Source organism: Polaromonas aquatica, assembly GCF_042659145.1.
GTDB lineage: Bacteria > Pseudomonadota > Gammaproteobacteria > Burkholderiales > Burkholderiaceae_C > Polaromonas > Polaromonas aquatica.
Genome location: NZ_JBHSRS010000016.1, coordinates 1 through 56,068, shown reverse-complemented (window position 1 = coordinate 56,068; position 56,068 = coordinate 1). Strand labels below are relative to the sequence as shown.

58 protein-coding genes, 1 pseudogene and 1 riboswitch (1 of these 60 cut by a window edge) are annotated in these 56,068 nt (G+C 56.5%); of the genes and pseudogenes, 47 read left to right on the top strand and 12 right to left on the bottom strand.

Annotated elements, in window-relative coordinates:
* The 4 genes from bioA to thiC form a co-directional block, all read right to left on the bottom strand.
* A protein-coding gene (gene bioA, locus ACFQND_RS07635; RefSeq protein WP_300519555.1) for an adenosylmethionine--8-amino-7-oxononanoate transaminase crosses the window boundary here: on the bottom strand, window positions 1-1,115 show its 5' portion. The gene continues 223 nt to the left of window position 1, outside the view; the window shows 1,115 of its 1,338 coding nt (coding positions 1-1,115); it begins with the start codon at window positions 1,113-1,115; its stop codon lies beyond the left edge, outside the window.
* A gap of 162 nt (window positions 1,116-1,277) precedes the next feature.
* Window positions 1,278-1,553, bottom strand: a complete 276-nt coding sequence (locus tag ACFQND_RS07630) for a thiamine phosphate synthase (protein ID WP_366145810.1) — start codon at window positions 1,551-1,553, stop codon at window positions 1,278-1,280.
* Window positions 1,445-2,023, bottom strand: coding sequence for an FAD-dependent oxidoreductase (locus ACFQND_RS07625; RefSeq protein ID WP_371437470.1), 579 nt, complete (start codon window positions 2,021-2,023; stop codon window positions 1,445-1,447). Before ACFQND_RS07625 ends, ACFQND_RS07630 begins: the two co-directional genes overlap by 109 nt.
* 17 nt (window positions 2,024-2,040) lie before the next feature.
* Window positions 2,041-3,942 (bottom strand): phosphomethylpyrimidine synthase ThiC, encoded by a 1,902-nt coding sequence (gene thiC, locus ACFQND_RS07620; protein WP_371437471.1) that lies wholly within the window; start codon window positions 3,940-3,942, stop codon window positions 2,041-2,043.
* Window positions 3,943-4,039: 97 nt separating this feature from the next.
* Window positions 4,040-4,152, bottom strand: a riboswitch (TPP riboswitch).
* Between the two features lie 374 nt (window positions 4,153-4,526).
* Between thiC and nadA the strand changes: the two are divergent.
* From nadA to ACFQND_RS07600, 4 genes and pseudogenes are all read left to right on the top strand, one after another.
* Window positions 4,527-4,825, top strand: a pseudogene (nadA, locus tag ACFQND_RS07615) (quinolinate synthase NadA); the annotation flags it as partial.
* Entirely contained in the window at window positions 4,825-6,603 is a 1,779-nt protein-coding gene (pabB, locus tag ACFQND_RS07610) for an aminodeoxychorismate synthase component I (RefSeq protein ID WP_371437472.1), read from the top strand. The pseudogene nadA and the gene pabB, both read left to right, overlap by 1 nt.
* A gap of 1,420 nt (window positions 6,604-8,023) precedes the next feature.
* The gene (locus ACFQND_RS07605; RefSeq protein WP_371437473.1) at window positions 8,024-9,742 is read left to right on the top strand and encodes a ThiF family adenylyltransferase; all 1,719 of its coding nucleotides are present in this window, start codon (window positions 8,024-8,026) and stop codon (window positions 9,740-9,742) included.
* Window positions 9,735-10,229, top strand: coding sequence for a Mov34/MPN/PAD-1 family protein (locus tag ACFQND_RS07600; RefSeq protein WP_300519540.1), 495 nt, complete (start codon window positions 9,735-9,737; stop codon window positions 10,227-10,229). Before ACFQND_RS07605 ends, ACFQND_RS07600 begins: the two co-directional genes overlap by 8 nt.
* Window positions 10,230-10,536: 307 nt before the next feature.
* Here the strand turns inward: ACFQND_RS07600 and ACFQND_RS07595 are convergent, their stop codons facing one another.
* Both ACFQND_RS07595 and ACFQND_RS07590 read right to left on the bottom strand, forming a co-directional pair.
* A complete protein-coding gene (locus ACFQND_RS07595) occupies window positions 10,537-11,562 on the bottom strand; it encodes an IS110 family transposase (protein ID WP_300519537.1) in 1,026 nt (341 codons plus the stop codon).
* Window positions 11,563-11,824: 262 nt separating this feature from the next.
* A complete protein-coding gene (locus ACFQND_RS07590) occupies window positions 11,825-11,953 on the bottom strand; it encodes a hypothetical protein (protein WP_300519534.1) in 129 nt (42 codons plus the stop codon).
* Between the two features lie 332 nt (window positions 11,954-12,285).
* On the opposite strand from ACFQND_RS07590, the gene ACFQND_RS07585 reads away from it, so the two are divergent.
* Window positions 12,286-12,732: a LexA family protein gene (locus ACFQND_RS07585; protein ID WP_371437474.1), complete on the top strand. Its 447-nt coding sequence runs from the start codon at window positions 12,286-12,288 to the stop codon at window positions 12,730-12,732.
* Window position 12,733: 1 nt separating this feature from the next.
* Window positions 12,734-14,029: a Y-family DNA polymerase gene (locus ACFQND_RS07580; protein WP_371437475.1), complete on the top strand. Its 1,296-nt coding sequence runs from the start codon at window positions 12,734-12,736 to the stop codon at window positions 14,027-14,029.
* Window positions 14,030-14,094: 65 nt separating this feature from the next.
* On the opposite strand, the gene ACFQND_RS07575 is transcribed toward ACFQND_RS07580, so the two are convergent.
* Complete coding sequence (locus ACFQND_RS07575) at window positions 14,095-14,934, bottom strand: DUF4344 domain-containing metallopeptidase (RefSeq protein WP_371437476.1); 840 nt, start codon at window positions 14,932-14,934, stop codon at window positions 14,095-14,097.
* 183 nt (window positions 14,935-15,117) lie between these two features.
* Here ACFQND_RS07575 and ACFQND_RS07570 point away from each other — a divergent pair, with 183 nt between their 5' ends.
* The 7 genes from ACFQND_RS07570 (at window position 15,118) to ACFQND_RS07540 (ending at window position 19,410) form a co-directional block, all read left to right on the top strand.
* A complete protein-coding gene (locus ACFQND_RS07570; protein ID WP_371437477.1) occupies window positions 15,118-15,513 on the top strand; it encodes a hypothetical protein in 396 nt (131 codons plus the stop codon).
* A 116-nt stretch (window positions 15,514-15,629) separates the two neighbouring features.
* Entirely contained in the window at window positions 15,630-15,929 is a 300-nt protein-coding gene (locus ACFQND_RS07565; protein WP_371437478.1) for a TA system antitoxin ParD family protein, read from the top strand.
* Window positions 15,930-15,932: 3 nt separating this feature from the next.
* A complete protein-coding gene (locus tag ACFQND_RS07560; protein ID WP_371437479.1) occupies window positions 15,933-16,229 on the top strand; it encodes a type II toxin-antitoxin system RelE/ParE family toxin in 297 nt (98 codons plus the stop codon).
* Window positions 16,230-16,298: 69 nt separating this feature from the next.
* Window positions 16,299-16,778 carry a hypothetical protein gene (locus ACFQND_RS07555; protein ID WP_371437480.1) on the top strand — a complete coding sequence of 160 codons (480 nt, stop codon included), beginning with the start codon at window positions 16,299-16,301 and terminating at the stop codon, window positions 16,776-16,778.
* Window positions 16,775-17,674 carry a hypothetical protein gene (locus ACFQND_RS07550; RefSeq protein WP_371437481.1) on the top strand — a complete coding sequence of 300 codons (900 nt, stop codon included), beginning with the start codon at window positions 16,775-16,777 and terminating at the stop codon, window positions 17,672-17,674. Before ACFQND_RS07555 ends, ACFQND_RS07550 begins: the two co-directional genes overlap by 4 nt.
* A gap of 15 nt (window positions 17,675-17,689) precedes the next feature.
* Window positions 17,690-18,799, top strand: coding sequence for a hypothetical protein (locus ACFQND_RS07545; protein ID WP_371437482.1), 1,110 nt, complete (start codon window positions 17,690-17,692; stop codon window positions 18,797-18,799).
* Window positions 18,796-19,410 carry an ATP-binding protein gene (locus ACFQND_RS07540; protein WP_371437483.1) on the top strand — a complete coding sequence of 205 codons (615 nt, stop codon included), beginning with the start codon at window positions 18,796-18,798 and terminating at the stop codon, window positions 19,408-19,410. The genes ACFQND_RS07545 and ACFQND_RS07540 overlap by 4 nt, the downstream gene beginning before the upstream one ends.
* Before the next feature lie 329 nt (window positions 19,411-19,739).
* Here ACFQND_RS07540 and ACFQND_RS07535 read toward each other — a convergent pair whose 3' ends face one another.
* The 4 genes from ACFQND_RS07535 to ACFQND_RS07520 all read right to left on the bottom strand — a co-directional run bounded on the left by ACFQND_RS07535 (window position 19,740) and on the right by ACFQND_RS07520 (window position 24,845).
* Window positions 19,740-22,127: a TOTE conflict system archaeo-eukaryotic primase domain-containing protein gene (locus ACFQND_RS07535; protein ID WP_377412794.1), complete on the bottom strand. Its 2,388-nt coding sequence runs from the start codon at window positions 22,125-22,127 to the stop codon at window positions 19,740-19,742.
* Window positions 22,128-22,322: 195 nt separating this feature from the next.
* Entirely contained in the window at window positions 22,323-22,685 is a 363-nt protein-coding gene (locus ACFQND_RS07530) for an HVO_A0114 family putative DNA-binding protein (RefSeq protein WP_371436479.1), read from the bottom strand.
* Window positions 22,682-23,062 (bottom strand): toxin-antitoxin system TumE family protein, encoded by a 381-nt coding sequence (locus tag ACFQND_RS07525; RefSeq protein WP_371436478.1) that lies wholly within the window; start codon window positions 23,060-23,062, stop codon window positions 22,682-22,684. Before ACFQND_RS07525 ends, ACFQND_RS07530 begins: the two co-directional genes overlap by 4 nt.
* A 79-nt stretch (window positions 23,063-23,141) precedes the next feature.
* Window positions 23,142-24,845, bottom strand: a complete 1,704-nt coding sequence (locus ACFQND_RS07520; protein ID WP_371436483.1) for a phage integrase family protein — start codon at window positions 24,843-24,845, stop codon at window positions 23,142-23,144.
* A 252-nt stretch (window positions 24,846-25,097) separates the two neighbouring features.
* Here ACFQND_RS07520 and ACFQND_RS07515 point away from each other — a divergent pair, with 252 nt between their 5' ends.
* The 24 genes from ACFQND_RS07515 to ACFQND_RS27300 all read left to right on the top strand — a co-directional run bounded on the left by ACFQND_RS07515 (window position 25,098) and on the right by ACFQND_RS27300 (window position 48,786).
* Window positions 25,098-28,202, top strand: coding sequence for a Tn3 family transposase (locus ACFQND_RS07515; RefSeq protein WP_371436477.1), 3,105 nt, complete (start codon window positions 25,098-25,100; stop codon window positions 28,200-28,202).
* 192 nt (window positions 28,203-28,394) lie between these two features.
* Window positions 28,395-28,826, top strand: a complete 432-nt coding sequence (locus ACFQND_RS07510) for a hypothetical protein (protein ID WP_371438946.1) — start codon at window positions 28,395-28,397, stop codon at window positions 28,824-28,826.
* 218 nt (window positions 28,827-29,044) lie between these two features.
* The gene (locus ACFQND_RS07505; protein WP_371438945.1) at window positions 29,045-29,284 is read left to right on the top strand and encodes a hypothetical protein; all 240 of its coding nucleotides are present in this window, start codon (window positions 29,045-29,047) and stop codon (window positions 29,282-29,284) included.
* Window positions 29,285-29,299: 15 nt separating this feature from the next.
* A complete protein-coding gene (locus tag ACFQND_RS07500; protein WP_371438944.1) occupies window positions 29,300-29,491 on the top strand; it encodes a hypothetical protein in 192 nt (63 codons plus the stop codon).
* A 17-nt stretch (window positions 29,492-29,508) separates the two neighbouring features.
* A complete protein-coding gene (locus tag ACFQND_RS07495) occupies window positions 29,509-29,721 on the top strand; it encodes a hypothetical protein (protein ID WP_371438943.1) in 213 nt (70 codons plus the stop codon).
* Window positions 29,722-29,943: 222 nt separating this feature from the next.
* Window positions 29,944-30,258, top strand: coding sequence for a hypothetical protein (locus tag ACFQND_RS07490; protein ID WP_371438942.1), 315 nt, complete (start codon window positions 29,944-29,946; stop codon window positions 30,256-30,258).
* An 11-nt stretch (window positions 30,259-30,269) separates the two neighbouring features.
* Entirely contained in the window at window positions 30,270-30,560 is a 291-nt protein-coding gene (locus ACFQND_RS07485; RefSeq protein WP_371438941.1) for a hypothetical protein, read from the top strand.
* 200 nt (window positions 30,561-30,760) lie between these two features.
* Entirely contained in the window at window positions 30,761-31,282 is a 522-nt protein-coding gene (locus ACFQND_RS07480; protein ID WP_371438940.1) for a peptidoglycan-binding domain-containing protein, read from the top strand.
* A 184-nt stretch (window positions 31,283-31,466) separates the two neighbouring features.
* On the top strand, window positions 31,467-32,213 hold the full coding sequence (locus ACFQND_RS07475) for an HNH endonuclease (protein ID WP_377412789.1): 747 nt from the start codon (window positions 31,467-31,469) through the stop codon (window positions 32,211-32,213).
* 18 nt (window positions 32,214-32,231) lie between these two features.
* A complete protein-coding gene (locus tag ACFQND_RS07470) occupies window positions 32,232-32,717 on the top strand; it encodes a prepilin peptidase (RefSeq protein WP_371438938.1) in 486 nt (161 codons plus the stop codon).
* 11 nt (window positions 32,718-32,728) lie between these two features.
* Entirely contained in the window at window positions 32,729-34,957 is a 2,229-nt protein-coding gene (locus ACFQND_RS07465) for a hypothetical protein (RefSeq protein WP_371438937.1), read from the top strand.
* Window positions 34,958-34,999: 42 nt separating this feature from the next.
* The gene (locus tag ACFQND_RS07460) at window positions 35,000-35,440 is read left to right on the top strand and encodes a LexA family protein (protein ID WP_371438936.1); all 441 of its coding nucleotides are present in this window, start codon (window positions 35,000-35,002) and stop codon (window positions 35,438-35,440) included.
* A 9-nt stretch (window positions 35,441-35,449) separates the two neighbouring features.
* Entirely contained in the window at window positions 35,450-36,748 is a 1,299-nt protein-coding gene (locus tag ACFQND_RS07455; protein ID WP_371438935.1) for a Y-family DNA polymerase, read from the top strand.
* Window positions 36,749-36,825: 77 nt separating this feature from the next.
* The gene (locus ACFQND_RS07450; RefSeq protein WP_371438934.1) at window positions 36,826-37,560 is read left to right on the top strand and encodes a hypothetical protein; all 735 of its coding nucleotides are present in this window, start codon (window positions 36,826-36,828) and stop codon (window positions 37,558-37,560) included.
* A gap of 202 nt (window positions 37,561-37,762) precedes the next feature.
* On the top strand, window positions 37,763-38,185 hold the full coding sequence (locus ACFQND_RS07445) for a hypothetical protein (protein ID WP_371438933.1): 423 nt from the start codon (window positions 37,763-37,765) through the stop codon (window positions 38,183-38,185).
* A 338-nt stretch (window positions 38,186-38,523) separates the two neighbouring features.
* The gene (locus tag ACFQND_RS07440; RefSeq protein WP_371438932.1) at window positions 38,524-42,228 is read left to right on the top strand and encodes an ATP-binding protein; all 3,705 of its coding nucleotides are present in this window, start codon (window positions 38,524-38,526) and stop codon (window positions 42,226-42,228) included.
* The gene (locus ACFQND_RS07435) at window positions 42,215-42,889 is read left to right on the top strand and encodes a hypothetical protein (protein ID WP_371438931.1); all 675 of its coding nucleotides are present in this window, start codon (window positions 42,215-42,217) and stop codon (window positions 42,887-42,889) included. Before ACFQND_RS07440 ends, ACFQND_RS07435 begins: the two co-directional genes overlap by 14 nt.
* Window positions 42,886-44,109 carry a hypothetical protein gene (locus ACFQND_RS07430; protein ID WP_371438930.1) on the top strand — a complete coding sequence of 408 codons (1,224 nt, stop codon included), beginning with the start codon at window positions 42,886-42,888 and terminating at the stop codon, window positions 44,107-44,109. The genes ACFQND_RS07435 and ACFQND_RS07430 overlap by 4 nt, the downstream gene beginning before the upstream one ends.
* A complete protein-coding gene (locus tag ACFQND_RS07425; RefSeq protein WP_371438929.1) occupies window positions 44,106-44,906 on the top strand; it encodes a DUF7281 domain-containing protein in 801 nt (266 codons plus the stop codon). Before ACFQND_RS07430 ends, ACFQND_RS07425 begins: the two co-directional genes overlap by 4 nt.
* Window positions 44,907-45,134: 228 nt before the next feature.
* Window positions 45,135-46,604 carry a DUF1173 family protein gene (locus ACFQND_RS07420; RefSeq protein WP_371438928.1) on the top strand — a complete coding sequence of 490 codons (1,470 nt, stop codon included), beginning with the start codon at window positions 45,135-45,137 and terminating at the stop codon, window positions 46,602-46,604.
* 14 nt (window positions 46,605-46,618) lie between these two features.
* Window positions 46,619-47,200, top strand: coding sequence for a bactofilin family protein (locus ACFQND_RS07415; RefSeq protein ID WP_371438927.1), 582 nt, complete (start codon window positions 46,619-46,621; stop codon window positions 47,198-47,200).
* Window positions 47,201-47,236: 36 nt separating this feature from the next.
* Window positions 47,237-47,644: a bactofilin family protein gene (locus ACFQND_RS07410; protein ID WP_371438926.1), complete on the top strand. Its 408-nt coding sequence runs from the start codon at window positions 47,237-47,239 to the stop codon at window positions 47,642-47,644.
* 13 nt (window positions 47,645-47,657) lie between these two features.
* On the top strand, window positions 47,658-48,272 hold the full coding sequence (locus tag ACFQND_RS07405; protein ID WP_371438925.1) for a hypothetical protein: 615 nt from the start codon (window positions 47,658-47,660) through the stop codon (window positions 48,270-48,272).
* Window positions 48,273-48,324: 52 nt separating this feature from the next.
* A complete protein-coding gene (locus ACFQND_RS27300; protein WP_449301350.1) occupies window positions 48,325-48,786 on the top strand; it encodes a hypothetical protein in 462 nt (153 codons plus the stop codon).
* Between the two features lie 51 nt (window positions 48,787-48,837).
* On the opposite strand, the gene ACFQND_RS07395 is transcribed toward ACFQND_RS27300, so the two are convergent.
* The gene (locus tag ACFQND_RS07395) at window positions 48,838-50,355 is read right to left on the bottom strand and encodes a replication initiation protein (protein ID WP_371438924.1); all 1,518 of its coding nucleotides are present in this window, start codon (window positions 50,353-50,355) and stop codon (window positions 48,838-48,840) included.
* A 524-nt stretch (window positions 50,356-50,879) separates the two neighbouring features.
* On the opposite strand from ACFQND_RS07395, the gene ACFQND_RS07390 reads away from it, so the two are divergent.
* From ACFQND_RS07390 to ACFQND_RS07345, 10 genes are all read left to right on the top strand, one after another.
* A complete protein-coding gene (locus ACFQND_RS07390; RefSeq protein ID WP_371438923.1) occupies window positions 50,880-51,362 on the top strand; it encodes a hypothetical protein in 483 nt (160 codons plus the stop codon).
* A gap of 297 nt (window positions 51,363-51,659) precedes the next feature.
* Window positions 51,660-51,956, top strand: coding sequence for a hypothetical protein (locus ACFQND_RS07385; RefSeq protein WP_371438922.1), 297 nt, complete (start codon window positions 51,660-51,662; stop codon window positions 51,954-51,956).
* Between the two features lie 339 nt (window positions 51,957-52,295).
* On the top strand, window positions 52,296-52,697 hold the full coding sequence (locus tag ACFQND_RS07380; RefSeq protein WP_371438921.1) for a hypothetical protein: 402 nt from the start codon (window positions 52,296-52,298) through the stop codon (window positions 52,695-52,697).
* Between the two features lie 86 nt (window positions 52,698-52,783).
* Window positions 52,784-53,365 (top strand): hypothetical protein, encoded by a 582-nt coding sequence (locus ACFQND_RS07375; RefSeq protein WP_371438920.1) that lies wholly within the window; start codon window positions 52,784-52,786, stop codon window positions 53,363-53,365.
* A 459-nt stretch (window positions 53,366-53,824) separates the two neighbouring features.
* Window positions 53,825-54,178 carry a nicotinamide mononucleotide transporter gene (locus ACFQND_RS07370; protein WP_371438919.1) on the top strand — a complete coding sequence of 118 codons (354 nt, stop codon included), beginning with the start codon at window positions 53,825-53,827 and terminating at the stop codon, window positions 54,176-54,178.
* 287 nt (window positions 54,179-54,465) lie between these two features.
* Complete coding sequence (locus ACFQND_RS07365; RefSeq protein WP_371438918.1) at window positions 54,466-54,681, top strand: hypothetical protein; 216 nt, start codon at window positions 54,466-54,468, stop codon at window positions 54,679-54,681.
* A gap of 67 nt (window positions 54,682-54,748) precedes the next feature.
* A complete protein-coding gene (locus tag ACFQND_RS07360; RefSeq protein ID WP_371438917.1) occupies window positions 54,749-54,961 on the top strand; it encodes a hypothetical protein in 213 nt (70 codons plus the stop codon).
* A 17-nt stretch (window positions 54,962-54,978) separates the two neighbouring features.
* A complete protein-coding gene (locus ACFQND_RS07355; RefSeq protein WP_371438916.1) occupies window positions 54,979-55,200 on the top strand; it encodes a hypothetical protein in 222 nt (73 codons plus the stop codon).
* Window positions 55,201-55,211: 11 nt separating this feature from the next.
* Window positions 55,212-55,505: a hypothetical protein gene (locus ACFQND_RS07350; protein ID WP_371438915.1), complete on the top strand. Its 294-nt coding sequence runs from the start codon at window positions 55,212-55,214 to the stop codon at window positions 55,503-55,505.
* Between the two features lie 12 nt (window positions 55,506-55,517).
* Window positions 55,518-55,904, top strand: coding sequence for a hypothetical protein (locus tag ACFQND_RS07345; protein ID WP_371438914.1), 387 nt, complete (start codon window positions 55,518-55,520; stop codon window positions 55,902-55,904).
* Window positions 55,905-56,068 lie beyond the last annotated feature (164 nt).

Genomic DNA, 56,068 nt, shown 5'->3' with positions numbered 1-56,068 from the left:
AGCCGGCGCGCATGCCGGATGCGCGCATGGCCGGTCAAGGACGCGAAAGCCTGGTCCAGTGTCTGGGCCAGCACGACGTTGTGTGCCAGCACATCGTTGCCGGAAAACAGCGCCAGCGTTGCCAGCGCGGCCCGGCAGGCCAGCGGGTTGCCGGTGTAGGAATGCGAATGCAGAAAGCCGCGTGCCGTCTCGTCGTCGTAAAAGGCGTCATACACCGTGTCGGTGGTGAGCACCGCCGACAAGGGCAGGGTACCGCCGGTCAACCCCTTTGAAAGGCAGATGAAGTCGGGCCGGATGCCGGCCTGCTGGTGCGCGAACATCGTGCCGGTGCGTCCGAAGCCGGTGGCGATTTCGTCGGCGATCAGATGCACCTCGTAGCGATCGCACAGCGTGCGCACCCGGCGCAGGTAGCCGGCATCGTGCATGGCCATGCCGGCCGCGCATTGCACCAGGGGCTCGACGATCAGGGCGGCGGTTTCGTGGTGGTGCTCGGCCAGCCAGGCTTCCAGCGCGCCGGCGGCGCGCTGCGCCACATCGGCCGCGCTTTCACCGGGCTGTGCCGTCCGTGCATCGGGGCTGGGCACGGTCGCCGCCAGCCGGACCAGCGGCGCGTAGGCTTCCCGGAAAATGGCGATATCGGTCACGGCCAGGGCGCCCACGGTTTCGCCGTGGTAGCCGCCGGCCAGGCCCACAAAACGGCACTTGCCGGGCCGCCCGGTGTTGCGCCAGTAGTGTGCGCTCATCTTCAAAGCGATCTCGGTGGCCGAGGCGCCGTCGCTGCCATAAAAAGCATGACCCAGACCGGTCAGCGCGGCCAGCTGTTCGGACAGCTCCACCACCGGCTGGTGGGTGAAACCGGCCAGCATCACGTGGTCAAGCCGGCCCAGCTGGTCCACCAGCGCTGCCCGGATAGCCGGATGGTTGTGGCCGAACAGGTTGACCCACCACGAACTGATGCCGTCGAGGTAGCGATGGCCGTCGAAGTCATACAGCCACACGCCCTCGGCGTGCGACACGGGCACCAGCGGCACGGCCTGCGACGCGTGTTGCTTCATCTGCGTGCACGGGTGCCACACATGCCGCAGGCTGCGCTCGCTCATAGCCTGGTTGTCCATGGGGAGGAGGGCTCCGGATTGAAAAAGACGATTGAAAGACGGTCCCCCGCGCTGGTCAGCCAGCGCGGCAGACCTGCACCGCAATGGCCGGGCGTTCTTCCTTGACGCGGTTGGGCGCGAAGGACAACTCCCGGCTTGGGCCGCAAGCCGGTCACCTGGATTTTAGGCGTACGTTGCCTGGCGCTTTCTAGGTTCAATGATCAAACAATGGGCAGAAGGGGGGGGCATCCGGGGCGCGGTGGCCGGCGGCTGGCTTTTGCCACGCCGGACGGCATCCTGCAGTTGAGCTATCACCGCTTCCGGCGAAGCCGCTGCGGTGATGGCGCTGATCACCGCCACACCAGCGGCGCCGCAGCGCGCAGCTTGCTCCGTCCGCGCGATGTCCATGCCGGCAATGCCCACAACCGGCACCGGCAGCAACTTGCCCCAGTAAGCCATGTTGTCGTTGCCACGGTGTGGATCTGCCCCTCGTGCGGCAGCAGCCAGGCGTGTGCCACGCCATGGACGTCGGGCTCCAGATCGCGCAGGGCCGCGGCGTCGAGCCGCTGCGGCGCATGGCCGGTCGGCGCCTTGTGCTGCAGCAGGTCCACCACGCGGTGCGCCAGCAGCAGGCTGCCGCGCCGGTGCAGTTCCACCGGCAAGCCCAGGGCCGCCACGATGGCCGGCCACAGATCCAGCGAACGCAAGCCGAGCGCGAACACGTGTTCGTCGGCCGACTCCAGCTCAGCCGTGGGGCTGAGCATGCCGGCGGCGGTCCAGCCGGCCGCATAAGGTGCCGTGCCCGGACCGCAGGCGGGCGCCTGTGGGCCCGGCGCGGGGTCAAAGACCTCGACCACATGGCCGGCCCGGCTCAGTTCGAAGGCCAGCAGCCGCCCGAGCAGGCCAGCGCCTGCGATGCCGATGTGCATGATGATGTCCTTCCTGGTCAAGCTTTGTGGATGGGGATGTAGATTTCGCTGCCGCTCTCGCGGAACTCGGCCGATTTTGCCTGCATGCCCTGGTCCAGCGCCGCGTTTTCCGCAATACCTTGTTGTGCCGCAAACTCGCGCACTTCCTGGCTGATTTTCATGGAGCAGAACTTTGGTCCGCACATGGAGCAGAAGTGGGCGACCTTGCTGACTTCCTTGGGCAGGGTTTCATCGTGGAATTCGCGCGCGGTATCCGGGTCCAGCGACAGGTTGAACTGGTCGTGCCAGCGGAATTCGAAGCGCGCCTTCGACAGTGCCTCGTCGCGTGCACGCGAAGCCGGGTGCCCCTTGGCCACGTCGGCGGCGTGCGCGGCGATCTTGTAGGCAATGATGCCCTGCTTGACGTCGTTGCGGTCCGGCAATCCCAGGTGTTCCTTGGGCGTGACGTAACACAGCATGGCGGTGCCGAACCAGCCGATCATGGCCGCGCCTATCGCGCTCGAGATGTGGTCGTAGCCCGGCGCGATGTCGATGGTCAGCGGGCCCAGGGTGTAAAACGGCGCCTCGTGGCAGTGCTTGAGCTGCTCGTCCATGTTGGCCTGGATCATGTGCATGGGCACATGGCCGGGCCCTTCGATCATGGTCTGTACATCGTGCTTCCAGGCGATTTTGGTCAGCTCGCCGAGCGTGCGCAATTCGGCAAACTGCGCCTCGTCGTTGGCGTCGGCACCGGAGCCGGGGCGCAGGCCGTCGCCCAGAGAAAAACTCACGTCGTAGGCCTTCATGATCTCGCAGATCTCTTCGAAGTGCGTGTACAGGAAGTTTTCCTTGTGGTGCGACATGCACCACTTGGCCAGGATGGAGCCGCCGCGCGAGACGATGCCGGTGCGGCGATTGGCCGTCATCGGGATGAAAGGCAGGCGCACGCCGGCGTGGATGGTGAAGTAGTCCACGCCCTGCTCGGCCTGCTCGATCAGCGTGTCGCGGTAAATCTCCCAGCTCAGGTCTTCGGCGACGCCGCCGACTTTTTCCAGTGCCTGGTAAATCGGCACCGTGCCAATGGGCACCGGCGAGTTGCGGATGATCCAGTCACGCGTGGTGTGGATGTTCTTGCCGGTGGACAGATCCATCACGTTGTCGGCGCCCCAGCGGATCGCCCAGACCAGTTTTTCGACCTCTTCCTCGATGCTCGAGGTGACCGCCGAGTTGCCGATGTTGGCGTTGATCTTCACCAGGAAGTTGCGGCCGATGATCATGGGCTCGACTTCCGGGTGGTTGATGTTGGCCGGAATGATGGCGCGGCCGCGCGCCACTTCGTCGCGCACGAACTCGGGCGTGACGAAGGCGGGCAGCTGGGCGCCCATGGGGTTGCCGCGCACGCGGGCTGCGCGTTCGGCATCGCCCAGGTACTCGGCCATCCACTCGCGCTTCGTGTTTTCGCGCAGCGCGATGTACTCCATCTCGGGCGTGATGATGCCGCGGCGCGCATAGTGCATCTGCGTGACATTGCCACCGGCGTTGGCGCGCCGCGGTGTGCGCTGCAGCCCGGCAGCCTGGGCGCGCAGGGCCGCGATGCGCTGGGCTTCTGGGTCTTGCGGATCATCGCGGTCCTGGCGGCGCGTGCCGTCATCAACCGCCTGGGCCGCACGGCCAGCGTACACCTCGGTGTCGCCGCGCGTCTCGATCCACGGCGTGCGCAAGGCTTCCAACCCGCGGCGCACGTCGATGTCGGCGGCCGGGTCGGTGTAGGGGCCGGAGGTGTCGTAGAGCGTGGCGGATTCCCCGTTGCTCAGGCTGACTTCGCGCATGGGCACGCGAAGGCCGGCATGGACCTGGCCGGGCACGTGGATCTTGCGCGAGGCGGGGAAAGGCGCGCGGGTGAGGGACAGCAGCTGGGCGAACTTGTCGGGTGCGTTCATCGGGGCATTCCTTGGCGTGCGTTGCCGCACAAAATGCTCCGAAGGTGTGGCCAGCACCAGCGCTGTGGTGTTGGTCGTTGACTGGGCCGCCGGGGACCGGTGGACAGTCAGCTCTTCTTACGTCGGTACGAACCGAATCAAGTTCACGGGTTTGGGTCGGCCATCTCAGCTGGCCGGCCACAATGGCCGGCAGCACCCCGGAGCAAGGCAGATTTTAGTACAAGCGGACGCAGGGATCCCATCCCCTTCGCAGCCATGCCGATAGCGTGCTAACCGGGGCGCCGCCGTGAAGCCGTTATGCTTGCCGCCTCCAATCCCGGGAAACGATGAAGAAAATGAATTCAGTTTTTGATTTTTCTGCTGACAGTGTGTCGGCGCTTGCGCGGGCCGACGCTGTTCGCGCGCTGGACGAAGACATGGGGGCGACCTGACCGCCGGACTGATTGATCCTGAGCTGCGCAGCCACGCCAGGGTGTTGGCGGGGCAAGCCGCGGTGGTTTGCGGCCAGCCCTGGGTGGAGGCGACCGTGTTGCGGCTCGATCCGCAGGCCGAGCTGGTCTGGCAGGTGCGCGATGGCCAGCACTGCAGCGCCAACGAGCATGATGCACAAGCTGCGCACGCTGAACCCCTGCAAGATTTTTATCGAAGCGCCGACGGCCGGCGACAGCGCCACCTGCAAGAGCTGCGCGCACTGCGCCTGGATGGCGATGAACAGGCTGGCGGGTCTGACCAGGCGCTGCAGACCTTGAGCCCCGAGGTCCAGGCCACCCCGGCGCTGGGCGTGCGTGCTCGCTTGCCGATTGATCGCATGCTGGCGTTTACCGCCGCGCAGCGCCTGGGCCAACCGGCGGCGGGGCTGGTGCCGCGCATCGGCGTGGCCTGATGCGGCTCCTCTCGGCGCGGATCGATTTTTCCGACTCGGACAACCCGGGCGGGCCGCGCTTGCGCTGTGCTTTTGGCACACCCCGCCAGACGCTGGTGGCGCACGGACTGGCGCAGGTGCGGCCGGTGCTCAATGCCGTGCAGGCCGCGGCAGCGCAGGGCTTCTGGTGCGTGGGCTACCTGCGCTACGAGGCGGCGCCGGCCTTTGACGCAGCGCTGGCCGTGCATGCGGGGCCGGTGGCGGACGGGCCGGTGGCCTGGTTCGCGGTTTACGACGAGGCGCTGCCGTGGCCGCGCGATGACGATGCCTCTGCCGGCACGGCGCAGGTGCAATGGCAGGCGGCCTGTCCCCGGCCCGTCTTTGACGCGGCGCTGGAGCGCATCCAGCGCGCCATTGCCGAGGGGGAGCTGTACCAGGTGAACTTCACCGCGCCCCTGCGGGGGGCCTTGCGCGGCGGGCCGGGCAGTGACGCGGCGCTGGCCCTGTTTGCCGCCCTGCGGCGCGCCCAGCCGGGGGGCTACGCGGCTTGGATCGACACGGGCGACGAGCAGGTACTATCGGTGTCGCCCGAGCTGTTTTTTGACTGGCGCGCAGGCCGCATTCTCACGCGGCCCATGAAAGGCACAGCCCCGCGCGGCACCACGCCCGCCGAAGATGCCGCGCAGGCCGGGGCCCTGCGAACATCGGCCAAGGAACGCGCCGAGAACGTGATGGTCGTGGACCTGCTGCGCAACGACCTGTCGCGCATCGCCGAGCCGTTCAGCGTGCGCGTACCGCGCCTGTTCCACACCGAGGCGCTGCCCACCGTGTGGCAGATGACCTCGGACGTGGAGGCGCGCACGCGCGCCGGCACCACGCTGGCCGATGTGTTTGCCGCGCTGTTCCCCTGCGGCTCGGTGACCGGCGCGCCCAAGGTGCGCGCCATGCAGATGATCCGAGCGCTGGAGCCGCAGGCGCGCGGCGTGTACTGCGGCGCCCTCGGCGTGGTGCGGCCAAGCGAGCAGGGCATTAGGGCCACATTCAACGTGCCCATCCGCACCGTCACCGTGCGCGGCGCTGCCGTTCGCTGCGGCATTGGCAGCGGCATCACCGCGGACGCCGCGCCTGACGCCGAATGGCAGGAGTGGCGCCACAAGCGCGCCTTTGTCGAGCGGGCGAGCATGCCTTTTGATCTGCTGGAAACCCTGGCACTGGAGGGCGGCCACCTGCGCCACGCCGCCGAGCACCTGCAGCGCCTGGCCGGCGCCGCCGCGCACTTTGGTACCCCGTGGGACGCGGCCCAGGTGCAGCACTGCCTGCACCAGCTGGCGCAGGCCCACCCACAAGGCCTGTGGCGCGTGCGCCTGCTGCTTGACACCCAGGGCCAGGCACGTGCCGAAGCCTTTGCCATGGACGCATCATCACCCAGGCCGGTGCGCCTGCAACTGGCCGACCGTCCGCTGATGGAGGTCCACGGCGAATTCGTGCGCTTCAAAACTACCCGCCGCGCCCACTATGACGCCTTCACGCCCATGCAGCCTGGCGTGTTCGACACCGTGCTGTGGAACGCCGAAGGCGAAATCACCGAGTGCACCCGGGGCAATGTGGCGCTGATGATCGAAGGCCGCTGGGTGACGCCGCCTCTGGCCTGTGGCTTGCTGCCGGGCGTGGGGCGCGCGCTGGCATTGCGCGAAGGGCGTTTGACCGAGGCCGTGGTGCGGGTGGAGGACTTGCCTCTGGTGCAGGGCTGGGCGTTTGTGAACAGCCTGCGGGGGTGGATGGGGGCGGAGAGGGTTTGAGCTGAATGTGAGAGTTTTTTGCTCTAGCACTGGGGGTAATCGCTGACAGCTCACTTTCTGATAGCTTCGCGCCTGGCTCGACCAGACTGGTCCAAGGAAAATCCAGAAACAAGCCCAGCCCAAAAAATCCTGATCCGTTCTTTGGTGTACGAGACCGGTTCATGTCCACGATTTCCACACTGAGTTGCACCTGTACGCCCGCAGGCCGTTGTGCGAAGTGGCGCAGCACGGCGGCCACGCATTCCGAAAGGGCGCGCTTGGCCTCGGGGGTGCTGCCTGACAGCTGGCGCAACTGGATATATACAAAGGCGTGGCGCTCGGGCGCGGTGCCGATGGCGAAGCTGTTAGTCACGACGAACCGGCTTTTGAGGTCGGCTTCGTCGGTAACCTCGGAGTTGGCTGTAACGGGCTACTTCAGCTCCGTGAGGGCCGGCGCTCAGGTCACTGGCGACACCAAATTGGTAGGCGCCGCCAGTTCGGGGGAGTCACTGCTGAAGTGCGGGCTCCGGCTTTCATGGCGCGATTGCGCTGAATGCACATTCAGGAACGAGTTCTTTGCAGCGGCAGCAAGCTTCTTTTCTGCCGCGTTCGCTGCACGCGGATGGCAGTATCCGATCGATAGCCATTGGCATTCAGCCCCGAGAATCGCACCGAACACGGACTTTCGCCGATCCAAAGCATTTTGAGCCACTGCGGAAAACCGGTCGCACAGGCAGGCAAGGGTAGCGCCACCGGGTGGAGGAGCACCATTCGCCACCGCTACGCATTACCCGCCGGAGCCAGGCTGCTGTCCCCTCGAAGCGTCGCCATTCATTGGAACGGAACACCCTCGGGGCTCATGCGGACGAACGGGGTGAAGCAGGAGTCCGTATTGGATCACCAGTCATTGTTGCGTTGGACTGACCTCCAGGACCGGGCTTCCAGATTGGTTGCGGTGGCACGAGCGCTCCGTACCAAGGGTCATTCTAGTACTGCCAATGCTCTCGGAAATAGTCAAAGTCACCTTGTGCCGTAGGTTACCTTTTAGGCCAAAAGCGGCTCTGCGCAGCCAGGCGGGAGCACGGTAGCCCTTGCGTTCCGAAGTTGACCGTCTAAAAATTGGAGCAGACCTCCCCCAATCGGAGGATGCAGCCTGGACAGACACTGGTTACTATCAAATACCCCAAGCTCAGCGGCCGGGATGAAATTTTCCGCGCTTGCATAAGCTGTGATGGTTTTGCAGCAACTTCCCTTTAACCCGATCGTCTATATTGATCCAAGGGCAATCAACCAAGGAATATACGTGGCTCAAGATTTACCTAAAAAACCGGGGCATCCCGAACATCCAGAGCATCCGAATGTGCCGCCAGGCCCGCCTCCCCATGTCCCCCCTGGACCAACACCCCCGCCTCGTCCGCCAAAGGACCGTGAGGTTGGTTAATTGTTCTGGTACGACGAATTCCCCGCACGTTTGCAGTTTGAGCTCGATGAGCTTGAGAATGCTGGTTTTGCGGTTGTCATAGACCCGGAAAGACGAGCTGCTGGCCAGCTGGTCTTGACCGTCATTTACCCGATCGCAGATGCCGAGCATCCCCTGATGGTGGTGTTCCCCTCAGACTATCCGTATTTTGCGTTTCAAGTTTTTGCTCCGACTTTGGCCTTGGCAAAACACCAGGACCCTGTTTCGAAACTACTTTGCTTCGTCGCGCACATCGACTCGGAGTGGAACATGGCAGCCGACACGGTTGCCAAATATCTGCTCGAACAATTACCTGAGGTTCTGAAGGCTGACAAGGGTGATCCGTCGGTTGCTGAAGCTCGGGAGGGCGCACCCGTCACAGGGTTTCTCAACTATATGACCGATAGCCTGGTCGTGACTTCCGACTGGGCGCTGCCACCGGAAAATGGACGCGGCAAGCTGGTCATCGGCGTGGAAAACGACGTCGATCTGAACAATCTTTTTCGGTGTGCGATTCTCGAAGTGCGTGATATGAACGGCGACGTGCTGGGCCAATCGGATCTCAGCATCCAGGCCAGATATCCAAGCCGATTTCATGCACGTTGGGTCAGGTTGGCTGGCCCACCCAAGTCAACCGAACCATTGCGCGTCTTGGATGAGGCGATCAAGATTTGGCCCGAGCTTCTAAAGCCCAACTTTAACGGCGAACCAGATGTTGTCGGCCTTGTTTTCGCCGACCAAGCCCGATTTGAAGAGCAACACGATATTTGGCTATTTTTGGTCAGGCGCCGGTTTCGAGCAAGCGTACCAGTCAAAACCGGAAGGAGATTGCCCCCGGGCGATCAAATTCAATATTTCCTTGCCCGTGCAGACCGAGGTAGCCGCGACGATCTGCAAACGCGTGTGCCACGTCTGAAACCTGCGGCCGAAAAGGTTGTCTCAGTCTTTGGACTTGGTGCCCTAGGCTCAACTGTTGCATGGCAGCTTGCACGAGCCGGAATCGGACGTCTAAACCTGATTGATCATGATTTTGTTCAGGCGGGCAATATTCCGCGATGGATTATGGGTTGGGCGGCTGCAGGCTATGGCAAAGCAGATGTGCTGGCCAGGCACATTACTCACAATTATCCCTTTGTTGAGACCCTCGCAATCCCACTGAAGGTGGGCTCTCCCATGGACGTTAAGAGTCCGGTGGGAGATTATGAAAGTCGGATGGCCCGCGCATTGGAAGGGACCGACCTCATCATCGATTGCACCGTGGAGTTCACGGTCCAGAACTTTCTAGCGGACTACGCATGGAAGCATGGCATTCCATACCTCTGGGCCACCGGAACTCCGGGGGCCTGGGGCGGTATCGTCGGTCGGGCTATTCGGGGAAAGACCCTAGGGTGCTGGAAATGTTTCAGGCATCAGCTATTCGAGAAAAAAATTGACGCTCCAGTTTTCGAGGAGGGTCCCACTGTACAGCCCATCGGTTGCTTCAGCCCCACGTTCACCGGTTCCGGTTTCGATATGGATTCAGTGGCGCTGCAAACGGTGCGTATGGCGGTGGCGACATTGTGCGTGGGTGCCGAACATGGCTATCCCGATTTCGATTGGGATGTTGGCGTTGTCAATCTCTGGAAAGACGGGCACCCGATTGCACCCTCGTGGCAGACCTGTCCCCTCGAGCAACATCCTGCCTGCGATGCCCATGGGTGAACCCATCTGGATACCGCGTCAAGCATACGGGCTGATGTGCGCCCTCGGGGAAAAATCTTTCCCATTGGAGACCGGCGGCGTATTCCTCGGCTACAAAGCAAACAACGGAGAACTGGTTGTAACGGCACTGATCGGACCGGGTCCCAATGCTCGGCATAGTCGATACAGATTTGCGCCCGACGCGGAGTACCAACAAGAAAAAATCGAGGTGCATCACGCTCGTTCCGAGGGTCGAGAAACTTATTTGGGAGATTGGCACACCCATCCGCGAGGCAGCGCCGACTTGAGTTCGCTGGACAAAAGGACGCTCACAAGAATCGCTGATACACCGTCTTCTGGAACCGGCACACCTGTGATGGCAGTTTTGGGTGGCGAAAGCGAAAAGTGGGATCTAAACGCTGTCCGGTTTGATGGTTGGACGAGGCGCTTTCCGTTCAAACGGTGCAACTTGGTGCCGCTTCTTCCCCGGCTCTACGATCAGGCATAGTTGTCAGCGCGTGAGTAATCGAACATTGTCGATAGTTAGGGAAGATCTTATATGGACGCCTCCCGGATTGCAAGTAACTCGTGTGCGTGGCGGAATCAGGAGGCAGGGCTGCAGTCTTATATCCGGCCTGTTGTGCAGGCTGAGTACCTGCTGGCCCTGATGGTATTCGCTGATGAGGTTCCCATCTGAACATCGAGCTTGATGCTCTTGTTCCCTATCGGAGTGTCCCCATCCCGGTCCAACCTGTCTGGTCCATCACACGCGTGGTCGCTTGCTCTCCTTCAAAGCGGTTGATTACAAAGTCCGTTCAATGCGCTGCCTGCCACGCCTGGGGCCGCCAGGCTTGTCCGCGCGCCAGCACCGCCCAGATCGTGCGTGCCAGCTTGTTGGCCACTGCGGCCACCGCCACGCTGTAAGGCCGCCGCTGCAGCAGCGCCGCAAGCCAAGGCCATGTCGGAGCATCCTTGGTCTTCGCGACGATGGCCCTGGCACCGTGCATCAACAGCGTTCGCAAGTACGCATCGCCACGCTTGCTGATGCCCAATTGCCTGATCCGCCCGCCCGTGCCGGTCTGCCGTGGAACCAGACCGATCCAGGCAGCAAACTCGCGCGCGTCCTTGAACGCCGTGGGGGTCCCCATGCTGGCGACGACCGCGGTCGCCGTGAGCAAACCAACACCTGGAATCTCGGCCGCTGCCTTGCAGGCGGGGATTTCCCTCATCTGCTGGGCCAGCCGGCGCTCGATGGCACCGATGTCGGCCTGCAGTTGATTGACGCGGCGCAGCTGGTCGTCCAGGCTGTCCATGAGCATCGCCGGTAAACGGCTCTTGGCGTCAGCCAGCGCTGCCGGCAGGGCCTTGAGTAGAGCCGCATGGCCCTCAGGCAACACGATGCCGAATTCGTCCAGCAAGCCACGCAGTTCGTTGGTCTGCATGATCCTGGTCTTCATCAGCTGCGCACGCAACCGGTGCAGCGAAAGCACGATCTGCTGTGTCTCGGTCTTTATCGGCACAAAGCGCATGCCGGGCTGCCTGCTGGCGGTCCAGATCGCCTGCGCGTCGGCGGCGTCGGTCTTGTTGCGTTGCACAAACGGGCGCACTTTGCGAGGCGACAGCAGTCGAACGTCGTGCCCGAGCTGACACAGTGCACGTCCCCACTCGTGCGCACCGCCGCACGCCTCCATCACGATCTGGGCGCAGTCCCGATTGGCGAACCACGGCAGCATCTGCGCACGCTTGAGTTGCAGGCGCTCGATGTGCCCGGTTTCAGGGTCGACCCAGTGCAGTTGAAACACCTTCTTGGCAATGTCGATCGCAATGACAGTACGTTCCATGATGGTCTCCAGTTCGATAATGGCAAAGGGATCATGACTCTCCCACTTTGCACGCTGCCGGGGAAGATCCCTTCGCCATAACCCTCGTGCACAGGAGGGAGGCGTCCATACCATCTGATCAAGCCCTGTTGAGCGGCCAAGCGCTCGGATTTTCATTGAACGGGCGGGTTTTCAAGCTGAATTGATGCGCTGAGCGCCGCTGTCGCGGCCTCCCGGTGCGCTCTTGGCCCACTACGGGCGTGGCAATGCCAGCAATTGCCTGCTACAGGTTGGCCAAGGCCGCAGCCACGAACAGCCGGTTGCCATTCTTGGCCAAACGCCGGTAGCGCACCTTGGTGAAGTTGAAGATATGCTTGATCGTGCCGATGGCATACACGACCCGGGCGCGCATCCGTCACGGCGCAAGAGCAGGTGGTGTGGCCGGCATGCTGGAACGACTCAGTGCGCCGGCGCCTAGTCCTGATTTGGTGGTGGAAAACCCGCATGAAGGGGCCAGCCAATCAGTTAAGAGGGAGTCAAAAAAATCAACGGGGACTGGGACTTAAGCCTATTTCTGCGGGTTTTTACATGAATCCCTGCCGACCCTCGGGTTGGTTACGTGAAAGAATTTGACGTAATTCTCCCACTGACGAAGGGCTTCATAGTGGCTACACATCGGGGCCTCGGGTTACTGATTTTCGAGCATATTAAGCCGTTGTCACTCGAAAATCATATACTGTATAAATGTACAGCAATATGCCGAATGATGCGCAGCTCTATGTCCCCGGCCAGGGCGGCCTGCCACTCCCATGGGTGGAGGGAACTGTGCCAGCGGGCTTCCCCTCACCGGCTGCAGATTTCGCAGTCAAAAGGCTTGACCTCACCGAACTGTTGATCACACATCCTGCAGCCACTTTCATGTGGCGATGTTCTGGCGTGTCGATGATTGGCCTGGGTATTTTTGACGGAGATATTCTCATCGTCAACCGCGCGCTGGTGCCGCCTCGACATCTTGATATTGTGGTGGCAGAGGTCGACGGGGATTTTACGGTCAAGCAATTTTTTCGGCGCAATGGAAGCGTTCAGCTCCGCGCCGCCAACCCAACTTATCCGCCAATCCTGTTCAAGGATGGGCAAACCATGTCGGTGTGCGGTGTGGTAACGGCCACCATTAAGCGGTTTCGCAAGTGATATGTTTTGTCTACTGGACTGCAATAATTACTATGTTTCAGCTGAACGTGCGTTCAGACCTATCCTCAAAACGCGGCCAGTCGTGGTGTTGTCAAACAATGACGGCTGTGCAATTTCTCGAAGCAACGAAGCGAAAGCTTTGGGGATACGTATGGGGGCGCCCTGGTTTGAATGCCGACAGTTGGCAGAAGAGCACGGCGTAGTCGCACTCAGTGCTAACTTCACGTTATACGGTGAATTGTCCAGTCGCATCATGAGCATCGCGGCAGGCATGGGGCCAAGCCAGGAAATCTACAGCATCGACGAATGTTTCATTGACATGGAGGGAGTCCGTGGCGATCTCACGAAACGTGGAAAGGACATTCGAGAACGAATTCTCCAGTGGACTGGCATACCGTGCGGGGTGGGCCTCGGAAAAACGAAGACCCTGGCCAAGTTCGCCAATATGGTCGCGAAGAGTGCTGACCGAAAACCAGGAAGTTATCCACCCGAACTCGCGCGCGTGTGCAATCTGGGAGCACTTCCAGCGGCAGACCTTGATGCAGTGATGGAAGCGACGAAGGTCGAAGAAGTGTGGGGCATAGGTCGGCGTATTGCGCAGCAGCTCAACGACGAAGGAGTGACAAATGTCCTGCAGCTCGTGCAGATAGACCCGGCCACAATACGCCGTCGATGGAGCGTCGTGCTGGAGCGCACCGTGCGCGAACTTCAGGGCCAGGCTTGTATTGCGATGGAAGAACAGCCGCCACCTAAAAAGGAAATTGCATTCACACGCAGTTTCGGTCAGCCAGTGCAAACACTTGATGAACTGACGCAAGCCGTCACCGAGTTTGCGAGTGGTGCGGCAGTAAAACTAAGACTGCAAGACAGCAAAGCTGCACAGATTTGCGTGTTCATACACACAAGTCCGTTCAGGCAGGGGAAGCAATACAGCAATAGCGCCACAGTCCCGCTTCGCCGACCCACATCTGACACCCGGGAGCTCGTCAAGGCAGCGTTGTGTGGTCTCAAGGCGATCTTCAAGCCTGGCTTCGACTTCATCAAAGCCGGAGTCATGTTGCTTGACCTCCAGGACTCGAGTTTCGAACAACAGGAGCTTGACCTGGGCGAAGAGCCCGAAGAAAGGGGTGTGCTGATGGACACGCTTGACAAACTCAACGACCGTTTCGGACGTGGCACTGTCTTGCTGGCCAGCGCAGGATTAGAAGGGAAGAAAAGAAGCTGGGCTATGCGCCAGCAACTGCTCACGCCTCAATACACCACCAACTGGGATGATTTGCCAATTGCGCGGACGTGAAGATTTTGTCTGACTGGTGGTCGCCTACGTCGCAAGCGTTGCGATAGGTATCTGCAGGATGCCGGCTAGCGAGAATTCAATGGGCGAATCTTTAGAAACTTTCTGAAGTGGGACATCATGCCTCTCTCAACGGCCGCATATTCGCCAGCGCATCTCTGTGCGCGTTGCTCCGGCAATTGTGCATAGCGCGCGGCACCGTTGCCGGCAGGGGTGTTAGTCCCATAAGCCCAGCACGCCAGGTTGTAGATTCGCTGTTCGTCCAGACTGTGTTCATCTGAAAGGAAATGCCTTAATTGATCCTGACTCATGGTGGGTAGGTTCCTGGCTTTGGACATTTCTCTCCAAAACCATATGGTGGGCATCAGGATGGGCTGCCTGCTGAGATCTATATAGTTCAAAGCAAACCAGACTGCGAACTGATCAGCGACATCTTCTTCGCGACCCGTCGTGGAAATGCGATTTGTATCAATAAGCGCATGTCCCAGCTCATGAAAGTAGATGCCCCAGATAAGGCCATCGACCACCTTGGCGAACTGCTCACGAGGAAGTTTTCCAACGAAATCTTTGTCTGCAATAGCCAGCTTCCCTATCGTCTCTATCATTTCTGAACAAATCACCACGGCCCGCCGCTGTTTTGAATAAAAGGCATTGACTGAACCACAAGATTCGAACCCGACGCCAATGTCGTTCTTGAGGTGCAGGGCCGTAGTTGTCATGCCTGCCATCTGTTCGGCCAGGTTCGACCGCTTTACCGCGTCCAGCAACTGCTGTTGGGTGTAATCCTGCGAAGTACCGTAAAAAGGTATCGCTCTTCCCTTATACAGTAGCTGCTCGAAAGGCAGCGCCGCATGTGATGTTGAACAGTAGCCAGCGATGGCAATGACGACGTAAAGAATTCTGGTCATGGTTTCCTCCATCGCCATTGTCACGTACCCGCAGGCGCTGGTGGGGACTTTGGGCCATCAACTTGGTAATGGTTTTCGGCAAGCGCCGGCTTTGCAAATTTAGAAAAACTAAGCGTGTGTATTAGCACTCGAACTCAAACTAGAGTTTATATTTAGCCAACAATTTCATAGGGGCCTATAGAAATGAGCCAGGTTAAAGACTCTTTGGGGCGCACTCATATCTTCTCCCGGATCCGCTTCAAGATGGATGAACTCCTACTGCAACAAGCTGCGGTAGACGTGACGGATGACGATGGCGAAAGGGCGCAGGCAATTTTCGACAGGTATCAATCATTGCACTGTGAGAAATATGGGAGGATTTATGAGCCCTCTCACTTCGGCACGCACGGGCCGTTGCAACGGTTTGCCGCGTTGTACATGTCGCGGCCTCAATCTATTCGCATTAGTGTTGAAGTGAGCAGCGGAGATCTTTTCACAAGATTTGTCGGCGCTCCAATAACCGAGATCGAAGCGGCAGTTCGCCGAGACCCAGGCTCATGGATTCGTGCTGGGAAGGTTACGGCGTTAGCAAATTGTTAGGCACTTTTCCGGTTGGCAACGCGGGGCGCAAGACTTCCTCATCTGTGTTGCTGTAACTGTTTGGCCATACGAGCCTGGAATTTCTCAGCGTTACATCAAATTTATTCTAGGTGTTCTTGAAGCAATTATTCAAACACCATCGGTTGCAAAAGGTTTCTTTAATCACTAAAATGCAACCAATTAAAGGAGTACGCGCTATGGCCGTGGCTATGAAACTTTCTGATGAACTTGTGGAAGACGCGAGGACCGTTGCCGCTGCTGAACATCGGTCTGTGCCCAAGCAGATTGAGTACTGGGCACGTATCGGCAAAGCTGTCCTGGACAACCCTGATATTCCATTACGGATGATTCAGGACACGATGCTGTCTCTCGAGGAGGTGAAAGCTGGCCAAGCATCCGTCTACAAATTTGGATAACCCATGGCGTTGACGGTTCTATCGACTGCCTCCTTCGACAGGGTTGTAAAAAAACTGCATGCAAAGGATAAGAAGGCTCTTGATGCGGCAGTGACGGAAGTTGCTAACGACCCCTTCGTTGGCGAAGAAAAGCGCGGGGATCTGGCGGGGGTCTTCGTCCACAAGTTCAAATTGAACCATCAGGAGACGTTGCTTGCCTACAAACTTCAACCGGACAAGACCAGGCCCGTCACGTGTGTGTTGCTGTCCTTGGGTCCGCATGAAAACTTTTACGTCCAGTTGAAGAGAGCCAAGCAATGACCGCCAAGAAACCAACAGCGGTAGATCCCTACAAAATACTTGGGAGCTTCCTTTTCGGTCGACTCAGATTTGTACCTTGCTGACCAGGATGAAAGCAACGGGGGAACATATCCTGATGCCATTGCCGTCTATCAAAACGGGGAAATTCAATGGCGTGAAGCGAAGGCCGAAGAAGACGAGGAGGGCACGTTGCGCGACCAGCGACAACGAGCCATACAAGAGCGAATCACTCGTGATCTGCAATACCAGTATTTGCGCGTCACGCCTGAGCTCATCCAAAAACACTGGCAATTCATCTGTAATTGGAGGCGAGCGACTGCCTTTTGCAGCGCTGTGCGTCACCTCAACATCCAACAATACGAGGACGAGGTGTGTGCCATGGTTTCGGCCCGCAGAACCATTGCATTGTCTGAGGTCGTGTCTGAGTACTCTCACGCTGAACACAGCGTGGTCGTTGCAGCAATATTGAAGCTGTCTCAGCAGGGACGCGTTTTATCCGACCTCGACAAACTGGCTTTAGGCCCACGAACCGTGTTGGAGGCGCAATGAAACCGCTTCGGATTACCCGGAAAACGATTGCTGATGACCAGGCCGACCATGCGAATTGGCCGGAGGTGTCTACGGACGGCATGAGCGAAGGTGATGTCCAAAGATTTAGCAACCTCAAATCTGGTCTTGAGGCCTATCTGGATGGTCAGCGCATCGCTGACATCGAAAGGAGGCATGGCGCAAGCTCCTCCCTGCTCCTCTATTACCTGAATCGTTGCCTGGCGGCTGCAGACGATGGGCGGATTCAGGGGTGGCGCGGCTTGATCAAGGATCGGCGGGTCAAAGTCTACAGACGATCAGCCGTGGCGATCCTGTGGACAGGGAAGGCTGGGCTGAGTGGATGCTTTGCCAAGCTGCTGCAGGATTATCCGGAAATTGCAGAGGGCCTCGTAAATTTCATCCGGAAAGACAAGAAGAAGCGAGACCGAATTGTGGAATCCGGAATCGCCTTTAAAGGCATCTTCCAAAAGTTCCTAGATCTGTGTATTGATGCGAAGCGATTACCGGGCGAATATCCATTCAACACGGAGAGCAAGGGCAGTGCATCGGTACGTCGCTTTGCAAAACAGGTCAGAGAGGCGAACTTTGCAATTGGAGCAAAGCTGATAGGCGGTGACATCGGCGCGTCCCGGACTGCAGCGGGCACTGGATACATCAGCATCCTCACTGCCGACAAACCCTACGACATGTTTCAACTCGATGAACACAAGTTTGACTTCATCGGTAGCGTATTGATTGAAACGCCGACGGGGCCCCAATACATACCTATCAGCCGCCTGATTCTCATCTTGGTTGTAGAAGTAAAAGTTCAGTGCATTGTGGGCTACCACGTTGCCATACGCGGTGAGGCCTCCGCAGAAGAAATGGTTCTGACCATGGTGAATGTATTAGGGTAGTGGCGTCCCCGAAAGTTGATCGTTGATTACGTCAAATATGCACAGGGCGCAGGGTTGCCTTCGGGGGTGATCCCGGAACTGGAAGGTGCCTGTGCCGCTGAGATGCAAATTGACAACTCCATGGCGCACTGGTCCCATGCATTTGTGGACCGTATCCGCGAACGCACTGGCATGTCTATTAACTGGGGTCCGGTAGCGCATTGGGTCCGGCGCCAAGTGATCGAAAGGGTGTTCGGCATCCTGGAAAAACGAGGCTTCCAGCGGCTCGTCTCCACCACTGGCAGTCACCCCCGCGATGTGAGAAAGAGCGATCCAGTGGGCGCCGCCATCCGGCATCAGATAGAACTCGAGGAGATCTTTGATCTTGTCGATGTTGTTATCGCAAACTTTAATGCACATGGCACAAGCGCGCTGGGTGGTAAGTCGCCCTTAGACGTTTTGCGCCATTACGTAACCATGGATGCGTTTGGCTTCCTGCCGCGTCGCTTGCCCGCGCTCCCTTCGCATGTGCCGGATATGACTACGTTGGTCGAAAAGCCGACCATACGCGGCTCCCAAGGCGTCCACGCCATCCGCCAGTATGCGGAAACGTCTTACGCGCGTTATACCAGCCCTCTGCTGGCGGCAACAGCCTCGTTGATCGGCCACAAAGTCACGCTACACATCAATACGCAGGACCCCCGGACTGCAAAGGCATTTTTCAGGGACGGGGGATCGCTGGGTACATTGACCGCCATGGGCGTATGGGGGATTAAACCGCACACCATGGAGATGAGGAAGGAAATCGGACGAATGATTAACAGCGGCAAGCTCAAGGTGCTTGCGGGTGAAGACGAGATCACAGCGTTTAATCGTCACCTGTTTGACAAAGGCCAGAAAAAACGTGACCGGCAAAAGGGCCGGCCTACGATCTCCAAAGAAACCACCAAAGCGGCTCACTACGCCAGATCAAGTGGCGACCTCCCGCAAGCGGGCGTCCCCATGCCCATGCCGCCCCCAAGACCCGCGCCAGTACCTGCAGCGCCTGCCAAAGGTCCGTCCAGGAATCCGATCGCCAACTCGTCGAAGCCGCAGGCTTGGCCAAGCTTCTTGCCTCCCCCTAACTTTCGGGGTAAACGGCGATGAGCGGCGCTGATGCCCTTGAACCTGTACCGGGTAGGTTCTTAGTGCAAGGTTCGCTATTTGCTGAGTTCGATCCGCTGGATGCGGAGGCACGCCAAACTTATATTGCGGACCATCCGTTGATGTTGGCCACCGGAGGGTACGCGCTGCCCACGCCGCCCCTCGTCGCGGCGCTCACTCAGATCGTCAGCTCGATTATGGCGGGTACGCCCGGCATCGCGTGGGTTGCAGTGCCGCGGTTCGGCAAAACCACGGCCATTCGACTGATCAAGGAAAAAATTGGCGAAGCGTTGAACGGGACGCCCGTTGTGGGCCATATTGCTCGCCGGCATGCCAAATCCGATGAAGGTAGGTTTTACAAGGAGCTCCTCGAGTCCTCGGATATGGCTGTACCGCCTGGGCGAGATGCTGGCGACCGGTTCAACCGACTCTGGAAGGGCTGGTGGTCACAGGTTCTTACACGGCGCTCCAAGCGGATCGTTCTCATCATCGATGAAGCCCAGAAGCTGTCGGAAGCAGAGTACTCCTGGCTGATCGATGTGGCCAACATACTCGCTGAGAAAAGGATCTCGCTTTGCGTGGTGCTCTTCGGACAGCCGGATCTATTAGGCTAAATGAGCCCATCCCCTCGAAAAGGTAAAACGAGCAGTTTTCCCCTCTGAAGGAGGGAGTCAAGGCCTCGGTACACCCGGTACAGGCTGCTGCCGACATTGGCTGAAATGACCGAGCCGCAGCGAAAAAGGGAGTGCTGCCATACGATTTCGCGGTAAGACGCTCACTGCCAAAGCCAAAAACCAGGAGGCTGTCAGTCAAATGTAGATTTTGGTTTCCTTGGTTGTCCGGCTCTTGGGCAGGCAGCGATGAAGTTGACATTCCGACGTACTCCCGCCGGGGTGTTCGCAGCGCTGAATCTAGGTGACAACAAATTTGGCCAATTCTTTCGTCATAGGGAGCCAAGGCGTAATTGTTGTTGATCGGAATCCACTTGATAACCCATCGCCCGGTAACCCCGCTGTCGCTTTTCCCACATCCTGTAGAGTTGCGGATGATCCTGTTCGACGTAGTCGTAAATCAAGATGTCGCTCTTGTTTGCATGGTCACGATGTAGACGGCCGGCGTATTGCTGCAGCGTTCCTGTCCATGAGATAGGCAGCGTCAGGATAAGAGTGTCCAACGGCGCATGATCGAAACCCTCGCCGACCAGTTGGGCGCTGGCCAACAGTATGTGCGGGGCGTCCTCCGGCAACTCCGCCAGGGTCTTGATGATCGCCTGGCGTTCCTTTGCCTTCAAGCGACCGTGCAGCATGAAGCATGGGTACTCGACATTTGCCAATTGCGTGTGCAACAGGTCAAGGTGTTCCGTTCTTTTGGTCAGCAACAGCACCTTGCGCCCATTTTTCAAGGCATTGGTCGCGTCGGCGACGATGCATGCGTTTCGGTCGTCGTCCTCTGCCAGCCGCCGAATGACCTCTTGAATACTGGCGTGCGGCGCAATGGACGGAGTCGGAAGATGCCGGACCCGAACCATTAGCCGATCCGGGACATGTGCCGGACGCTTGGCGATATGCCTGACGGGGCCCGACTGCATGAAGATGATCGGATGGTGCCCGTTACTGCGAACGGGGGTAGCGCTGAGCCCCAGGACGTAGCGTGCGCTGGCTTGCTTCAAGACCGCTTCGAATGTTTCTGCGGTTAAATGATGTGCTTCGTCAATGATCACCTGCCCGTATTGGCTGAACAGTTCGGGTAGATCGTCGCGGCGCGCCAGGCTTTGGATGACTGCAATATCAAGCATGCCGGTGGGTTTCTTTTTTCCGGCGCCGATCAGGCCAATTTTTTGCTCGTCCAGTTCGACGAAACTGCCAAGCCGCTCCTGCCATTGCCGCATAAGGTCGGCGCGGTGGACAATCACCAAGGTACTGACCTTTCTCTTGGCGATAACGGCCGCTGCGGTGACCGTCTTTCCAAATGCGGTGGGTGCAATCAGCATGCCGAAATCATGTTTTGTGATTGCTTCGAGCGCTTCCTGCTGATCCGGGCGCAGCACGCCGTTGAACGTCGCGTGCATTCGTTGCCCCATTGAACGCGCGTCGTCTAGACGGAGCTCAATTTTATTTGTCGCAAGCAATGCTTCTACGTCGCTCAGGCAACCTCGCGGCAACGACAGAAATTTTTCGTGGTTTTCTGCGCGACTGATGATCCGGGGGGTATTCCATGTGGACCTGAGCGCAGCCTGAAGTTTGTAGAAATCTGGATTTTGGAACGCCGCAACGCGGATTAGCCGGTTCATCAAGGGTTGCGGCAGGCCGGCCTTCTCGATGAATAATTGGGCGGCGATTGTCGCCTTTACCGCTTTCGGCATGATGCCGTTGAGTTTGACATCAGGCTTGGCCGGTCGTACCCATGGGGCGTCAGCGTTCTCTTCCGGCACTTCGGCATAAGCGATGTCGAGCGGATGGCGGTCCCCGACCAGTTTGGTCAACGCCGTTTCGATACGGCTTTGCGCAAGGGGCTTGATGTTTTCCAGGAACGCCCACTGATCGGGGAGCTGCTGCAAGTTCGCGTCAACAAAGACGCTGCGTCCAAGATCACGGGGTTCCTTTTGTAACGGCAAGGCAATCAGGTTGCCAAATCCGCCTTTCGGCATGGTGTCCTGATTTGGGAACAGACGGTCGTATGATTTAAGGGCCAATTGACGAGTGCGGGCGCAAGTCGCACTGATCAGCGCCGCGCCAAGACGTCGCACATCTCTTGCCAGCGTCGCATTCGCAAAGAATAGCCAAAGATGAGCTCCCTCGCCCGAGCGCGAGATTTCCAACGCTGCAGGAAGATCATTGTCGAGGCAGGTTTGCAGCACCGCACGGGCATCTTCGCGCCAGTCCGCCTCATCAAAGTCGATGGCAAGAAAATAGCATCGGTTGTCGACCACTAGTGGATACACGCCGGCGGTGATCTCGCCTCTAAGATGCTGGCGAATGATGTTGTCGGTGACGGGCGCATATAGGCTATGACTGCACTCGCTACATTTTATGGTCGGCAATTTGCAAATGCCGGGTTGCCATTTGTTGGTGCAGTGGGGCGAATACCCAGACTTCCCCGTCGTTGTGCTTGTCCAGCGAACTGGATAGATATCGTCCCTCCCGCGAAAGAGTCGTCGGAAGAGCTTGACCTTCGCATTGGGCGACAACTCGTTGACATTGGGTTGCAGCGCAGCATCGCCAATGTTGGAATTTGATGGTTGCGTTACCGCGATGCCGTGCTGTGCCAGCAGGGCCTTAAGCGCGTCATTCTCAGCACGTAACTGGATGAGTTCAGCTTCTGTCTTTGACATGCGCGGGTCGCTTTACGCTGATGGAACAAACGAACCGCAGGCTAATTGAGGCTGGCGAGGGATCGTCTTCCGAGGCTGGAGTGTCCGAAACTGGCTATTTTTATCCACCTCCAAAAAAATAAAGTTACCAAATTTAGTCGCGGTGACGTTTGTCAATCGGTTTGAACGAGTGGCTGATTTCATTTGAATGCAATGTCAGCCACCCCAGGAAAAATCCACCGTAACTCGCTCGGAGGTAACTTGGGGCATCACCGTTCGACCATGTTTGGTTAGCGTGACCAAACCATATTGCGCCATGGTGTGCAGCGACCGCGAAACGTTGGGCACATGTTTTCCCACAGCCTTGGCTAAGGCATCCATGGAGTCTGGGTGACTCTCACGAATGACCTTGAGCAAGGCCATGTTCTCATCTGACAGCACCCGTGCCATGGCGGTCACGGTCGGGAACCAAACGTTGGGTTCATCTTTGGCGCGTTGGCGTGTTCCAGCCGCAATAGCCAGCGAGCGGGCACGCTGCACAGGCACTGGCGCAATACCGAACTTCAATACCTTGTTCATGGACTGACCTCTTTCAAAACACGATCTACTTCAGCATAAAAATCACTGACTAACTGGTAAGCGGTGTCGAACTCGTACAACACACCCTCGTCCAGAGCGTGCCGATGGCGATGGTCGTACGGGAACCTTTTACCTGCATGCTTGAAGCGCGAGCCTGCTGGTCTCACGCTATGGGCATTATCGAAACCAATTAGTCGAGTGTTGTCCGGCGCATGCAGTGTCAGGCTGTACCTGATGCCGTGCGGTCGTTCCGCCGTCACGTCCACACTCGAAACTTCCATCTTGACCCAGTAGCCTGCATCATTTTGAACTTCAATATTGCCATCCAAGCCAAGTAAATATTCCAAACCAATGGCCGATGAACGTTGTGAACCCATGCCAAAGCTTATCATGAACTGATAAGCTTTTCAATGTCTATTGGGAGTCGAATGTGTCATTCTTGGCCTCGTTGAGGCGTTAGTCCTTTGGTGTCCCAAAAGCATCCCTCATTTGCCGGGCCCGCTTGGCCTGATCGGTATGAAGGTAAACCGATGTGGTGGATACCGATGCATGGCGCAAATTGTCGCGGACCGTAGTTAGTTCGGCACCCCGCGCCAAAGCATGCGTGGCGTGAGTGTGGCGCATCCAGTGGGGACTTGCCCGGCGCAGCTTTTCGGCTGTTTTCGGGGACTCGGCCTCAATAGCATCGGCAGTTGTGACGAAGAAACGTTTGGTGACGTTCCACAGTCGAGTGGAAGTAATGCGGTTCTGACCGCTCCCGGCCTGCAGGTCGGCAATGAGCGGGGTGGACGGCTTCCACATGGCTGGCGTGGTTGGCACACCGCGTTGCATCAGGTAATGGTCCAGCGCCACCCGAGCCAGCGGGGGTAACGCCACCTTGCCCGCCTTGCTGCCTTTGCCGACCAGTTTGAGCCAATGGTCTCCCTGGGCATCCGTTTCAATCTGCCCCAGGGTTGCCCCCACGAACTCACTGGATCTCAGGCCCGTGGCGTAAGCGAAGTCCAAAACAAAGCGCAGGCGCTGAGCGGCCGCAAGCTTCCAGCCGTATGACCACTCCAGCCCGTTGGCTACGGCTCGGATGATGGCCCACTCACCCTCGGAGAAGACGCGCCCTTCGTCCATAGGTGTGCTGCGGGCGCTACCGCGCACCTTGATGCCAGCAAACGGGTTGGCCACCACATAACGCTGCTCAATCAGCCAACGAAGCATTGCCCCAATGACGGTCAAGGCATACGCCGTGGAACGGGGTGACAACCCAGCCGCGAATGGCCGCCACTCCGGAGAAAATCTTGTCTGGGGTGGTCCAACCCATCGGCTGCGTGGTGTGGGGTTGCGTAAGAACCCCCGGTAGGCCGTTGCGTCCTCGGTTGTGAGCGACGACAGTGCACGCCCACGCTCCACGACGGCCCACAGAATCAGGCGCTCCGCCTCCTTGCGATAGGCTCGTTTTGTCGCACTGGACTCGTGCAGTGCCAGCCAGGCCTGCACAGCCTCGTAGTCATTGTCGGCGCTGAGCGTGCAACTTGATGGCGGCCCACGGAAGGAGCCTCGCGTGCCATTGAGCTCTTCGGGTACTTTCAGGCGCTCCCAAGGAACAACTGTTTGTACCGTTGCGCTAACCATCAGTTCCCGCGCCCGTTCGGTCAATTGCGGATGGGCCGCAAAGAAGGCTTCGATTTGACGTGCCCCGTGGGCTCCCAGCCCAGGAATCACGGTCCACCAGCGCCGCCGCCGGGGTACACGCACACTCAGCTGTGCCAGCGTCTTGATGTCTTGTTCGTGAAGGACATTGGCAGCACGTGCAGAAAGCCACAGACTCACGTCATCAGTGATCCTGGGAATCGGTTCAGGCGCTGTGCGCAAAGCATCAATAGCATGTGCAACGGCCCTCGCATGCTGGGCACGTTCACTTATCGGATGGCCCAGAAGGGCCGCTAGATCGGACCGATGCCGCCGGCGTGCAATGCTGATCAATTGGCGGCGAATGCTCCCAATCATTCCCCGTGACGACTGTCCCGAAGCCTTTTGCGTCTCCAGGTACCGGGCCACGGATTCGCGCGACGACAGACCGGCGTACCAGCCACGCAGGGCGGCGAGTTCGGCGTCACCTGGAAAGGCAGCCGGGCCAGCACCTATACCCCGTCTTGGTGAAAGAGACATTGGCAGATTTTTCATGGATGCCAATTACGAATAATGAGATTGCGGCTGTGATAAGAAGGATTATCGCAATAGAATTGCCTTTGATAAAGAATTTTCTCGGGATTTGGACTGAAGTCATTCATGAATTGCACATGAAATGGTAGGCAAGGCAGCCATTCTTTGCATCACATCACTACAGCACCCTGGCTTCATCCCCATTTCACTTTTATGAGCTCAGCGTGCGACTGAGCCAGCCGTCGGAGCACGTCAGCCTTGCCAAGCAATAAACTCGAAGCCTCTCGGCGCCTTTCCATTCTGTCAACCGAAGAAGTTGACAGCCTGTATGGCTTGCCGCACTTCACCGAAGGTGAACGCCAAATCCATTTTGATTTGAGTCCCGAAGAGCGAGAGACCATCGATGCCGCACGCACAATCACGGCGGGCGTTCATCTCGTACTGCAACTGGGTTACTTCAAGGCCAAGGCACAGTTCTTCGTTGTCAGTCTTGACCATGTTCGGCCCGACATTGATCACATTCTGACGCGCTATTTCCCAGGCAGGCTGATGATCGAGGTGGGACCTTTGTCAAAGCCCACTCGGCTGGCCCAACAACGAATCATTCTTGGGCTGTTGGATTATCGCCTGTGTGGGAGCGAGGGCAAGCATGCGCTGGTTGCTTTCGCGCAGCGGGCGGCGATGTTGTCAACCCAACCAAAGTTCATTTTGCGTGAGGTGTTGGAGCATCTATCAAGCCAGCGCATCGTGGCACCGGGATACACGTCTTTGCAGGACCTTGTAAGCCAGGCGGTCACCGACGAGCGCAAGCGTGTTACCCGAAAGCTGGATGCCACCTTGCCCGCCGACTTGCAGCAATCGCTCAATACCTTGCTGCACGCGGACGACAAAATCCATCTGATCAACGTACTTAAACACGAGGCAAGTGATTTCAGCAACAAGGAGCTGCGCCGGGAAGTCGGTCGGCGCAAACAACTGGGCCCCTTGCATGCCTTCGCCCAAACATTTCTGATGGATGCCTCACTGTCCAGTGAGAGCATCAAGTATTACGCCGGGCTGGTCCAGTTCTACACGATTTACAAGCTGCGCCGCATGGATATCTCCACGGTACGTCTGTATCTATTGTGCTTTGCCTTCCACCGGTTCCGCCAAATAAACGACAACCTGATTGAGGCGTTCATTCACCTGGTCGGACAATTTGATAAGCACGCCAAACTGGCGGCGAAGGTGGCCATGCAACAGGCATCCGACGAGGCCAACAGCAATTTGAAAGCTGCCGGTGAGGTGTTGGGCCTCTTTGTGGATGAGTCGATCGCAAGTGATTGCCCGTTTTCCACGGTCAAAGAGCGCGCGTTCGGTTTGCTGGAGCTGGCTGCCTTTCCCTCGGTGTCCAACTTCCTGCGCAATGTGGCCTTTGACAAGCTTGACTACGAGTGGACTTACTTCACCATGCTGTCGCCAACCATCAAACGCAACTTGCGACACCTCTTTTGCGACATCGATTTTGCCGGCCGCTTGGAAAACGCCCCCTTGGTCACCGCGATCTCCATGATGCAAGACCTGTTGCGCCGGAGCAAGTCACTGCGCCAGGCGGATTCCTCAAAGTTTCCTGAGACCGTGATCCCACCGGCTCTCAAAAAACACCTGTATGTCGAGTCCATCGAGGACGGGGAGAAACGCAAAACCCTGAATGTCGATCGATACGAGTTTCTGGTCTACCGGCTGTTGCGCAATGCACTGGAATCCGGGGACTTGTATGTCAAGCACAGTAACGAATTCCGCCAGTTTGAGGATGACCTGATCAGCGATGCCCGCTGGGCGCACAAAGACGCTGTGCTCGCTGAAATCGGACAGCCGATTTTGACCGCCCCTATTGAAGAAACCTTGGCCACATTGCGCACGAAGCTCGAAGACCGCCTGGTGACGGTGAATCAACGCGTGGCCACCTGCGTCAATGCGCATATCAAGGTCGTCGGCCAAGGGGAGAAAAAGCGCTGGTCCCTGATCTACCCAACAATCCCGGAGACCGGCAACGCCCCGTTCTACAACCAATTGCCAGGAATTGCCGTTGCCCAACTGCTGCGGTTTGTGAACGGAAATACGAAATTTTTGGATGCCTTCGAGCATGTTCTGAATCGCGCCGTCAAGCACACGCCGGACCTTCGCGAAATCCTGGCCTGCGTGGTGGCCTTTGGCACCAACATGGGATTGGGCAAGATGGCCGAGGTGTCGGGCTTGAGCCACGCATCCCTGATCACTACCGCCCGCAGCTTCTTGCGGCCGGAAACTGTGCATGCGGCCAATGACGCCATCAGCAATGCCACGGCCGCGCTGCCGGCCTTCAAGCTCTTCAACATTCGCGATGAGTTGCATTCCAGCAGCGATGGTCAGCGGTTTGAAACCCAGATCAACACCTTCAACTCCCGCTATTCGCCCAAGTATTTCGGCTGGGACAAGGGGGTTAGCGCCTGCACCGTGGTTGCCAACCATGTGCCCATCAACGCCAAGATCATCGGCACCCATGAACATGAAAGCCATTTTGTGTTCGACCTGCTGTACAACAACACGTCAGACATCAAACCGACACGCCACTCGACCGATACACACGGAACCAACCAGGTCAATTTCTGGAGTCTGTTCGCCCACGGCTACAGCTTTGCACCACGCTACAAGACATTGCAAAAAAAGACCGCATCGCTGGTCGGGTTCGAACTGCCGAGTCAGTATCCGGCCGACATGCTGATTCGACCAAGCAATAGGGTCAACGTGGATCTGATCATCAGCGAATGGCCCAACATCCAACGCATCATGGCTTCCCTTGCGCAAAAGGACACGACCCAGGCTACAGTGGTGCGCAAACTCAGCAGCTACGCCCGACAAAACAACACAAAAAAAGCCCTGTGGGAGTTGGACAACATCCTTCGCACCATCTATATTCTGGACTTCATTGACGATGTCGAACTGCGCCAGAGCGTACAAAAGGCGCTCAACCGCGGCGAGGCCTATCACCGGTTCCGTCGGGCGGTGTCATTCATCAATGGTGGGAAGTTCAAGGTTCAGACTGAAACCGAGCAGCAGGTCTGGAATGATTGCGCCCGGCTGATTGCCAATGCTGTCATTTATTACAACACGGCCTTGCTGTCCAAGGTGTACGAACAGAAGGTGACGGCCGGGGATCTGGATGCCATCGCGTTCATCCAGGGCATGTCGCCGGTGGCGTGGCAGCACGTGAACATGTTCGGGTCGTTCGAGTTCAGTGACGATGAGCAGGACATTGACTTGGAGGCCTTGGCTGCCCGATATGCCGACTCGGTGTTCTGGAGCAACGCCACGCAGCCTGGACAAGGGGATCTTTTTGACTGAAAGCTAATCCTCTTTCAGAGGGGAAAACCGCTCGTTTTACCTTTTCGAGGGGATGGGCTCATTTAGCCTACACGACGACATGAGGCTAACTGGACAACGTGATGATGGGTGGCAAACCTGGAAGGCTGTTCCAACGCTTATGGATCGTTTGTTATCATTTTTTAAGAGGCCGATGGCTTGATTGGATAACTTGTGAAACTCGAACAGACAATCATCAAGGCAGCTCGTGGCGAGCTTCAGCGACTCAGGACTCGATCATCGACTGCCGAAGACCGGGATGATGCTCTGACAGCCTTTCAGAGTCTCACCGCCCTCGTCATGCTGGCACACATCAAAGACGGCGGTTTGAGTGAGAACGCTATCGTTGAGTTGTTGACCATTGAGAAAGAGTCCAGTCAAGCGATTCGGTCAGCTACGCAGTCCAACAGTAACTACGATCCACCACTAAGCCAGGCAGGATTCATGGACCTGGTTTGCGCGCTCCAAGCAGACCTTAAATTGCCTCACTCCTTAAAGATCCTTTCCACGGCGCCACAAGCCCAACGAGAAGCAGCTTTGCAGGTAGGGGCGGCGGCGAAAAATTATGTCGAAGTGGTTGAAGGTCGCTCAACGGTCGCGCATTGAAGGAAAGCGACGATGCAACTCGCCGAGCCTGTGACTAAGCGACCGCACTGTGGAGGAAAGTCTGGATTTTTACGAATACCTGCCTATGCCTAACCCTTCACAGCGCGACCTTGCTGATTTGATGGCGTCACTTGAAGCTCTTCTCGCAATTCAGTAATCCGACTTGCCAACAGCCCGGTCCGTGATAGCCTGAATCAAGAAAAACATGAAGGAAAGTTATGAATCAGTTATACGGAGCCTCAAGCAATTTCTACGGTGGAACCGCTTATGGTAAATCTGTTCCAGGAGCGCCTGCAATGGTTCGCGCATTCGCTGTGAAATCAACTACTTCACGCAGCTTTGTTGTTGATGGCGGGATGAAAGTGAACCGAAAAACTATGCAGATGAACATGGGTAACTACATCGTCCCAATGTTCCCGACCGCTGTGCTTGCAACCGAATCTCTGACTAGATATTGAGAAAGAAAACCGGCGATGCCTGAATTAAGTCCTACAGGGTTTGAAGTGTTGCAAGCCGCCGTGCGCATAGCGCGCGACAAGCAGATCAAAACATTGCAGTCACTGCGTGAGCACCTTGGTACCTTGTTCCCGGCTCGTGGTGGAGATATTGACCAGGCAGTCGCCTATTGGGCCGCACATGTACAACGCACTGGTGTGCCCAGCTAAAACATCAAGGAACGCACATGGTGAAACAATCAACTGCCAAACCTAAGCCACTTGCGTGGCTGGTTGAATTTGATCAGATGGTTAAACCGAATGTTTGGGAGCCAGTCGCCCATGTGGTTTATGAGGAGCCAGAAGGCCACTATGCGGGATGCGCGACGCCGATTGCAACTCAACAGGAACTTGAAACCTTGCTCAGGAAGCCGGACGTCACACAGTTCCGCAAACACTAGACACGCAGCATCATGGTCCAGTTGGCCGATAACCCTCTAACGTCTCCGTGCAAACGGCATAACTGGTCGCCAGTAGAGGGGACCAGATGGCAACAACCTATCAAGAGCCCAAATGGACAGCGCATCCTCCGGTACGTCTCAGTGCAGCAATGCAAGTGCCAGGTTTGCGGCTGCACGGATTTCAGACCAGTCAAAATTCACAAACCAAATTGAAGGAAAGCAATGAAGTCAGCGTTAGATATTTTTAACCGCATGTTCCGTCCACGCAACCCGCGTGCAAATGCAATTTCTGAGTTTGAGTCAGAAATTGTTGATCGCAGAGAAGTAATACGAGATGGCATCAAGCTCCGCTTTCTTGAGCGCAAAGGGGGAAATTTCGTGGTCTTCCTGGAGCGGCGGACTAAGCCCTTGAAAAAAGCAACTTTGCTAGTAGAAGGCGCTGAAGCAATAGCATGGCGTGATGATGGCGTTGTTCCGGCCGGGGAAATTGAAGAGCTTTTTGGAAAGTTCCAGCTTGGAACATGGCCCACCAACTGAAGGAAAAAAATATGGCACTCGTAAGAGTCTGGAGTAATACGTACCTCAATACCGATTGTGTTGGCAAGGTTGAACTACAACCTACATTCAACGATGAGTCGAGAACAAACACAACTACTGTGTACGACCTAACCAGTCAAAATATACTGCTCACTGCAGTTAGCACGGTCGCTATTGGATCATCAGTGATCGACAAAGATCAGGTTGCCCGGGACAACTTTATTCACTCAGAAATCGTTGTTTCTATCCAAGAAAAGAAAGATGCACGGGAATGGAGCAAATCGGCTGAAGCATTGGGGTAAGCATCGTCATGAGTGAATTACGATAATGATCCCGGCAAGAAATCGTTGCTCAGCATAGGGAATTGCTTTGTCTAAATCCCATCGTTCGAACGCAACTACTACCTGGCCAATGCAGCGACCGTTCCGGCCTAGTTGAAGAATACGAAACCAGAGCTTGTTTGCGAAACTTTAATTAATAAAACCAACTTGGAAAACTACATATGAACAAGAAAAACTTTGTGCAGATTGCCTCGCTGCTCGCAGCATCTACATTCATCACAGGCTGCGCGCCGATGATCTCCGGCGTAATGAATTCCACGGTTGATGAAAATTCTCTGCTTGAGAAAACTGCAAAGTATTTTGGTACGCCTCGTGAGAATCTCACCGTATCTTCAATCGAGAAGGCTGCGCTTTCGACTTCATACCAAGCCAAGAATGCGGGGAAAATTTATAACTGCACAATCTATTACGGTGAAGTCAGTTGCAATCAGACAGGAACATCAGAACCAGGAAATCGGATTGCTGTGCCGGTGGTAGCTAATGGGGTGCAGCCGGCTACTAACGATTCGGCAATGACTCCAACGCAGGCTCAAGTGCGTTTGAATCAGCTTGGATTCCCAGTTGGTGTTCCAGATGGCGTGTTTGGAAAAAAATCTGTTGAACAGCTAAAGTTGTTTCAAAAGGCACGTGGACTTACCGTGAATGGCAAGCTTGATTCTCCTACTGTTACGGCTTTGCGTTAACCGCCAACGCCCAGCCAGTTAGAGGTTTCACGGCGAAAGGCGCCGAGGCGGGCTATCACGGGACAATTGGAAAAAAACCAACAGCGACAAGGACTTAAGCCTGTTTATGCGGTTTTTTACATGAATCCCTACCGCCCGTCAATAAACTCGCTTCAATGAACGCCTAGGTCGCCATTCAATAGTCATGCAGCCCTCACCGCAAAAGTTGGTCATCGACAATCTGCAGCGCATGCAATCGGCGCTCACGGAATGGATGATCAAGGAAGAAATGGTGGGGGATGGCTTGTTTTTCACCATCGAAGATTGGAGACTCAGGAAAGAGTCATTCCATGATGATTCGTTGCTGGTGCTGGTTTTCGACAGCAGCCCCTTGCACTCCTTGCTGAACTTGGGATGTGACACATCTGAATTCGATGACCTGATCGGCTCCTTCGGGTTTTGGTACGAGATGGGCCATTCATGGAACATGGGTTTCTACCCGATTGATGGATATGACTATTCACGCCTGAAAGGCACCTACAGCCAGAAGTTGCAAGACCCGCGCTGGAAGGCCAAAGCCGAGACGGTCAAAAAGCGGGCAGGGTACAGCTGCCAGGACTGCAAGGCAAAGGCCAGGCTGGAGGCCCACCACTGCTACTACTCCAGCATGCGCGAGAACTATGAGCCCTGGGAATATCCCCTGAGTGCCCTTCGTGCGCTGTGTCGGGAGTGCCACATCGAGCGGGAGCGCGCCGAAATCCGGCTGCGCGCCTTCGCCGCATCCCTGACCAGAATGGAGTTGGACGCCATGCGGCCGGCCATCCGGGACGCAACATACTGGTACCAGACAGAAGCGGTTTTCAAGTTCCTCTCCACTCTTGGTCCGGAAGAACGCCATATCCAGAAGGCACTTGATCATCTACGCAAGGGGGTGATCGACCATGACGACTGAATCAAACAAAGAACACTCATGTCATCAAGCCACGCAGAAACCCTCCAGATAATCTACGTTTGCTGTGCCGCCTGGGTAGGCCTATGCATCGGGAGCTTCATCAATGTGGTGGTGTACCGCTTGCCGATAATGCTGGAGCGCCGGCGGCAACAGGAGCGCGCAGAGCTCACCTTTTCCACGATCGAGCCCGCAGCCCCTTTTAATCTGTCGGTACCGCGCTCGCGCTGCCCATCCTGCGGCCATCAAATCCGCTGGTTTGAAAACATCCCTGTGTTGAGCTACATTGCTCTGGGCGGGCGGTGCTCATCATGCAAAACCCACATCAGCCGGCGTTACCCCATGGTCGAGGCCTTCACCGGCATACTGTTTGCGTTCTGCATTTGGCTGTTTGGCGTCACTGGAGCAGGAATCACCTGTTCCATTGTCAGCAGCATACTGCTGGCGCAGGTACTGATCTACAGGGATCTTCATGCCAATCAACCTACAAAACCAGTTGAAATGTGAAGGGAGTTGCCATGCCATCCGCATCGTCCACCATGCGCGTTACCCCAAGCACGATGAGCGCCTTGATTAATTCGATGCGATGGAATAGCCATGACTCGTTCAACAACATTGAAATGGCGGCGGCTCTTGGTCTGTCAGCAGTGGAATGCCATGCAGCGCTCCAAAGTTTTGTTGCGGCTGAACTGATCACATTCGACCGCCTGGATACAGATGGCATTGAGAGCTGGAGGCTATCCAAAACTGGTGAAATCGTCTGGCAAGCCAATCGAATCCATGCGCGGGTCACGGCTGCCAAGGTCAAGGAATTCCTGAAGTGCATGCCATTTATCGTCAGCGCATTGAGCAAGAATGCTGACGTGCTGCGTATCCTGGTTGGCGGCGCTTGGGTTTTAGGCCATGGCTATGGGCCTTTTCTGATTGGCATTGAGGTGGAACCCGGCGCGCTGACGCCAATGGAGGAAATGAGGCTGATCGAAGCCGCTCTGCAGTTCGCAAACACCGGCGATGTGCTCGACCAGGAATCCCCAGTGGTGCTTGTATTTTCCAAGGTTGATGCAGGAGTGCCGCACAGGCTGCAGTCCTGCAAAGTGGTTTATCAAGCCGGCCAACCACCAGTAAAGGACATTGAGAGCGCCCCGGTAGCCATAGAGAATCGATCGGACATCAATGAACAGCTCTGGGGGGCGCGATTAGAGGCTTTCGCTTCCATTTGTGGCTTCGACGCGGATATGGAGGCGTTTCATCAAGCGTTGTGGGACTCTATGTCGCATGAGGACCAGAATGTCAAACCCGTCCACAGGCCTTTCCGCGAACTGCCTTTGGCAAAGCAGATGATCCACTGTGAATGTGAGGTGGCGCACGCTCCATCCAGGTGCTCGCCATCGCAACTAGAGTGGCCCGGCGATGGTGTTGCCATATCCTTGCCCGATCCGAAGCTGTTGGCTGCCTGTAGAGAAATGTTTGCTACCGCGGCTGAAGTCGGACCAGAGTATTGGCTACCGGACGGATGGCAGGAAGCCGCAGCACACGCAGACTATTGGTACAGCTGCGGGCGCCCTCAGGGTCTTCAAGCCGATGAAATCTTGAGCGAACTGCTGCCCTTTAACCGAACACGAATCACCGCCTGGATGGATCCTGATCGGGCGCCCGATGTGCTGCACGCACTGGCCGTCGGCGCAAACGAGTTCAGGGAAGCCGCCAAGGCAAAAAAGGTGGAAAGGGGCCGGCAAAAACGACAGACCACCACGGCCTACATCGCCCTTTTCGATATAACACGCCCGCAACCTGAATGCTATGCGTTGGTGCGCCAGCCGACAGGCAATCAAGGCAACATCAAGGCTGCGCTGGACTTCTATTCTCCATTTCTTATCCATCAGTCGCAAGCGGCTCAGGCTATCTACGAAATGGGCTACTTCCCCGCCGCTTTGTGCACGGTCAAACGCATGGCAACCGACGATGAAGTTGCTCTTTTCCAGAGCATTGCAAGCCAACAAAAGCGGGCCGTCGGCTTTCTGCTTGAGCTGCAGGGAGAAACAACACTTGGCTTCAAGCGCGGTGAAACCACCACCAGTAGCGTTGATCTGAGGCTTCGTTCATTGCCGATGGGCGCGATAGCGCCTATACCTCTCTTTGCAGACGAAGAAGATAAGTTTCAAGACGCCATCGCCAACATGCCCAAGGAAATCGCCCTGCGGATGCGCAAATGGTGGGCGTTCCCTTGCAGCACACCCATGATTGAGGTGGCGAAAGCGTGCCTGGAGGGACCAGAGAAGTCCTTGCTGGCAAGGCTTGTTGACCCCACACGCGAATTCGAATTCGAAAAAATGCCTTCACCGAGTCATGGCTATGCGGCCAGCATTGCTGGAGAGGGCTGGCGTGTACGGATCGAGGGCATATGCAACGCTCAGCCGCCCATTGTTATTTACGCGGTGGGGGATTCGACATCCAATGCCCAGCTCCAGCTGAACCCTTACCGAACATGGCGTGGGGTAATGGATGAAATTACTCAGCTACTGCGCTCCTTCATCCTTTTGAAACAGATAGGGATATTGGATGTCGTTGCGCAGTATAGGAACGGCAAACTGCAAGGCGTGGAAGATGAAATGGCGCAGTTTGAGGCTTTGCTGAATGAGCTTGTCACGGCTCGCCTGTTCCGCGGATATGAGGACAACGACTATTTCAGCAGTCCCTACAGCGCATCGTTTGGCCTGGAAGCGCAAACTAAAGGCTTAGGAAAATGAGGAATTTGACGCCCACTTCCATGAAAAACCTATACTGGATGGATGTACAGCACAAATGCGCCAAAGACACCGGTACCGGCATCCCATGCGCCGATGCTGGTTCAGCGCATCCGGGGCACAGTCAAGGCGGGCTTCCCATCTCCTGCTGAGGATCTGGGCGCCGAGCGCCTGGACTTGGCCAGCCTGCTCGGGAGCGACAAGGAAGACGCATTTTTCATGGTGGCCAGCGGCCACTCCATGGTCAAGTTCGGCATCTTCGACGGCGATCTGCTGCTGATTCGCAAGCGCAAGAGACCCAGGGATGGCCATGTCGTGGTGGCCGACGTTGACGGTGAATTTCTGGTCAAGATGCTCTACAAGCGCGACGGCCAGGTCAAGCTCGTTTCAGGCAATCCGGAAATCCCGGATATTGAGCCCAAGGACGGCCAGACCATTCGCGTCTGGGGAGTCGTCACCAGCAGCATAAAGACGTTCTCACCGTGAGGTCTCTCTGTGTTTGCCTTGGTCGATGGAAATAATTTTTACGTGCAGTGTGAGCGCGTGTTCCAGCCAAGTCTGGAGGGCGTGCCGGTAGTCGTTTTGAGCAACAACGACGGTTGCGCGGTGGCCAGAAGCAACGAAGCCAAGGCCTTGGGCATCGCCATGGGCGCTCCCTGGTTCAAGATCAAGCACTTTGCTGACGATGCTGGGCTGGTGGCCCATTCGGCAAATTTCGCGCTCTACGGGGACATGTCAGATCGCATGATGCGTCTGGCCGCCGGCATGGGGCCCAGACAAGAGATCTATTCCATTGATGAGAGTTTCGTCACGCTTGACGGCGTCAAGGGTGACCTGGTGGAACGTGGCCACAAAATCCGTGCTCGCATCCTCCAGGGCATTGGCATACCGTGCGGGATTGGCATTGGCGCGACCAAGACGCTGGCCAAGCTCGCAAACCACGTCTCCAAGGCCGCGGAACGCAAGCCAGGTAGCTACCCCGCGCATTTGGCCCAGGTGTGCAACCTTGAGGCATTGAGCAAGGGTGAGCTTGAAGCCATCCTGGCCAGCACCGATGTGGGGGAGGTCTGGGGGGTGGGTCGCCAGATCGGCAAGCAGCTGGTCGCCGGCGGCATCAACACTGTTCTGGATCTGGTGCGAATGGATGCTGGGACGGTTCGTCGCAGATGGTCCGTGGTCCTGGAGCGCACAGTGTTGGAGTTGCAGGGGGTTTCCTGCATCGAACTGGAACAGGCTCCACCCCCAAAACGGGAAATTGCCTGCACCCGCTCATTTGGGCACCCCGTTACCAGCCAGGACCACCTTGCCGAGGCAATAACCGAGTTTGCATCAACAGCGGCCGCCAAGCTGCGTAAACAGCGCAGCCTGGCCGGACAGGTGCTGGTCTTCATTCGTACCAGCCCATTCCGGCAGTGCCCGCAGTACAGCCGTTCCGTGACTGTGCCCATGCGCCGCCCAAGCGCCGATAGCGCCCTGATCGTAAACGCCGCCTTGCTGGGCCTGCATGCGATCTACCGCGAGGGGTTCAACTATGCCAAGGCCGGGATCATGCTGCTGGACCTGCAGGGAAACACACACCAGCAAGGTGAACTGGACCTGGAGGGGGATGACACGAACGACCGCTCCACTTTGATGCTTGCCATGGATGAGCTCAACCAGCGCTTTGGAAAGGGAACAGTGCTTCTGGGAAGCGCAGGCCTGGGCGGCAGCCGGCGGGCGTGGTCCATGAAACAGGAACGCCGCACGCCGGCGTACACCACCTGTTGGGACGACATACCCGTAGCGAAAGCCTGACTCGACCTCACTTTGCAGTTGTCATAGGCCGAATCCGTGCTAATTTAAATGAACGGAATTTCCAAAACCAGGTAATCATGGCAAAGCTGCTAGCAATTGTTGAGGTAGACGAAGCACAAAAAGTTCAGTGTCAGGAGCCTGGTTGCGGCCACGGTGTCTACAAGCGCATCCACGTGGTGGACGATGGCGGCAAGATCATGGTGATGGGTTCTACCTGCTTCGAAAAGCGTTTCGGTACCGCACCAAATCTCCAGCCCGAATACTCGGGCAATGGGGCAGGGCGCCCGCTTACCGATGAGCAGCGCCAACTACTGCTGCAGAACACTGCCCAACTGATCGTCCTTTTCGATGAAGAGGCGAAAGCCAACCGTGCAAGACTGCTTGAATCGCTGGAACGAAATCGCAAGGCGATTGCCGAACGTCAAGCGGTATTTGAAGCTAGAAGCGCTGTCCTGCGCCAGCTGCGAGCGGCCGAGGTGCCATCGCCGCGATCAGTTCCGATCATGCCTTGGAAGTGGGTAAAGCCAATGTCTTCCATGGCGTACTTTCACTGGCCTGATGCGCAGGGATGGATTCGTGTGATGCACGCGACAGGAGGGCAAGTGGTGATGCCTTGGCCCGCGTCGGATGGATGGGATGAAGCGCTCCCGCCAGTCGTAGGTAGCCCAGACCTGGAGTTGGGGGGCTATCGCGTAAACGATATTGGTCCCTGCATTAGCTACCTGCGTAAACACGCCCAATGGGAACGTATTGGCATATGGCGCGACATCATGGAGGCGCTTGCAAAACACGGAAAACGTCTCATAACCTAGCGAATGCCAAAAGATATTGTTGGGTGTGAGGCGAAATTCCCGTGCGCAAAGCGATGACAAGCTTCGCACTGCTGGCTAGAATGCAATCACTTTGGCTAATTGCCAATTTGCTGGTCTTGTGCCAGCCTTCAACTTAGTTTTTAATTTTCACCCACTGGGCACCGTCCCAGTGGGGATGTGCCCTTATCCAATAGGACACATCATGAAGATCATCAACAGCCCTGTGCGTAATGTCAGCCCCGACGTCGAGTCATCCAATGACCCTCGATCCAGGGGTTGGGCTTCCAAGCCGAAAGCAATTGCTCAAGCGAAGAAGATCGCGCGTAAGCGTGAACGTGCCATGCTGCGTCCTTTGGCAATGAAGGAGCTGCTGCGCGAGCATTTGGTCACCGTCGCTGAACAGCGGGCGGCGGCTCGTTTTGAGCGTGAATACGCTTATTACGATTTGATGCGCAAACTGGCCAGGTCGAGCCGCAAGCACTCATCGCGTGCAAAGCGGCAAAAGCCTGACCATTGCGTCGATATTTCGAGCGGGGAAACTCGCTTGGAAATTCGCATTGAGTACATGGTTGCCGGTGAGCGTCGCGAGTCCGCGCTCCTGGCGTCATGTGCAACTGACGATTGAATATCACCTCAACAGTGACGTTCCGAAAAGCCCTCAAACTTTCACAAAGTTTGGGGGTTTTTTCATTGGTGAGGACCCGGAAGTACACGTGCGGCCAGGGCACAAAATCATCGTACATTTTGGCATTGAACTGCTGCTGGTTCCGCTTACGACCCCAACGGACAGGGCAAGAACTCATCATTCTCAAAACTGCGTGTTTCTATCGACGATTCCCGAGTCATCAGAGAGAAATTCACAGACTGAGACTGGGTAGCAACCGCCGACCACTGCCTAGAATGGGCCGCGAGTAGCAAAATTCCACAAACCCATAGAGCGCCACATCACTTTTCAGGGACGACATGCCTCATCAACTCCGCCGGATCATCGCCATCAATATCAGGAATCCCAACGGAGGGTTGCCATCCGGACGAATCGCTGAACTTGACCCTCGTGGCGGCGTCCTTGCAGTAGGGGACAACGGTGTGGGAAAGACGACGTTCCTTCGGCTTATGCCGATCTTCTATGGCGCAACGCCTACCCAGGTGCTCAAGGGTACTGGCCGCTCCAGCATGATCACCTACACCCTGCCAGACCCGAGCAGCGCAGTAGCCTATGAGTACGAGCGTGAAAGCGTCACAGACCTGCGCACGGTAGTGATGCATGCCCGCGCTGGCGAAGAAGCTCCCCAGTTCCACATCATCCACGGTGGGTACAAGGAAACCTACTTCTACGACGAAAACAATCAGTACGTGGGCCGGGATGAATTCAAGGCCCGGGTCGAAGCCACGGGAGTAGAAGTCACCCGCCGGCTCAGCCTGCATCAGTACCGGGCGGTGATCCTGAATGAGCGTCTGTCCACCAAGGAAGGGGTTGAGCTACGCCGCTTGGCTGCATTGCACTCGCTGGGCCCACGCGCCCTGTACAACCTTGACCAGATTTCAGCGGCCATGGCCAATGAAAAGATCAACTTCCGCGACCTGCAGAACATCGTCCTGGAGCGAGTGTCTGATGCCCACACAGTAGGGGTAAAGCCGAGCAACGTGCGCGAACTCAAGCAGAACAAGGATTCGGTGTCCCGCTGGATGGAAGCTCGCACCCATCTGGCCGACATTCTCAAACGCAAGCCAGAAGCCCAGCGAATCAAGGAACGGGTGGCAAAGATCAAAGGATTGCACCTGGAGTTGTGTTCCCTGCACGTGGCCGTCAAAAGCGCCCTGGGGCAGGCCAACGTCGAGCATGAGCAGCTGCGCGCCCAGCATCTGGAATCCTCCACGCGGTTCAAGGAACAGCACGATGCCATTCAGGGGTCAATTCGGGCGCTGGTGAGCACCAAGGAACAGGCAGATGGCGCTTTTCAGGATAAACGCGCTACGGTGGCCAGCGCGCTGGACAGGCAAACCCATTTCCAGCGCATTGACGTTCAAACGATGGCTTCTCTTGACGACACTGAGGCCGACCTGCAGGCGCAGAAAGCCTCCAAGGAAGGTGAGCGGGACACACTGACCAAAGCCGCGGGCGACATCACCAGGAAGCGGGATGAGCGCAAGAACGTCATCGAGCAGAGCGCTTCGGCCCAGATTGCGGACATTGACGCACGCAGCAAGCAGTCCTTGCGCGAATCGATGGCCAGCATGAAAACCATAAATCAGGCACAGGACGATGCGTTACTGGCGCTGGCCACCCCTGCTCGCTTGGCTGAAATTGCGGCCGACCGGGTCAAGATTGGCACCGCCGAGGGTGAAATCAAGCAAAAGCTCCAAAACCCGATGGCCACAGTCCAAACCCGTGCTGATCGCCAGGCTGCGGAGGCAGATGCCAACCGCTGGGCCGAAGAGCTCCAAAAGGCACAAGGCGAGGTCAACAAGACGCGGGATGGCCATGACAACGCTCGCCGTGCGACTGACCACGCTCTGGCCCAGGTGCGCCAGTTGGAACAGGAGGCCCAGAATCTGAGCGATCAGATAGAGCAGCTGCAGGCATCGTTGACCCCGGAGGCAGGCTCCCTGCTGGAGTTCATCCGAGGGGGTGACCCTGGCATGTGGGCCAACACCGCAAAACTGCTGGAGCCCGCCTTGCTGGCGCGTACAGACCTCTACCCTGCGCTGGCTCCCGATGCCCTGGACGGGGTTTGTCCGGAGGGAACGGTCACTGTGGGGCCTCTCAACATCCGCGTGCAGGAGCTGGACGTGCCGGCATGGTTTGACATGCAGGAAGTTCGCGATGGACTGGAACGCCATCAAGCGCATGCCACGCAGGTCGCGGAGGCGCTCAAGCAGGCGACGGAGACTGCAAGGAAGCTCGGTGTCCAGGGCAAACAGGCTGAAACCGCTTTCGAAGGCGCCAAGGCGCACGAATCCCTCACCCAGGCTGCTTTGGATTCGGCACGCCAGAAGAAACTGCGGCTGGACAAGGTGGCACAGGAAGAAGAACGAGCATTCAAGGAATCAGCGATCGCCGAACGCATCTCTTTGAATGAGCGCAGCCTGTCATTGAACGCCGAGGAACACCGCATCACCCAGGGCGTTGAGGCTGCGCGTCTGGAGATACGGGAGGACTTCAAGGACCAGCGTGATCGCCTGGAACAAGCCGACCTGAATGCCGATTCGCGTTTCCAAGCGGAGAAACAGACGGTCCAATCCCGCAAGGATGAAGACCTGGCACGCCTGCAGGATGACTATGAGCGCAGTTTGGCAGGCATGGGGCTGGACCCGCGCCGTGTTATCGACCTGGACGCGGCCATTCAGAAACTGGGAGACCAGCTCGACAGCATTGCACGAAATCGACATGAAGTGAGCGCGTGGCGGGTGTTCAGCCGCGAGCAGCTGCCTTCGCTGGAGTCCGACAAACTGGATCGCGACCGCCTGGAACAGCGCGCACGGGATGTGGGCAAGCAGCTGCAGGAGGAGCATGCGCGATCTGAGGCTCTGGCAGCACACGTCAAGCAAACATTGGGTGACATTGAGCTCAGTATCGAAGCCCGTAAGCGGGAAGCACTCCGCCTTGAGGAATTCCTAACCCATGGCCTCAAGGACTTCCTGGACCACGTGCCCGCACATCTGCATGTGGACTGGAGCGTGCCTGATCTGGAAAACTCCATCAAATCCCGGCGTGGCACCATGGATACCGAGATGGATGAGCTGCAAAAGGACAACCGATCCCTGCGCAATGAATTGGTCAAGCATCCCGGCGGCCCGGCGGACTGGCTGGACCACAAGGAACGAGACTTGCCAGACCGCCAGATCCTGTTGCCTCATCAATACCTGTGTGCCCAGGCTGATGTGCTGTGCGACTGGTTTGAGCCCATGGAGAGTGGTCCCTACATCAACCAGTTGAACAAGGAAATGCAGGGGTTCTTCAGCCTGGCTGGCGAGTTCGTCCGTGTTCTGGACCTCTTTGAGCGCCGTGTTCAGACTTTCAACAGTGATTTGAGCAAGGCCTTGTCTGCCACCAAGCGCTTTGAACGCTTCCGTGACTTGTCAGTGACGGTCAGCTCAAGCGTGAGCCAGTTGGACTACATCAAGGTATTGCGCCAGATGCAGGACAAGGGCAATCGCAACCCAATGGCCTACCGTTCGGTCTCACGTACAGAGCAGGACCTGCCATCCGACGAAGATGCAGTGCTGGTGAGAACCTTCAGGGATATCCTGCATAACGATGGCGGTTTCAAAATCAACCTCAATGAGCAGGTTCGGCTTGAATGCACCCTGTACGAGAACGGGCAGCGGCGCACCATCAGCAATGAAGAGGAATTCCGCTCAGTATCGTCGAATGGCAATTCCGCGCTCATCACCGCGATGTTCCTCATGGGATTTGTGCAGATGATTCGGGGTGACGCGCCAGTACGGTTGACCTGGATCACTGATGAAATTGGGAGATTCGATGCAAAAAACTTGGGGGCTTTCCTCCAAACGCTGGACCAGCACAAGATCGATGTCATCAGCGCATGCCCAAGCATAGATCCGGCATTGGCGCGCTTCTTCCCACGTCTTTCCCTCTTTGAGGGTAACGGCGCAATCTACACGACAAAGCAACACTTCGCTGGAGTCACCAATGGCCAAGATTGAATCCGCCCTCAAGCACCTTGCCAAAGGGGACTTCATTTGCTCCGTGCACTTCCCAGAAGAGTTCGACGCTCTCCAGGACCCGATGGGTCGCACGAAGGCTAGTGAGTGGCTACAGACCATTGGATACCGGCTGGCCCGGTTAAGTGATGAGGGCGCTTTCTTCATGGCTTACGAGGTGCCAACGGTTGAAATGCGCAACCGCTTCCGTGAAGACCTTAAAACCATCCGCAACCGACTGGAGCCCTATGTTGGGTTCATGGAAACATTGCGTCAGGCCCAGGGCCGCAATCCGCAGATCCAGGCAGGAGATGTGGTGTGGCTAACTGAAATCAGCGAAGAGGTGCGCAGGTCAGCGCTACTGGAGCGCCGTCTGTCTGACATGCGGGATTTGGCCGATGCACGGGTGGCAGACGGTGGGGCAACATTGCATCGCGTTCAGCGTATGTTCAACCTGCTGGAGAACGAAGGCTACCTGGTCGAAACTAACGCCACAAGTAAAGGCTACACGTTCACCGGCAAGGTCGAGTATTTGTACCAGCTCATCGCCTTCATCGCTGAAAACACGCCGCACCTCTCGGATGACGAAGTTGTCGACCAAATCGATTCCCAGATGCGGATCGACACACCCAGCCCAGCTGGGGGAGAAGACCAGAAGCCATGAGCTCCCCCATAAAAGATGTTCTCAAAACGCTTCACCACAATGCAGAAGTGGTGGAGCAGGCCTTGCATGGAGTTATCAATTCCGAAGGCACAAGCAGCAACCCATCCATTACCGCACTTCGACAGGCAAGCGCCCTGCGTCCCGCCGGCGAAGATGGCTACCGGTTACACCCGCGCCTGCGCGAATACCTGCATGATCATCTGCAGCTCTTTCCAGCGTTCCAGAGCCTGGCTGAAATCGGCTCTCGTATCTCGCAGGTCAACAATCTGTGGATGGAGGTGGACGATATACGCCGTTCCGCCGACACCGAGACAGTCAATACCATCGTGGACACGATACAGACCACGGTCTTCGACATTGCAGACAGCGTGGACCGCAACATGCTGTTCCTGCAGACCCTGATGTCCACCAGGTATGGCAATGTGCGCTCTCTGGAAGCCAAAAAAAGCCAGAACCGGTTCTACCAGCAGCAAACCAACACCTTGGCCGATGATCTGACCCGCTTGTCCAAGGTGTGCGACAAGGTGGAACGCGAAGCCAGCACCCGGGGGCTGGAAGACCTGGCACGCTTCATTCGGCGCAACCTGCTTTCCCGGATCTTGGTTTGGCAACAGTCAATGTCCGAAATGCAGACCCATCTCAGCAAAGAGATATACCGAATGCGGGAGGTAGAGCGCAACCACAAGCTGCTCGCACGCATGGATATGCTTCTTCGGCAACAGCCTGGATGGCGTGGATTTGAGGCCGATTTGAGGGGTGAAATACCCGATTTCCTGATGGCTGCGTCATTGCCTGCAATCGCAGCCCACGTAGAGCCATTGGACACGGACACCCAGATTTTCGATGAGATGCAAAAGCAGGCCGCCGCGCTGCCGGCAAAGCAGGTTGAACCTGAGCTTCAGGAGGTGAAACGCTACACCCGCGTGATCGACCCACCCTACGAGCAAAAGCTATCAGACGCCGCAATCGCTCTTGAGCGGCTGGTCCAGGCTGTCCAAACCTCTCCCTCCGAAATGTCACTGATGGAGTGGCGACTGACAGACGACAAGGCACAGAGCGTGGAACCTCATGTTTGGCTGGTATTCGCTGTCATGGGGTTGCGCGGCCTGAAGTTGCCGGTCAGCCTGGTCAACAACGGCGCCAGGGCTGGAGAGCGGTTTGCTCATTCCTTTGGCGATGCCATTGCGCACCCAGCACCTGCAGCGCGAGCACAAGCATGAATCCACGAATAGTCGATTTCTTGAGGAGACTCATTGCAGACGGCGTAGTCGAGCGCCGAAACGGCGAAATTGCTGACCGTTTAGCCAGCGTTGAAGGAATCGGCAAGATCAAAGGGGCGAGGGTGCTCTACACCGATGAGGACCACGCGAAAATACGGAACCTGCTCACCTCCCGGGGTTTCGACATCGCTGCACCAGCTGGTGACTTTTCCAGAAGTAACTCCCCGCGGGGAAGTTCAGAAAAGTCCGGCGCGCTGCGCGTCTCAGATGATCTAGTCGCAGTGGTGCCTATAGCAATGCCAGCCTTCCAACACCTTCCAGGTAGCGTTCTCACACTTGGTTCGCATGCCGCGCAGGCCTTGCCCTACGAGGTCTTGCTTGTCAGCGAAAACTTGGAGCCCATGCTCCAAATGCACACCTACAGCTGGATGGGGACTTACACAAGAGGACGGCCGACATTGGCATTGTTTCGCGGAGCACCAGGTTACTTCCGTACCGATGTGGCTGCAAGGCTCATTCAACGAGACACGCGCCCCACACTAGCCTTCTTTGACTTTGACCCCAAGGGGTTGTCTATGGCGGCTTCTCTCCCTCGGCGGGAATCTCTATGCATGCCACCTTGGCCGAACTTGCTGACGGCAACAAAGGAAAACAGGCGTTCCAATCTTTTCACGCAATCAATACACGCCTCTCGCCCGCATCTCGATCATTCTGGTCACGATGAAGAAATTGCTCTAGCGTGGAGCCGACTCAAGGAATTGAGCCTTGGATTGGACCAGGAACACTTTCCGCGCTGAGTGACCGGACAGACTTGTTTAAACGAACGCTGCTGCAAGACGGCAAGGACTGGACTTCGGAGCCGGTGGACATGATCACGTGGAGTTCCGTTTCCCTTAGCGGAACGCACAAACTCCCCAACGGTTGTTATCTTCGACCGTTCAATGCACTACTTTCCATCCATTGAACGGTCGGGAACAGACAAGATAGTGCCTTACAGTTTGTCTATCTCTCAAATGGAGTCTGCTGTGGCCAGTGCCACCCTATCAAATATTACTGTTGCTCAATCCAAATCTGTTCACATCCTTGTGAGCAGTGAGCATTTCGACCTGAAACGGTTGAGCGACCCGTCGCAAGCAGAGCGCTTTCAGGAAGCGCTCGATGAAGCACGTCACAAATTCGGCCACGCTCTCTGCATGTGCCGCCCAACTCCCCTGAAATTGCAGGTACGCCTCCGGGATGGAAAGTACCATCTGGCTGTCTGGCCAGAGCAGGGGTCCATGCACGACAGCTCCTGCATTTTTTTCCGCGAAGACGAAGCCGGCCCAGAGACAGAGATCGCCACTCAGGTGAAAGAAAACGAGGATGGAAGCAGGGAAATCCGCCTGACCTTCACTCTTGACCGTTCTTCCGTTGCGAGTACGCCCCGGCCCCAAACTGCATCCCGGTTGAGTGTTGACGATCACAAGCAGTCAGAACAGGCATCCCTACGTGGCCTGTTGCATTTGCTGTGGGCTGAAGCAAACCTCACCCGATGGCATCCGAGCTGGGAGCGTGACTGGGGCCGCGCGCGGTACGAACTCTTCCAGGCTGCCAAACACCTGACCATCAAAGGCGCAACGCTTGGAGAACGCCTGTACGTGCCGCGCCCCTATCGCGAGTCTATGCAGGATGAAATCAACCGCGAGTGGGACAGATTCAATCGCAGCCTTACACGCGGGCAGGTTGAAATCATCAAAAGCGGCCTGATCGTGGCCCCTGTTCGAAAGTTCGTGGAGCTTCCTGCACAGGAGAGTGGCAAGACTGCAGCCTTCATGCACTTGCGTCATATGCGCACACCAATAGGCTTGAATGACGCGACCTACTCATTCCTGCAAAACCAATGCAAAACAGCGGTACGCCGAGTTTTCGTTAATGCCCAGGAAAATGAACGCGCAAAAGAACCGCGGCCGGCGGGCTGGATCCACTTGCCGCAGCCGGAAGTCATTGCCATCGCCCACGTCGAGGCAAACACCAGGGGCGGGATCTGGGCGCGTGGCGTTTGGCTGATGTCCGTTCACCCACGGGTGTTCATTCCTGCCGGAAACACCGATGACATCCTGCTCATTGACGCTTTGATGCGCGATGGCCACCAATTCAGCCGCTTGCTTACCTCGCAGCAGCCGATGGCACGCACCCGTCCAGAGTGGACGCTACGGCACGTTTACGACCCCCAGGGCATTCCGGTGCCACGCGCTGCGCTTGAGATATTGAGCAATGGGGCGATGCCGGAATTCGTGAGCAAACGCGCTGAACTCGCAGACGCTCTTGCCACCAAAGGCATTCCGGTGTGGACTTGGACGCCGTTGGGACGCCAGCTCGATAGGGTTGTTCCACCGCTTCCTCCGCCCGAGCGCGTGCAAAAGAGTATTGCCCTGCAAACACTTTGCGCGATGGCTTCGGCACCAGGCACGTTTTACGCGTACGGCTCACGCAATGAGAGCCAAATTAACCATTAAAGGAGAGCTTCAAGATGACACTTGCAACCACCACTGGACCCGAGGCCCAAAGCGGATCAACGCTGAGCCCGCCACTTTCTCGTATCCCGGAAATTCTTAAAGCCGATGCCACGGCGCCTGGATCTGCCTTGAACAATCCAACGTCACTCCTACCTGTGGCACCAGATTCACAAACTCAGCGCCCACCCGCTGACCATTTGCGTTTTGTCCAAAGACCCGCAGAGATCCGCCCTGCAGCAATACAGCCGGCTACTGAACAACTGCGTGAAGTCCGTACATGTGTCCTTCCAAAAGGTCTGACCTTTATTGGGGAAGCACACTACCCTTGCGATGTCCGAATTGACGGCGTAGTGGATGGCAAGGTGACTGCAGAACCAGACCGCACCATCACCGTCGAAAAAGACGGCAAGTTCAAGGGCTCGCTCAAGGCCACCAATGTCCGGATTGAAGGCGAAGTCGATGGCGAAGTTTCCGCAACTGGTGGGCTGGCCAGCTTTGGCCCGAAATCTGTTTGCAAAGGGCACATCACCTATGGCCGTCTGACGATTGCCGAGGGTGCCGACGTCGAAGCTTCCATGAAGAAGCTCGCGGCTTGAACCCCTAACACAGCCAACGAATAAAGGAATTTGATCATGAACACAATGGCCACGATTGCGAAGTCTACCGAACCCCGCCTGTTCCCAGCCAGCATCCTTCAAACACAACACACGGTGCTGCCCAAGTCGGCGACCATGAAAGGCGACATGGCGGCCTCCGAAGACCTCGGGATTCGCCTCGATGGTGAATACAACGGCAAGATCGAGCTGGGCAAGGCCGGCTCCATCCATATCGCCGGCAGCGCCACTGTTACCACCGATCTGCTCATTGCGGACTACATCTTCGTGGAAGGCACAGTGAACGGCAAACTTCACGCCCGAAAAGGCATTGAGCTCAGTCCCACGGCCAAAGTGAAAGGCAGCATCCAGTACGACGCGGACCTGGACATGCACCCCGGCGCCCGCATTTCCGGTCAAATCAACGGCCCCGAGATCAATCTGTAATTCCAGGGACTTCATGCAGAATAACGAAGAGCAGTTCTGGGCAAACATGCTGGTGGGAAGTAATCCAGGATGGTCGGTGAGCATGGCCGAAAGTTGGGGCGAGGGCGGTATAGCCCTTCCTCATCTATCGGCCAATATTTACGCCTTCGACACAAGCAACGGCTGGAGTGGAACCTGTGCGGTCACCCCTGACGACTTGATTCAGGCAGCGACAATTATGGAAGGCTCAAAAATCAGGCGGCATGCAGCCGTCAGCTTCGCCCACCGTGAACTGGTACGTGCCGCAGATGAGAAGTCCACCGCCAGCTCGAATGCAACGCGCCGCGCCATGGCGCTGAACATGTATTACCTGGCCCAGTCCCAAACAATGAAGGTGGTTCGTACACGCTATGGCTCGGTGCGAGGACATTGGCTGTGCTTGCTTTACCGCTTCAAGCTGGGCCAGAGCATGATGCGACCGGCGTTTCGCAGCAACGTAATTGGCAATGAGTCGTTGTCACATGAACTTTTGGCCCAGTGGGCCAGCGAAGTCATACACGAAGATCAGACTGCCCAGGATTCCGGGCTGCTGCGCCAGCTGCGCGCTGGCAATCAGCTACTGCTTAAAGAAAGCATCGTGACTGAATGATGAAGGCCATTAAGGTATTCGATCCAAAGACTTTTTATAACGGTAACTTGCAATGTTTAAATTAGCAGCACCAACATACAAAGGCCTTCAACAGGTCATTCATCCGCTGACCATTCGCGGGCTATGCTTCATGTTCTTAGGCGTCATGCAACTATTTGCGCTTTTGTTTTTCATGCAAAAGTTTAGCTCTGAACAGATGAATTTCAACAATTTGCTGCTTGCAAGAACAAATGCAAACGCCGCCGAACTTGCATATAAAGCCGTATCGCAAGGGCCAGAAATACTACTGGAATCATATGGAGTCCGCACTGCCGATGAAATGCGCACCAAGAAAGATGAAATTGTGAAGAAGGCTTCTGAGATTGAGAAAGCGTTCTTTGCCTCCAAGCTTGATTTCACCACTTCCCTGTTACTCGGTATCGTGATCATCGCCAATGGCGCCATCGTCTGGCTTGGGATGGTTGGAGAAAGACGAAAAGTGAAAGCCTCCGCGATGCCTCCAGCCCAGGCGTAAACGTATAGATTTCCTTCGGTGCGACGCATGAACGCATAAAGGATACAGTTCTCAACGTTCCGGCTCGATCGCATCTAGCCGCCAGGCCATCCAGGCATCGAAATTCTTGTCTTCGGGGTTCGTGAGAAACCGGTCCAAAACATCGGGCCGATCCGTTGCAAGCCACCCCCGCAGGATGCTCAGTGCACCAACACTCTTGGCACTCCATCCATTTTTGATCAGGAGTTGGGCCTTCGCCGCTGACGGGCTGGCTTCAAACGACCTGATGATCTCGTCCCGTTCTACCGCGTCCAATTCGTAGAGCTTGGTCGAGAAAACATCGGCCACGTGCTTTGAAAAATCCTTCTTCAGGCGTGCATGCCGCAATTCGGCCGCGAGTTGGGCTTCCTGCGCCTTCGCCTCGGCCTCCACCTTTTCATGGTCCAGGTCATCACCAACGGCGCCTGATGCAATGTTGGCCAGGATGCCATTGAAATAGGACTTTTTGGAGTTGATGGGCCGGCCTGCAGCCTTCAGCCGGTTTTCGGCCGCCTTGAGCCGCAAAATGGAATCTGCCACTTCCTCGTAGGAGTGGGCCTGGCTCAGGTTTTCAATTTCTGACTGCGTGAAGTCCAAACGCTCCAGGACTCGTAACACGTCCTCTGGCCAAGTGAGGGGAAGCCCGAGTGAAGGCTGCTTCTTTGGGATGAACTTGAACTGGAGCTTTGATACTCTGGTGCCGGAACGGTATTCCTTGAGCTCCAGCGTGTAGCTCAATGCCTGGATATCGTTGACCCGGCGAACGGCATCCATCAGCACACGCCGTTTGAAGTCGCCGTAATTGACCACTCGCTTGCCCTGCTCGGGATCGTCGACAACATACCGAGAATGGCCCATCAGCAGTTCAACCCATGTTGCGGTCGGCAGGACGGCCGTGACCTTGGCATGGGTGTTCACATACCGCCAGGCATTTTGATAAAGCGCGTAGCCGGCGGCGGTCCCCAGGCCTTCCATGGCCTGAAGCGAAAGTGTGGCCCAATTGCTGGGCTCCAGTACGATTCCCAGTATCGAAGGATCAATCGAAAAGCGTATGAGCCCGCGCTTGTGCCCACGCCCGTAGCCCAATGAAGAGAGGAAGTGGCTCTTCATCTCCCACTCCACCTCAGAGTCTTCCCCCACGATGTTCCAACGAAGGATCATTTCGAACAGCTGGTCCAGCTCTTCATAAATGCGCTCGTAATTCTTGCCAGGGATGCCGGCCAAACGCGCAAGATCGGTAACCCGAGTTTCAAACATTGGAGACAGGCGCTCGGTTCGCACGCGCTCCAGCATTTGCTTGTCTCGCTTGCGAAAGTCAATCTGAGCAACCAGAATGCAGGCATCGAACAAGCGCCGGCTATTGAGGCTTTGGCTGTGCTCCGGCCGCAAAGGGGTAGCATGGATGGCGCTCACCGCCTTGCGGATGCTCCTGATCGTCTCCGGGATGATCAGATCCTCGGTCGGGAAAAGTGACGGTTGGTCAGGCTCACGCCGCCTCATGTCGAAACCGCGGTCTTCTGGATCGATGGCAGTTGTTTCGGTGTTGCTCACATGGCAATCTTAATCGATGGCAGAAGTAGGGCGCTCTCTGCCATCGATCATGCTTATGGTGCGCGAGTATGCAGTTTTGCCATGGTTCGACTGCCCAACTGCCATGCCTGGTATGCACTTATGCTGGTTTGTTCTGCCTGTTGCCACCGATAGTATGCAGATCTGCCATTGAAGATGCGCTAAGTCATTGATTTATCAGGTGATTTCCAGTTGGAACATTCAGGATGTTTTTTGCAATCTTGAAACAAACTGGGAGCACCTCACCAACTTGAGTGCTGGAATCGGCAATCCCGGTTCTCTGTTCGGTATTAAATCGAATCCAAAAACAGGCGATTAACCCATTTTTTAGGCACTTATCCTCGTACAGATGGGAAAAGGGAGCCGAACAACCATGGCAAGTTTGCATACTTTATTTGAGTATGTTGGATATGCAGACCCAGCAAAATACCGTATTCAAGCAAAAATCACACAGCTGAGCGGTATGCAAGTCCATTGCCGAGCTTTGAAACGCTACACTCCGGTCTGTGCAAGACGACAGAGAAACCCGCAAGCTCAACGCCATCGTTGGCGCCGCAATCAAGGCATTGGCCGAAAGCGGTGCCGCGGATGAGTTCGTTGGTGCATTTGCCGCTTCACATCGTGCCAAGGTGGCCGGCATCCTCGGGGCCAATGAGCCAGTTTCCGATTCACAAGATCTGCTGGCGATCGTTACGCAAGCAGTTGGCATGGCCTTGGAACAAGCTGGTGTTGGCAAGCGCAAGGAAACCACCACCAAACGCGTTAACGTCGAGATTGCAGGTCGCCGCACTTCACTGACGCTCTCCCGCAATTCCCTGGACAAGCTCTCCCTGGCCAAGGGCACAAAACAGCAAGCCAAGGCTGTGATTCAGGATCTGGCAAACACGGCACCTATGGATGTGGAAAACCGCTCTGCATGGGTCGAGGAACGCCTGCATGGCTACCTGACGCTCATGGACCGGGACGGCCCATCGTTGGCGCACCATTGAGCCCTTTGGAAACGCAAAAGCTCATAAGCGAATGACGAATAGAAGCCGGGCAGGTCCAGGCAAGAATTATTTGAATTTCAGCTCGCCTTCGCAAGATTGCGATGGCCTGATCGCACGCCGCTTGATGACCTTAGGTGCTATTCGTTGACGATTCCAAAAAAGTCTGTTTAAATTAACTCGCTTTCGGACAATCCGAATTCGCTGACAAATGTCAGCCTTCAACAACCCCCGACGGGAACCAAGGTTCCCACTGGGGGAAACTCTTGGAACTCGTCAATCCCTTTAATGGAGATTGAAATGAAGAGCCAAGCAGTTTATGAAACCAAGTACAACGCTTTTTCTGCCCACGTGGACTTCCTTGTGTTGGCCATGTCGGAAGAAGCTGGCACCACTGTCAACAGTGCTGCTAAGGCTGGTGGCGAAGATGGCGTGCAAGCGCTGTTTGACGCCGTCATGGATGCCGGTCACCGCATGGTGCTGGTAAAGGCTCTCAATTCGCCCGCCATTTCTGGATGGGTGCGTGAGAGGCTGGAAGTGTTTTTGTACGGTCAGCACAAGCAGCAACCCATGCTGTTCAAGCGCACGTACCACTGACCAAAAGGAAATGGCGAGAAATACGCCATGTCGAGAATAGCTCCGGCTATGCGCAGTTCAATCTGCACTCGCTGAAAGTCACTGTCTATGGTGGCAATTTCATCCTGACCAGGCCACAAGCCTTGGTCAGGCCCAATTTCAGGAGCAGCCTTCGCTGTACCTTCAACGAAACGCCGCCGCAACACAGATTGCCGCGTGCACACATTGATCCGAATATGGCTTCGCGCCATATTTGCGGGCGATGTGTCGAGCTTCACTGCATCGGCCGAACGGCCTAACTCACGGGAACCATACTCACCCGCGGGGCAGTGTGGTTCTCAATTCTTTTTGAGAAACCACATGAAAACCAAAACAGCGTCATTGCAAACATCCATTGCAGACATGTTCCCCTTCGCTTTGGAGGAAACCAGCGACGTGCACGGCAAACCCATGGCGGGCTTCGTTCACCAGGGAATTGTGATTCACGACCCCACGGTGACAGAGTGCGGCCGTTTTGCGGCCACGCCTGACCTCTACGGCATGACAGAAGCGCAAGTGCTTGCACTGATGCAGCTGAACTCAACGCTTGATGAAGCAACGGAATCCGCCATCAACGCCGGTTCACTTGTGATTCAAAGGCACCTGGGCATCACCACTGGTGATATAGCCGGCGCATATTTCACCGGTGAAAGTCGAGAGCAGATCGAGAGCGCGATTCTTCTATACGCACTTACTGAGATTGCACGGATGCAGGCTGCATAAGCGGCCAGTTGACTGCAACCAATACAACCCGGATGGGCACTTTGCCCTGATGGTGCAGGTGCTCTCCATAAACAGGAGATTTTCAAATGAATGCTGTGCAAACAACACAGGCCCAAAAAAGGGCGAGCGCGGACAAGCGCGCCGACAGTTTCCCGTTCGTGGTCACTGCTGATCTTAATGATCCCTATGACGATGTAATCATTGGAGACCGAGCTGCCGATTACGACGGTATTGAGATTCAAGGGGTGAGAAACCTCTATGAGAACAACGATCCGCGGGGAACCTGCATCGAGGTAGACGCCGAGAATCCGCAGTTCTTTTCCGTGTACATCCACATCAAGAACGGCGGCGTCGAATGCGTCGGTGACTTTGGAACGCATGCGCTGGCCCAGGCCTACGCAAATGAACTCCATGTCAAATATGGCTGGAGTGTTTCTGACTTCACACCGAAGAAAATGAATTGCTTGAACCTGAGCGTTCGAGTCATGCTGGGGGATCAATCGGCATACGCGTGCATCAAGACCGATAAAACGAGTCTTGATGTTCGCTTGTCGCCAGGAAGGTCTGCCAAGACATCATTGAGTGAAACGGTGAAAGAAATCCGCGAGAAGGCCGCGCGCATGCTCAAACGCGCAGACCTAATCGAAGCGGCAGCGACGCAGTTGTAAAACCTAAACTAATTCCCTGGTTTCCTCGGAATTTGCAAACCCGGACGGGCACTTTTATGCCCTCTGGGCATGTGCTCGCCATAACTCAACGGAGAGAAGAAAATGTTGTCCCTACAACGTGTTCTTGCGAGCGAAAAACGACAGCGCTTCTTTGGCCATCTACGCGCCACTGAAGTCTTGCCAATTCACCATCTAATCCGAATCGCACGTTCCAGTGCTAACTACAGCCCAACCATGCGCGCAGCAGCGTTGCGGCAACTAATTGCACAGTCACCAATTGACGTGACCAAAGGGCGGCCATTCGCTGAACGACGACACCTGGCCAGGGCCCACTACGGGATCTGAACTCACCCCACCTGGCGGGCGCCATATGCCCTCTGGGCCGATGCTCTCAATTCATTAGGAGAAAAATATGAACCAACCCATGACAGGTTGCCTTTACGAAAGCGATAACGAAATATGACCGCCATCACTCTCACAACACTGTTTGGAGCGCTATCTGATGCAGCTCTTTACGTGGCAGCGAACTTGCCCGAAGTGATTGGAGCGGTCACGGGTATCTGTGGCGCTTTGATGCTCGCCATGAAATCACGGCTATCTGCCTGGGCCTGGCCAGTTTGGATCGCGTCCAACTTTGCCTGGATCTACTACGCCGTGTCGCTTCATGCTTATGGCATGTTGACGCAACAGGCGGTTTTTTTAACCATCAACCTATTTGGGACTTGGCAGTGGCTTTACCGCAAGGCGCCCGTCGACCAAGACAATGAGGTGAGTCGTTTGCTTGAACGACATGAGCAAGCTTCAAGCATCTGATGCTGACGACAACTAAGTGAACTTTCAAACCTCAAGGCAACCAATCCCCGGGGGCCTTTTTTTGTCTGCCTGTGACTAATTTCTTGAGCTTCTCACCCAAGACGAATTGGCCTGGTCGACAGTCCTCGCACTTATTATCAAAACCAAATGCCCTCAGTCCTCACCGGACTGGGGGCTTTTTCTTTGGGGGGATGAAATCCATTTCGCTGCTGCAATCCTGCATTAACTGAGCGATGTTTGAAAACGCCATCTAGGCTGCTATCATGGTGTGCATGAACACTAAGGCAATGACCAACAACGTGCGCTTGCGTAAGCTGGTCGAAGGCGCAGGCCTGTCACAGCCCGCCGCACTATCGATATTTAACCGCGGCTTCGGCATTATGGGCATCAAGGATTCGACATGGAAGGGCTACTTCTGCGATCCATCCACCACACGGTTTCGCAACTTCAATGATGAGCTGATGGTTCATGCTGAAAAGGTTTTCAAGCCGCTGCAAAAATAGTGCTTGCAGATGGTGTGCATGCACACCATACTAGAGCCAAGAATACAAACCGACTGAAGGTATACCGATGAACTCCAAGTGCGATCAGCTAATCGAAATCAACGAAGTTTCAGCCCTGTTGCGACGCAACGGCTACAGCTTCTCAGATTACGGCACTTCGGTCGTGGTCAATGACCCGGTCCATCGGATTGTTGGCGCCAAGCTTGTTCCTCACGGGAGCAATCAAGTGGTGTTGCAGAACGCCAAGCAGGCCCGCCAATTCATTGCTGCTCGCAGCTAACCAAGGGAAGCTTCAACATGGGACACGCTTTAACCAGTACCGCAGCCTGCAATACGGCTGAGGCAATTGCACTTGAAAAGGCAAAGCTTGGCGAAGGTGCGAAGGTGGTTTCACTGCGCCGTAAGGCCTGGGATAGCTTTGACCTGGCCTACGTCGTCCAGGGCGCCAAAGGTGAGCTTAAAGATGTGGTTGTCACAAACGCCGCCCTGAAACGCCGCATGGCTGCAGCAACGGCTTGAAAGGAAATCAAATGCATCGTCCTGACTATCTGGCGCTCGATGAGCAAGGCCGGGAATATAGGCGAAAGGCAAAGCTTATTGGTGAACTGCCGGTGGGAGCGAGAGCCTTCGCGCTGATTGAGGCCACCGCCGTGATTGCTACAAAGACCGGATTGAATCCAGTGAAACAAATCCCATTTGGCTCGCCAGTGTTTACTGCATTTGATGGTATGAACCGACCTAAGGCAAAGCACCACGCTGAGTCTAAGCTGCTGCTTACTCATGGCGATGATGTGTCTCTGGACTATTGCCCTTGCTACAACTGATTGGATACCTACGTGACCACAACAAGCGAACGCAAACCAACCTTCGATGAGGCCGTGGGAATTGCATGGTGGAACTGCCTCAGTGAGGCAAGTCGTGTCGAATGGGCAGCTACGGCTGGGACGGGCGTTGTCGCTGACGCCTGGGCGGCTTTCAAGAGTGCCAACAGGAAAATTATTCAAGAGGCCTCTGTCGAGAAGGCTAAGCTGCCAGAAGCAATTCAAGTGGCACAAATCGAAGCCATGAAGATCATGACTGAAGCGAAGAAGATGCTGGAACAAACAGGCTTGGAGGTCTCATTGATCACACGGTGTCCTAACGGATCGCAGTGGCCGGTGTTGATGCTTGAGGTTGGTGTGGCCTATGCGGATATTGAGAAAGTACGCAAGGGTGAACGTTAAACCTGTTTTGGGCGCTGAAACAGCCCTTGCGCGTAAGACTTCTTCCATTAAGCTGAATTAAAAATTCAAAGTGGAAAGCTAAGGGAGGGTAGGGAGAAGGCATCACTGCCTTCCCCCCCCCTAAGAACCGTACTTGCGACTTTCACCGCATACGGCTCACGCAC

What these genes read in the sequence shown, in the direction of transcription:
- ACFQND_RS07600 (WP_300519540.1), top strand. Translation starts at nt 9,735, where the DNA reads ATGGGTGAACCCATCTGGATACCGCGTCAAGCATACGGGCTGATGTGC.
- ACFQND_RS07370 (WP_371438919.1), top strand. Translation starts at nt 53,825, where the DNA reads ATGACCGCCATCACTCTCACAACACTGTTTGGAGCGCTATCTGATGCA.
- ACFQND_RS07415 (WP_371438927.1), top strand. Translation starts at nt 46,619, where the DNA reads ATGACACTTGCAACCACCACTGGACCCGAGGCCCAAAGCGGATCAACG.
- ACFQND_RS07410 (WP_371438926.1), top strand. Translation starts at nt 47,237, where the DNA reads ATGAACACAATGGCCACGATTGCGAAGTCTACCGAACCCCGCCTGTTC.
- ACFQND_RS07525 (WP_371436478.1), bottom strand. Translation starts at nt 23,062, where the DNA reads ATGGGTTCACAACGTTCATCGGCCATTGGTTTGGAATATTTACTTGGC.
- ACFQND_RS07475 (WP_377412789.1), top strand. Translation starts at nt 31,467, where the DNA reads ATGCAGCCCTCACCGCAAAAGTTGGTCATCGACAATCTGCAGCGCATG.
- ACFQND_RS07470 (WP_371438938.1), top strand. Translation starts at nt 32,232, where the DNA reads ATGTCATCAAGCCACGCAGAAACCCTCCAGATAATCTACGTTTGCTGT.
- ACFQND_RS07505 (WP_371438945.1), top strand. Translation starts at nt 29,045, where the DNA reads ATGAATCAGTTATACGGAGCCTCAAGCAATTTCTACGGTGGAACCGCT.
- ACFQND_RS07365 (WP_371438918.1), top strand. Translation starts at nt 54,466, where the DNA reads ATGACCAACAACGTGCGCTTGCGTAAGCTGGTCGAAGGCGCAGGCCTG.
- ACFQND_RS07435 (WP_371438931.1), top strand. Translation starts at nt 42,215, where the DNA reads ATGGCCAAGATTGAATCCGCCCTCAAGCACCTTGCCAAAGGGGACTTC.
- ACFQND_RS07465 (WP_371438937.1), top strand. Translation starts at nt 32,729, where the DNA reads ATGCCATCCGCATCGTCCACCATGCGCGTTACCCCAAGCACGATGAGC.
- ACFQND_RS07385 (WP_371438922.1), top strand. Translation starts at nt 51,660, where the DNA reads ATGAAGAGCCAAGCAGTTTATGAAACCAAGTACAACGCTTTTTCTGCC.
- ACFQND_RS07560 (WP_371437479.1), top strand. Translation starts at nt 15,933, where the DNA reads ATGGCGTTGACGGTTCTATCGACTGCCTCCTTCGACAGGGTTGTAAAA.
- ACFQND_RS07460 (WP_371438936.1), top strand. Translation starts at nt 35,000, where the DNA reads ATGTACAGCACAAATGCGCCAAAGACACCGGTACCGGCATCCCATGCG.
- ACFQND_RS07445 (WP_371438933.1), top strand. Translation starts at nt 37,763, where the DNA reads ATGAAGATCATCAACAGCCCTGTGCGTAATGTCAGCCCCGACGTCGAG.
- ACFQND_RS07485 (WP_371438941.1), top strand. Translation starts at nt 30,270, where the DNA reads ATGGCACTCGTAAGAGTCTGGAGTAATACGTACCTCAATACCGATTGT.
- ACFQND_RS07490 (WP_371438942.1), top strand. Translation starts at nt 29,944, where the DNA reads ATGAAGTCAGCGTTAGATATTTTTAACCGCATGTTCCGTCCACGCAAC.
- ACFQND_RS07585 (WP_371437474.1), top strand. Translation starts at nt 12,286, where the DNA reads ATGTACAGCAATATGCCGAATGATGCGCAGCTCTATGTCCCCGGCCAG.
- ACFQND_RS07440 (WP_371438932.1), top strand. Translation starts at nt 38,524, where the DNA reads ATGCCTCATCAACTCCGCCGGATCATCGCCATCAATATCAGGAATCCC.
- ACFQND_RS07425 (WP_371438929.1), top strand. Translation starts at nt 44,106, where the DNA reads ATGAATCCACGAATAGTCGATTTCTTGAGGAGACTCATTGCAGACGGC.
- ACFQND_RS07430 (WP_371438930.1), top strand. Translation starts at nt 42,886, where the DNA reads ATGAGCTCCCCCATAAAAGATGTTCTCAAAACGCTTCACCACAATGCA.
- ACFQND_RS07495 (WP_371438943.1), top strand. Translation starts at nt 29,509, where the DNA reads ATGGTGAAACAATCAACTGCCAAACCTAAGCCACTTGCGTGGCTGGTT.
- ACFQND_RS07595 (WP_300519537.1), bottom strand. Translation starts at nt 11,562, where the DNA reads ATGGAACGTACTGTCATTGCGATCGACATTGCCAAGAAGGTGTTTCAA.
- ACFQND_RS07355 (WP_371438916.1), top strand. Translation starts at nt 54,979, where the DNA reads ATGGGACACGCTTTAACCAGTACCGCAGCCTGCAATACGGCTGAGGCA.
- ACFQND_RS07380 (WP_371438921.1), top strand. Translation starts at nt 52,296, where the DNA reads ATGAAAACCAAAACAGCGTCATTGCAAACATCCATTGCAGACATGTTC.
- ACFQND_RS07570 (WP_371437477.1), top strand. Translation starts at nt 15,118, where the DNA reads ATGAGCCAGGTTAAAGACTCTTTGGGGCGCACTCATATCTTCTCCCGG.
- ACFQND_RS07500 (WP_371438944.1), top strand. Translation starts at nt 29,300, where the DNA reads ATGCCTGAATTAAGTCCTACAGGGTTTGAAGTGTTGCAAGCCGCCGTG.
- ACFQND_RS07540 (WP_371437483.1), top strand. Translation starts at nt 18,796, where the DNA reads ATGAGCGGCGCTGATGCCCTTGAACCTGTACCGGGTAGGTTCTTAGTG.
- ACFQND_RS07625 (WP_371437470.1), bottom strand. Translation starts at nt 2,023, where the DNA reads ATGCACATCGGCATCGCAGGCGCTGGCCTGCTCGGGCGGCTGCTGGCC.
- ACFQND_RS07590 (WP_300519534.1), bottom strand. Translation starts at nt 11,953, where the DNA reads ATGCGCGCCCGGGTCGTGTATGCCATCGGCACGATCAAGCATATCTTC.
- ACFQND_RS07450 (WP_371438934.1), top strand. Translation starts at nt 36,826, where the DNA reads ATGGCAAAGCTGCTAGCAATTGTTGAGGTAGACGAAGCACAAAAAGTT.
- pabB (WP_371437472.1), top strand. Translation starts at nt 4,825, where the DNA reads ATGCGGCTCCTCTCGGCGCGGATCGATTTTTCCGACTCGGACAACCCG.
- ACFQND_RS07535 (WP_377412794.1), bottom strand. Translation starts at nt 22,127, where the DNA reads ATGTCAAAGACAGAAGCTGAACTCATCCAGTTACGTGCTGAGAATGAC.
- ACFQND_RS27300 (WP_449301350.1), top strand. Translation starts at nt 48,325, where the DNA reads ATGTTTAAATTAGCAGCACCAACATACAAAGGCCTTCAACAGGTCATT.
- ACFQND_RS07360 (WP_371438917.1), top strand. Translation starts at nt 54,749, where the DNA reads ATGAACTCCAAGTGCGATCAGCTAATCGAAATCAACGAAGTTTCAGCC.
- ACFQND_RS07575 (WP_371437476.1), bottom strand. Translation starts at nt 14,934, where the DNA reads ATGACCAGAATTCTTTACGTCGTCATTGCCATCGCTGGCTACTGTTCA.
- ACFQND_RS07405 (WP_371438925.1), top strand. Translation starts at nt 47,658, where the DNA reads ATGCAGAATAACGAAGAGCAGTTCTGGGCAAACATGCTGGTGGGAAGT.
- ACFQND_RS07550 (WP_371437481.1), top strand. Translation starts at nt 16,775, where the DNA reads ATGAAACCGCTTCGGATTACCCGGAAAACGATTGCTGATGACCAGGCC.
- ACFQND_RS07520 (WP_371436483.1), bottom strand. Translation starts at nt 24,845, where the DNA reads ATGTCTCTTTCACCAAGACGGGGTATAGGTGCTGGCCCGGCTGCCTTT.
- ACFQND_RS07375 (WP_371438920.1), top strand. Translation starts at nt 52,784, where the DNA reads ATGAATGCTGTGCAAACAACACAGGCCCAAAAAAGGGCGAGCGCGGAC.
- ACFQND_RS07580 (WP_371437475.1), top strand. Translation starts at nt 12,734, where the DNA reads ATGTTTTGTCTACTGGACTGCAATAATTACTATGTTTCAGCTGAACGT.
- ACFQND_RS07530 (WP_371436479.1), bottom strand. Translation starts at nt 22,685, where the DNA reads ATGAACAAGGTATTGAAGTTCGGTATTGCGCCAGTGCCTGTGCAGCGT.
- thiC (WP_371437471.1), bottom strand. Translation starts at nt 3,942, where the DNA reads ATGAACGCACCCGACAAGTTCGCCCAGCTGCTGTCCCTCACCCGCGCG.
- ACFQND_RS07350 (WP_371438915.1), top strand. Translation starts at nt 55,212, where the DNA reads ATGCATCGTCCTGACTATCTGGCGCTCGATGAGCAAGGCCGGGAATAT.
- ACFQND_RS07630 (WP_366145810.1), bottom strand. Translation starts at nt 1,553, where the DNA reads ATGGCTTACTGGGGCAAGTTGCTGCCGGTGCCGGTTGTGGGCATTGCC.
- ACFQND_RS07480 (WP_371438940.1), top strand. Translation starts at nt 30,761, where the DNA reads ATGAACAAGAAAAACTTTGTGCAGATTGCCTCGCTGCTCGCAGCATCT.